This window comes from Streptomyces sp. NPDC032721, assembly GCF_055579625.1.
The window spans coordinates 1-46,818 of sequence record NZ_JBVIMX010000006.1 but is presented as its reverse complement, the minus strand read 5'-3'; the positions used below and the strand labels follow the sequence as shown (position 1 = coordinate 46,818).

Annotated in this window: 47 protein-coding genes; 24 read left to right on the top strand and 23 right to left on the bottom strand. The window is 72.2% G+C overall.

Translation table 11 applies throughout. The features are described from left to right. Positions 1 to 230: 230 nt before the first annotated feature. The 3 genes from ACZ5PB_RS14385 to ACZ5PB_RS14375 all read right to left on the bottom strand — a co-directional run bounded on the left by ACZ5PB_RS14385 (position 231) and on the right by ACZ5PB_RS14375 (position 3,237). Positions 231 to 1,175: a 3-oxoacyl-ACP reductase gene (locus tag ACZ5PB_RS14385; protein WP_468690988.1), complete on the bottom strand. Its 945-nt coding sequence runs from the start codon at positions 1,173 to 1,175 to the stop codon at positions 231 to 233. A gap of 56 nt (positions 1,176 to 1,231) precedes the next feature. Continuing rightward, positions 1,232 to 2,308, bottom strand: coding sequence for a Zn-dependent alcohol dehydrogenase (locus ACZ5PB_RS14380; protein WP_468690987.1), 1,077 nt, complete (start codon positions 2,306 to 2,308; stop codon positions 1,232 to 1,234). Positions 2,309 to 2,382: 74 nt separating this feature from the next. Continuing rightward, positions 2,383 to 3,237: a MaoC/PaaZ C-terminal domain-containing protein gene (locus ACZ5PB_RS14375; protein WP_468690985.1), complete on the bottom strand. Its 855-nt coding sequence runs from the start codon at positions 3,235 to 3,237 to the stop codon at positions 2,383 to 2,385. Between the two features lie 297 nt (positions 3,238 to 3,534). Between ACZ5PB_RS14375 and ACZ5PB_RS14370 the strand changes: the two genes are divergently transcribed. Genes ACZ5PB_RS14370 through ACZ5PB_RS14355 form a run of 4 tightly spaced genes read left to right on the top strand, consistent with a single transcriptional unit; the run spans position 3,535 to position 7,133 of the window. After that, on the top strand, positions 3,535 to 4,500 hold the full coding sequence (locus tag ACZ5PB_RS14370; protein WP_468690983.1) for an ABC transporter ATP-binding protein: 966 nt from the start codon (positions 3,535 to 3,537) through the stop codon (positions 4,498 to 4,500). Then, a complete protein-coding gene (locus tag ACZ5PB_RS14365; protein ID WP_468690981.1) occupies positions 4,500 to 5,228 on the top strand; it encodes an ABC transporter permease in 729 nt (242 codons plus the stop codon). Before ACZ5PB_RS14370 ends, ACZ5PB_RS14365 begins: the two co-directional genes overlap by 1 nt. Before the next feature lie 22 nt (positions 5,229 to 5,250). Further along, a complete protein-coding gene (locus ACZ5PB_RS14360; RefSeq protein ID WP_468690979.1) occupies positions 5,251 to 6,531 on the top strand; it encodes a sensor histidine kinase in 1,281 nt (426 codons plus the stop codon). Continuing rightward, positions 6,528 to 7,133 carry a response regulator gene (locus tag ACZ5PB_RS14355; RefSeq protein WP_468690978.1) on the top strand — a complete coding sequence of 202 codons (606 nt, stop codon included), beginning with the start codon at positions 6,528 to 6,530 and terminating at the stop codon, positions 7,131 to 7,133. The genes ACZ5PB_RS14360 and ACZ5PB_RS14355 overlap by 4 nt, the downstream gene beginning before the upstream one ends. Before the next feature lie 93 nt (positions 7,134 to 7,226). On the opposite strand, the gene ACZ5PB_RS14350 is transcribed toward ACZ5PB_RS14355, so the two are convergent. The 5 genes from ACZ5PB_RS14350 to ACZ5PB_RS14330 all read right to left on the bottom strand — a co-directional run bounded on the left by ACZ5PB_RS14350 (position 7,227) and on the right by ACZ5PB_RS14330 (position 13,851). Continuing rightward, entirely contained in the window at positions 7,227 to 7,850 is a 624-nt protein-coding gene (locus ACZ5PB_RS14350; protein WP_468690976.1) for a maltokinase N-terminal cap-like domain-containing protein, read from the bottom strand. An 85-nt stretch (positions 7,851 to 7,935) separates the two neighbouring features. Continuing rightward, positions 7,936 to 8,841: a carbohydrate kinase family protein gene (locus tag ACZ5PB_RS14345; protein WP_468690975.1), complete on the bottom strand. Its 906-nt coding sequence runs from the start codon at positions 8,839 to 8,841 to the stop codon at positions 7,936 to 7,938. A 71-nt stretch (positions 8,842 to 8,912) separates the two neighbouring features. After that, positions 8,913 to 10,394: an MFS transporter gene (locus tag ACZ5PB_RS14340; protein WP_468690973.1), complete on the bottom strand. Its 1,482-nt coding sequence runs from the start codon at positions 10,392 to 10,394 to the stop codon at positions 8,913 to 8,915. A 70-nt stretch (positions 10,395 to 10,464) separates the two neighbouring features. After that, entirely contained in the window at positions 10,465 to 11,655 is a 1,191-nt protein-coding gene (locus ACZ5PB_RS14335) for a lipid-transfer protein (RefSeq protein ID WP_468690972.1), read from the bottom strand. A gap of 42 nt (positions 11,656 to 11,697) precedes the next feature. Further along, positions 11,698 to 13,851 (bottom strand): acyl-CoA dehydrogenase, encoded by a 2,154-nt coding sequence (locus ACZ5PB_RS14330; protein WP_468690971.1) that lies wholly within the window; start codon positions 13,849 to 13,851, stop codon positions 11,698 to 11,700. A gap of 175 nt (positions 13,852 to 14,026) precedes the next feature. Here ACZ5PB_RS14330 and ACZ5PB_RS14325 point away from each other — a divergent pair, with 175 nt between their 5' ends. The 4 genes from ACZ5PB_RS14325 to ACZ5PB_RS14310 all read left to right on the top strand — a co-directional run bounded on the left by ACZ5PB_RS14325 (position 14,027) and on the right by ACZ5PB_RS14310 (position 18,000). Then, a complete protein-coding gene (locus tag ACZ5PB_RS14325; RefSeq protein ID WP_468690969.1) occupies positions 14,027 to 14,671 on the top strand; it encodes a class I SAM-dependent methyltransferase in 645 nt (214 codons plus the stop codon). Positions 14,672 to 14,693: 22 nt separating this feature from the next. After that, positions 14,694 to 15,683, top strand: coding sequence for an N-acetylmuramoyl-L-alanine amidase (locus tag ACZ5PB_RS14320; RefSeq protein ID WP_468690968.1), 990 nt, complete (start codon positions 14,694 to 14,696; stop codon positions 15,681 to 15,683). Positions 15,684 to 15,974: 291 nt separating this feature from the next. Further along, positions 15,975 to 16,844 carry a DUF5336 domain-containing protein gene (locus ACZ5PB_RS14315; protein ID WP_468690967.1) on the top strand — a complete coding sequence of 290 codons (870 nt, stop codon included), beginning with the start codon at positions 15,975 to 15,977 and terminating at the stop codon, positions 16,842 to 16,844. A gap of 151 nt (positions 16,845 to 16,995) precedes the next feature. Continuing rightward, positions 16,996 to 18,000, top strand: a complete 1,005-nt coding sequence (locus tag ACZ5PB_RS14310; RefSeq protein ID WP_468690964.1) for an LLM class F420-dependent oxidoreductase — start codon at positions 16,996 to 16,998, stop codon at positions 17,998 to 18,000. A gap of 25 nt (positions 18,001 to 18,025) precedes the next feature. On the opposite strand, the gene ACZ5PB_RS14305 is transcribed toward ACZ5PB_RS14310, so the two are convergent. Continuing rightward, on the bottom strand, positions 18,026 to 18,820 hold the full coding sequence (locus ACZ5PB_RS14305; RefSeq protein ID WP_468690963.1) for a maleylpyruvate isomerase family mycothiol-dependent enzyme: 795 nt from the start codon (positions 18,818 to 18,820) through the stop codon (positions 18,026 to 18,028). A 39-nt stretch (positions 18,821 to 18,859) separates the two neighbouring features. Further along, a complete protein-coding gene (locus ACZ5PB_RS14300) occupies positions 18,860 to 19,504 on the bottom strand; it encodes a hypothetical protein (RefSeq protein ID WP_468690961.1) in 645 nt (214 codons plus the stop codon). 135 nt (positions 19,505 to 19,639) lie between these two features. Here ACZ5PB_RS14300 and ACZ5PB_RS14295 point away from each other — a divergent pair, with 135 nt between their 5' ends. After that, a complete protein-coding gene (locus ACZ5PB_RS14295) occupies positions 19,640 to 19,930 on the top strand; it encodes a hypothetical protein (RefSeq protein WP_468690958.1) in 291 nt (96 codons plus the stop codon). Positions 19,931 to 19,953: 23 nt separating this feature from the next. Here ACZ5PB_RS14295 and ACZ5PB_RS14290 read toward each other — a convergent pair whose 3' ends face one another. From ACZ5PB_RS14290 to ACZ5PB_RS14280, 3 genes are all read right to left on the bottom strand, one after another. Continuing rightward, positions 19,954 to 21,027 carry a prenyltransferase/squalene oxidase repeat-containing protein gene (locus ACZ5PB_RS14290; protein ID WP_468690957.1) on the bottom strand — a complete coding sequence of 358 codons (1,074 nt, stop codon included), beginning with the start codon at positions 21,025 to 21,027 and terminating at the stop codon, positions 19,954 to 19,956. Then, complete coding sequence (locus ACZ5PB_RS14285) at positions 21,024 to 21,812, bottom strand: class I SAM-dependent methyltransferase (RefSeq protein WP_468690955.1); 789 nt, start codon at positions 21,810 to 21,812, stop codon at positions 21,024 to 21,026. Before ACZ5PB_RS14285 ends, ACZ5PB_RS14290 begins: the two co-directional genes overlap by 4 nt. Before the next feature lie 89 nt (positions 21,813 to 21,901). Further along, positions 21,902 to 23,245 carry a glycosyltransferase family 4 protein gene (locus tag ACZ5PB_RS14280; RefSeq protein ID WP_468690954.1) on the bottom strand — a complete coding sequence of 448 codons (1,344 nt, stop codon included), beginning with the start codon at positions 23,243 to 23,245 and terminating at the stop codon, positions 21,902 to 21,904. A gap of 213 nt (positions 23,246 to 23,458) precedes the next feature. Here ACZ5PB_RS14280 and ACZ5PB_RS14275 point away from each other — a divergent pair, with 213 nt between their 5' ends. Then, positions 23,459 to 24,220 carry a TetR family transcriptional regulator gene (locus tag ACZ5PB_RS14275; protein WP_468690953.1) on the top strand — a complete coding sequence of 254 codons (762 nt, stop codon included), beginning with the start codon at positions 23,459 to 23,461 and terminating at the stop codon, positions 24,218 to 24,220. 119 nt (positions 24,221 to 24,339) lie between these two features. On the opposite strand, the gene ACZ5PB_RS14270 is transcribed toward ACZ5PB_RS14275, so the two are convergent. From ACZ5PB_RS14270 to ACZ5PB_RS14260, 3 genes are all read right to left on the bottom strand, one after another. Continuing rightward, a complete protein-coding gene (locus ACZ5PB_RS14270) occupies positions 24,340 to 24,573 on the bottom strand; it encodes a ferredoxin (RefSeq protein ID WP_468690951.1) in 234 nt (77 codons plus the stop codon). Next, the gene (locus ACZ5PB_RS14265; protein ID WP_468690948.1) at positions 24,573 to 26,081 is read right to left on the bottom strand and encodes an aldehyde dehydrogenase; all 1,509 of its coding nucleotides are present in this window, start codon (positions 26,079 to 26,081) and stop codon (positions 24,573 to 24,575) included. Before ACZ5PB_RS14265 ends, ACZ5PB_RS14270 begins: the two co-directional genes overlap by 1 nt. A gap of 83 nt (positions 26,082 to 26,164) precedes the next feature. After that, positions 26,165 to 26,848, bottom strand: a complete 684-nt coding sequence (locus ACZ5PB_RS14260; RefSeq protein ID WP_468690946.1) for a hypothetical protein — start codon at positions 26,846 to 26,848, stop codon at positions 26,165 to 26,167. A 183-nt stretch (positions 26,849 to 27,031) separates the two neighbouring features. Here ACZ5PB_RS14260 and ACZ5PB_RS14255 point away from each other — a divergent pair, with 183 nt between their 5' ends. From ACZ5PB_RS14255 to ACZ5PB_RS14215, 9 genes are all read left to right on the top strand, one after another. Further along, entirely contained in the window at positions 27,032 to 28,081 is a 1,050-nt protein-coding gene (locus ACZ5PB_RS14255; RefSeq protein WP_468690945.1) for an MBL fold metallo-hydrolase, read from the top strand. A gap of 97 nt (positions 28,082 to 28,178) precedes the next feature. After that, positions 28,179 to 28,505: a TM2 domain-containing protein gene (locus ACZ5PB_RS14250; RefSeq protein WP_468690944.1), complete on the top strand. Its 327-nt coding sequence runs from the start codon at positions 28,179 to 28,181 to the stop codon at positions 28,503 to 28,505. Positions 28,506 to 28,511: 6 nt separating this feature from the next. After that, the gene (locus ACZ5PB_RS14245) at positions 28,512 to 28,931 is read left to right on the top strand and encodes a DUF2752 domain-containing protein (protein WP_468690942.1); all 420 of its coding nucleotides are present in this window, start codon (positions 28,512 to 28,514) and stop codon (positions 28,929 to 28,931) included. 285 nt (positions 28,932 to 29,216) lie between these two features. Beyond that, a complete protein-coding gene (locus tag ACZ5PB_RS14240) occupies positions 29,217 to 30,467 on the top strand; it encodes a prenyltransferase/squalene oxidase repeat-containing protein (RefSeq protein ID WP_468690941.1) in 1,251 nt (416 codons plus the stop codon). Continuing rightward, positions 30,464 to 31,186 (top strand): SCO2322 family protein, encoded by a 723-nt coding sequence (locus ACZ5PB_RS14235; RefSeq protein WP_468690939.1) that lies wholly within the window; start codon positions 30,464 to 30,466, stop codon positions 31,184 to 31,186. Before ACZ5PB_RS14240 ends, ACZ5PB_RS14235 begins: the two co-directional genes overlap by 4 nt. Further along, positions 31,183 to 32,346 (top strand): energy-coupling factor transporter transmembrane component T, encoded by a 1,164-nt coding sequence (locus ACZ5PB_RS14230; protein ID WP_468690938.1) that lies wholly within the window; start codon positions 31,183 to 31,185, stop codon positions 32,344 to 32,346. The genes ACZ5PB_RS14235 and ACZ5PB_RS14230 overlap by 4 nt, the downstream gene beginning before the upstream one ends. Beyond that, positions 32,343 to 34,016: an ABC transporter ATP-binding protein gene (locus ACZ5PB_RS14225; protein ID WP_468690936.1), complete on the top strand. Its 1,674-nt coding sequence runs from the start codon at positions 32,343 to 32,345 to the stop codon at positions 34,014 to 34,016. The genes ACZ5PB_RS14230 and ACZ5PB_RS14225 overlap by 4 nt, the downstream gene beginning before the upstream one ends. A gap of 8 nt (positions 34,017 to 34,024) precedes the next feature. Continuing rightward, a complete protein-coding gene (locus ACZ5PB_RS14220; RefSeq protein ID WP_468690935.1) occupies positions 34,025 to 34,918 on the top strand; it encodes an ECF transporter S component in 894 nt (297 codons plus the stop codon). Positions 34,919 to 35,252: 334 nt separating this feature from the next. Further along, positions 35,253 to 35,663 carry an aggregation-promoting factor C-terminal-like domain-containing protein gene (locus ACZ5PB_RS14215; RefSeq protein ID WP_468690934.1) on the top strand — a complete coding sequence of 137 codons (411 nt, stop codon included), beginning with the start codon at positions 35,253 to 35,255 and terminating at the stop codon, positions 35,661 to 35,663. 42 nt (positions 35,664 to 35,705) lie between these two features. Here ACZ5PB_RS14215 and ACZ5PB_RS14210 read toward each other — a convergent pair whose 3' ends face one another. Continuing rightward, positions 35,706 to 37,025 (bottom strand): alpha/beta hydrolase, encoded by a 1,320-nt coding sequence (locus ACZ5PB_RS14210; protein ID WP_468690933.1) that lies wholly within the window; start codon positions 37,023 to 37,025, stop codon positions 35,706 to 35,708. A gap of 135 nt (positions 37,026 to 37,160) precedes the next feature. Continuing rightward, the gene (locus ACZ5PB_RS14205; protein WP_468690932.1) at positions 37,161 to 38,330 is read right to left on the bottom strand and encodes a steroid 3-ketoacyl-CoA thiolase; all 1,170 of its coding nucleotides are present in this window, start codon (positions 38,328 to 38,330) and stop codon (positions 37,161 to 37,163) included. A gap of 224 nt (positions 38,331 to 38,554) precedes the next feature. Here ACZ5PB_RS14205 and ACZ5PB_RS14200 point away from each other — a divergent pair, with 224 nt between their 5' ends. Beyond that, positions 38,555 to 39,802 (top strand): cytochrome P450, encoded by a 1,248-nt coding sequence (locus ACZ5PB_RS14200; RefSeq protein ID WP_468690930.1) that lies wholly within the window; start codon positions 38,555 to 38,557, stop codon positions 39,800 to 39,802. Positions 39,803 to 39,884: 82 nt separating this feature from the next. Here ACZ5PB_RS14200 and ACZ5PB_RS14195 read toward each other — a convergent pair whose 3' ends face one another. The 3 genes from ACZ5PB_RS14195 to ACZ5PB_RS14185 are packed head-to-tail and all read right to left on the bottom strand — an operon-like array spanning position 39,885 to position 42,107. After that, positions 39,885 to 40,142: a DUF2087 domain-containing protein gene (locus tag ACZ5PB_RS14195; protein ID WP_468690928.1), complete on the bottom strand. Its 258-nt coding sequence runs from the start codon at positions 40,140 to 40,142 to the stop codon at positions 39,885 to 39,887. Between the two features lie 40 nt (positions 40,143 to 40,182). Continuing rightward, complete coding sequence (locus ACZ5PB_RS14190; RefSeq protein ID WP_468690927.1) at positions 40,183 to 41,316, bottom strand: serpin family protein; 1,134 nt, start codon at positions 41,314 to 41,316, stop codon at positions 40,183 to 40,185. 23 nt (positions 41,317 to 41,339) lie between these two features. After that, positions 41,340 to 42,107 carry an alpha/beta fold hydrolase gene (locus tag ACZ5PB_RS14185; protein ID WP_468690926.1) on the bottom strand — a complete coding sequence of 256 codons (768 nt, stop codon included), beginning with the start codon at positions 42,105 to 42,107 and terminating at the stop codon, positions 41,340 to 41,342. 144 nt (positions 42,108 to 42,251) lie between these two features. On the opposite strand from ACZ5PB_RS14185, the gene ACZ5PB_RS14180 reads away from it, so the two are divergent. Next, entirely contained in the window at positions 42,252 to 42,635 is a 384-nt protein-coding gene (locus tag ACZ5PB_RS14180) for an antibiotic biosynthesis monooxygenase family protein (RefSeq protein ID WP_468690924.1), read from the top strand. Positions 42,636 to 42,659: 24 nt separating this feature from the next. Here the strand turns inward: ACZ5PB_RS14180 and ACZ5PB_RS14175 are convergent, their stop codons facing one another. Further along, entirely contained in the window at positions 42,660 to 43,445 is a 786-nt protein-coding gene (locus ACZ5PB_RS14175) for a hypothetical protein (protein ID WP_468690923.1), read from the bottom strand. Between the two features lies 1 nt (position 43,446). Beyond that, on the bottom strand, positions 43,447 to 44,094 hold the full coding sequence (locus ACZ5PB_RS14170; protein WP_468690922.1) for a hypothetical protein: 648 nt from the start codon (positions 44,092 to 44,094) through the stop codon (positions 43,447 to 43,449). Positions 44,095 to 44,192: 98 nt separating this feature from the next. Between ACZ5PB_RS14170 and ACZ5PB_RS14165 the strand changes: the two genes are divergently transcribed. The 3 genes from ACZ5PB_RS14165 to ACZ5PB_RS14155 all read left to right on the top strand — a co-directional run bounded on the left by ACZ5PB_RS14165 (position 44,193) and on the right by ACZ5PB_RS14155 (position 46,677). Next, positions 44,193 to 44,675, top strand: a complete 483-nt coding sequence (locus ACZ5PB_RS14165) for a GNAT family N-acetyltransferase (protein WP_468690921.1) — start codon at positions 44,193 to 44,195, stop codon at positions 44,673 to 44,675. Positions 44,676 to 44,946: 271 nt separating this feature from the next. After that, entirely contained in the window at positions 44,947 to 45,831 is an 885-nt protein-coding gene (locus ACZ5PB_RS14160; protein WP_468690919.1) for a peptidoglycan-binding domain-containing protein, read from the top strand. Positions 45,832 to 46,002: 171 nt separating this feature from the next. Continuing rightward, positions 46,003 to 46,677 carry an HAD-IA family hydrolase gene (locus ACZ5PB_RS14155; RefSeq protein WP_468690917.1) on the top strand — a complete coding sequence of 225 codons (675 nt, stop codon included), beginning with the start codon at positions 46,003 to 46,005 and terminating at the stop codon, positions 46,675 to 46,677. Positions 46,678 to 46,818 lie beyond the last annotated feature (141 nt).

The window sequence follows — 46,818 nt, the reverse complement described above, 5'->3', positions numbered from 1 at the left end:
CGCGCAGCACACACACCGGGCCCGGGGGGGGAAAAGAAGGTGGGGGGAGGGGGGACCCCCCCCCCCCCCCCCCCAACCCCCCCCCCCCCCCCCCCCTCTCCCCCCTCCCCCCCCCCCCCTCCCCCCCCCCCCCCCCCCCCCCCCCCGCCGTCGTACGTGCGGTGCGCGGCACAGGCGGTACGGCTGGCGCGGACCGCGCGGACCGCGCAGGCGGCACCGGCCGACGGGGGTCAGCCCTTCTTGAGGCCCAGTACCTCTCCCGCGCCGAAGGTCTCGCCCTCGGGGCGGCCCGCGAAGAAGCCGCTCAGTGCCTCGTCCAGCTCCTCGTAGCTGAAGACGTCCTTCGCCGTGTCGAACTTGGCGGCGACCTTCGGCCGTTCCATGACGGCGACCATGCCGCCGTGCACCACGAGGAGCTGCCCGTTCGCGCGGGCGGACGCCGGGGAGGCGAGGTAGCCGACCAGCGGAGCGACGTGTTCCGGGGAGAGCGGGTCGAGCTGGCCGGGGGCCGACGGCTCCTGGTAGCCCGCGAAGACGTCCTCGGTCATCCGGGTGCGGGCGCGCGGGCAGATCGCGTTCGCGGTGACGCCGTACTTGGCGAGGGCGAGCGCGGTGGAGGTGGTCAGGCCGACGATGCCGCCCTTGGCCGCCGCGTAGTTGGGCTGACCGGCCGAGCCCGCCAGGTACGCCTCGGAGGAGGTGTTGATGACACGGCCGTAGACCGGGCCGCCCGCCGCCTTGGAGCGTTCGCGCCAGTGGACGGAGGCGAAGTGGGTGGTGTTGAAGTGGCCCTTGAGGTGGACGTGGATGACCGAGTCCCACTCCTCCTCGCTCATCGAGAAGACCATCCGGTCGCGCAGGATCCCGGCGTTGTTGACCAGGATGTCCAGCTTGCCGAACTCCGCGACGGCCAGCTCGACCAGCTCGCGGGCCTGCCCGAAGTCGGCGACGTCGCCCCGGTGGGCGACGGCGGTGCCGCCCGCCGCACGGATCTCGGCGGCCACCTCCTCGGCGGGGGTGGCGGACGCGGCACCGGAGCCGTCGCGCCCCGGCTGCCCGAAGTCGTTGACGACCACGGACGCGCCGAGCCGGGCGAGTTCGAGCGCCTCGGCGCGCCCGAGGCCGCGCCCGGCCCCGGTGACGATCGCGGACAGTCCTTCAAGCGGCAGGGGCATGGACGGCTCCTTCGGTACGGAGGGGCGGAGGAACAGAGGGGCGGAAGAGGGGAGGGTCAGAGGGAGATGGACGTGCGCAGGGCCACACCCGTCCGCATCTGCTCCAACGCGTCGTTGATCTCGGCCAGTTGGACCCGGTGCGTGATCATCGATTCGAGGTCGATCCGGCCCGCCCGCCAGAGCGCGACGGCCCGCTCGTACGAACGGAGCACGTCTCCGCCGCCGTACATCGAGGGCAGGATCCGCTTCTCGTCGAAGAACAGCTCGAACATGTTGAGCTGGAAGTGGTCGTCCATCGCGCCCGCGCCGACCACGCAGAGGGTGCCACCGCGCCGCGTCGTGTCGTACGCGACCCTGGCGGTGGCGGACTTGCCGACGACCTCGAAGACGTAGTCGAAGCCCTCGCCCGAGGTGATCCGCTGTTTGGCGTCGGGGAGTTCGTCCGGCGAGACGGCCTCGGTGGCGCCGAAGCGCAGTGCGGCCTCCCTGCGGGACGCGACCGGGTCGACGGCGATGATCTGGGCGGCGCCCTGCACCCGGGCGCCCTGGATCGCGGAGATCCCGACGCCGCCGCAGCCGATCACGGCGACCGACGAACCGGCTTCCACCTGGGCGGTGTTGATGGCCGCACCGAGCCCGGTGGTGACCCCGCAGCCGATCAGCGCGGCGATCTCGAACGGCACGTCGTCGGGGATCGGCACCGCGCACCCTGCGGCGACCACGACCTCCTCGGTGAAGGTCCCGGTCCCGGCGAAGCCGAAGACGTCGCCGTCGCCCCGCTTGAAGTTGGGGGTGCCGGCGTTCATGAACCCGGCGAGGCACAGCTGCGTCTGGCCGCGCTTGCAGGCCGGACAGGTGCCGCAGGCGGGCAGCCAGCAGACCAGCACCCGGTCGCCCGCCGAGAGACCGGTGACGCCGTCACCCACGTCCATGATCTCGCCCGCGCCCTCGTGGCCCGGGATGAACGGGGCGGGCTGCGGGAGCACGCCGCTCATCGCGGAGACGTCGGAGTGGCACAGGCCGGTGGCCCGTACCCGGATCCTCACCTTGCCGGGGCCGAAGCCCACCGCCTCGATGTCGTCGTGGACCTCCAGCTTGTCCTGGCCTATCTCGTGCAGTACGGCTGCGCGCATGGCATGACTCCCCTCACGAGGTGCGGATTCTTCGTTGCGCGTGGTGATGCGTGGTGGCGTACGGCTACGCGTGGTTACGCGTGCTCGACCACGGTGTCGGCGAGTACGGGCGCGTCGTCCCGCTCGGCCGCCGTCACCGTCAGCTGGGTCCGCCCCTCCCCCGTCCACATGCGGATACGGAGCGTCTCGCCGGGGAAGACGATCCCGGCGAAGCGGGTGCTGTACGAGGTCACCTTGGCCACGTCCCCGCCGAGCACCGTGTCGACGACGGCCTTGAGCGCCATCCCGTACGAGCACAGCCCGTGCAGGATCGGCCGCTCGAAGCCCGCCAGCTTCGCGAACTCGGGGTCGGCGTGCAGCGGGTTCCAGTCGCCGGACAGCCGGTAGAGCAGCGCCTGCTCCTCACGGATGGGCCGCTCCACCGTGAACTCGGGCTCCCGGGAAGGGACTTCGAGGCGTACGGAGGGCCCGCGGTCGCCGCCGAAGCCGCCCTCGCCCCGTACGAAGATGGAGGAGTCGCTCGTCCAGAGCGGACCTTCCGCGTCCGAGGCCTCGGAGCGCAGCACGATCACGGCTGCCTTGCCCTTGTCGTACACGGCGCTGACGCGCGAGGTCTGGGTCGCCTCGCCGCTGACCGGGATCGGCCGGTGCAGGGTCACGGTCTGCCCGCCGTGCAGCACGGCGGCGAGGTCGATCTCGATGCCGGGCGCCGCCAGCCCGCTCATCCCGGTCATGCCCGCGCCCGCGACGGTGGCGAAGCTGGGCAGGACGTGCAGCCGGCTTTCGAGGGTGTAGCGCAGCTCGGCGGGGTCGGTGGGCGGGACACCCGCGCCGAGTCCCAGGTGGTAGAGCTGGACGTCCTTGTGGCCCCAGGAGAGGGGGGACGTCCGGGGGTCGGCGGCGAGTGCCTTCGCGACATCAATGGGCATGGGCGCAAAGCTCCTTGAACGTCCGGAAAACTCCGGAAAACTCCGGAGGAGAAGACCCCGGCGCGGCCGTCCGCACCGTCGGCCGCACCGGGGTCGTACGGGAGGGCCCGTCACGCACCCACTTCTAGAACGCGTTCTAGGCCGATGGCCCCATGTATAACGCACCCCGCGCGGGTTGGGAAGAAGATGCGTGACGATCCGTCAGATCACCGGTGCCGGTGGCCGTGACATTTGTACTGCCCGACCGAGTACATGCCTTACTACTGCGCGACTCCCCTGCTCCGTAGCGTCTTCGGCATGAGTCACACAGCCAAGGAAGCCGCACCCCCGGCGGTCCGCTTCACCGCCGTCACCAAGGTCTACGGCCCGGTGCGCGCGGTGGACGGCGTCGATCTCGCCATCGCCCCCGGCGAGACCACCGCCCTGCTCGGCCGCAACGGCGCGGGCAAGTCCACCACCATCAACCTCCTGCTCGGCCTGGACGACCCCACCTCGGGCGACGTCCGCCTCTTCGGCGGCACCCCGGCCGACGCGGTGCGGGCGGGCCGGGTCGGCGCGATGCTCCAGGACGGCCGGCCGATCCCCCGGGTCACCGTCCGCGAGATGGTCACCTTCGTCTCGAAGACGTACCCCTCCCCCCTGCCGGTCGACGAGGCCCTGGACCTGGCGGGGATACGGGAGTTCGGCTCCCGCCGCGCGGACCGGCTGTCCGGCGGGCAGATCCAGCGGGTGCGCTTCGCCGTCGCCCTGGTCGGCAACCCGGAGCTGATCGTGCTCGACGAGCCGACCGCCGCGCTGGACGTGGAGGCGCGCCGCGCCCTGTGGGACTCGATGCGGCGGTTCGCGGCCCGGGGGAACACCGTCCTGTTCTCCACCCACTACCTCACCGAGGCCGACGAGAACGCGGACCGGATCGTGGTCGTCGACCGGGGCCGGATCGTCGCCGACGGCAGCAGCGAGACGCTCAAGCGGACGGCCGGCGGCAACCTGGTCTCCCTCGACCTGGCGGGCCGTCCCACCGAGGGCCTGGCCCTGCTGCCCGGCGTGCGCGAGGTCGAGGTACGGGGCGACCGCGCCAGGCTCCGTACCGACGACTCGGACGCCACCGTCGTCGCCCTGGCCGAGCAGGGTGCGATACGCGGCCTGGAGGTCGCCCGGGCCACCCTGGAGGACGCGTTCCTCCAGCTCACCGACCCGGACCGGGCGTGTGCCGACGCCGAGTCCGGCCCCGATTCCTCCGCTCTCACCAAGGAGACCGTGTGATGGCCCTCGTAGTCGACTACGTCGCCCTGGAGACCCGGCGCACCCTGCGCGACACCGGGTTCGTCGTCTTCGGCATCGGGATGCCGGTGCTGATGTATCTGCTGTTCACCAACATCGGCGGCGAAGCGGCCGCCGAGTGGAAGACCGCGTCGATGATCGGCATGGCCGCCTACGGCGCGCTCGGCGCGGCGATGTCCGCGGGCACCGGGGTCGCCGAGGACAAGGCGCTCGGCTGGCTGCGCCAGCTGCGGATCACCCCGATGACCCCGGCGCAGGTGGTGCTGGGCCGGGCGCTGACCGCCTCGGTGGTCGTGCTGCCCGCGATCCTGGCGGTGCTGGCGGTGGGCGGGCTGATCAACGGGGTGAGCCTGGCCGTCTGGCAGTGGGCGCTGCTCGTGGTCCTGCTGTGGCTGGGTTCGCTGCCCTTCACCCTGCTGGGCATCGGCAACGGCTACCGGCTCTCCGCACAGAGCACCGGCGTGGTGAACGTGGGCTGCAACCTGGGCCTGTCGATCCTGGGCGGCCTGTGGTTCCCGACCCAGTTCTTCCCCGGCTGGCTCCAGGGCATCTCCACGTACACCCCGACGAAGGCGATCTCCGGGATCGGCGTGTCCATCGGTGCGGGCGAGGCCCCCGGGCTCCTGGCCCTCGTGGTGCTCACCGTATGGCTGCTGGTCTTCGGCTCGTACGCTTCCCTCTCGTACCGCAAGGCCGCGCGGACGGCGTGACCACGCACAAAAGGCCTGACCAGTGGACACGGACCTCGGAGGTGGCACGGTGAAGGACAACCGGCTCGCGCGGGCCTGGCGCCGGAGGCCACGGCCCGGCGCCGCCGAGGACGCGCACTACTCCGAGCGGATGGGCCCGCCCAACGGTTTCGCCCTGCTGCCCTGGCTGCTGATGGGCATGGGCGCCTTCTCGCACCTCTTCCAGGGCAAGACCGACAACCCGTGGATCGGCGGCGGCTTCCTCCTCGCCTTCAACTCCCTCTACATCTATGTGGTGTTCAGGGCCTTCGACAAGAAGTCGCGGGAGGCGCGCAGCACCAGGCTGGCCCTCGTCGGCCTCGGCCTGATGACCGGCTTCGTGTCCGGCTGGTACGGCGGCCCCTGGCTGCTCTTCTGGCCGCTGCTCGGCCTGGCCACCGGTGCGGTGCTGCGCGGCCCGAAGGTCGGGCGGGCGATGCTCCTGCTGGCCGTGCTGGCGGGCGCGGTCGCCGGGGTGCGGGACGGCTGGGGCGCGATCAACGTCGCGTACGGGACGCTGCTGTCCGGCCTGGTCACCTCGGCCATCCTGAGCCTCGCCGAGACGGTCAAGGAGCTCCGCGAGACCCGTCAGGAACTGGCCCGCACCGCGGTCGAGAAGGAACGCCTCCGCTTCTCCCGCGACCTGCACGATCTGCTCGGCCACACCCTCTCGGTCATCGTCGTGAAGTCGGAGGCCGCCCGCCGGCTGGCCCCGCGCGACCTCCGGGCGGCGCTCGCCCAGGTCGACGACATCGAGTCGGTCGGCCGCCAGGCCCTCACCGAGATCCGCGAGGCGGTCACCGGCTACCGCGAGGGCAGCCTCAACACCGAGCTCGACGGCGCCCGTTCGGCCCTGTCGGCGGCCGGCATCGAACCGGTCGTACGCCAGTCGGGCCCGCCCCTGGAGCCGCAGCCGGAATCGCTCCTGGGCTGGGTGGTCAGGGAGGCCGTCACCAATGTCGTACGGCACGGCGAGGGCGCGAGCCGCTGCACGATCACGGTGTCGGGCAACGCGGAACGGGTCCTGCTGGAGATCGAGGACGACGGCCGCACCGTACGATCCGACCAGGACGGATCCAGGAACGGCCGCACCACCGGCTCCGGCTCCGGTCCGGGCCCCGGCCCGGCCGGTGTCCGCGCCGGTACGGGCCTCAAGGGCCTCACCGAACGCCTCGCGGCGGCCGGTGGCTCGCTCACCGCGGGGCCGGGTGCCCGGGGCGGTTTCCTGGTGAGGGCCGAACTGCCGGTCGACACCTCGATTCCCCCACTGGAGCTGACCCGATGATCCGAGTTCTCCTCGCCGAGGACCAAGGCATGATGCGCGGCGCCCTCGCCCTCCTGCTCGGCCTGGAGGAGGACATGGAGGTCGTCGCCCAGGTGGCCGCCGGTGACGAGATCGTCGACGCGGCCCTGCTCGCCCGCCCCGACGTGGCCCTCCTGGACATCGAGCTTCCGGGCATGACGGGACTGGACGCCGCCGCCCTGCTGCGCACCGAGGCCCCCGACTGCAAGGTCATGATCCTCACGACCTTCGGCCGCCCCGGCTATCTGCGCCGGGCGATGGACGCGGGCGCGGTCGGCTTCCTGGTCAAGGACGGCCCGGTGGAGGAACTCGCCGCCTCGATCCGCCGCGTCCTCACCGGCGAGACGGTCATCGACCCGGCCCTGGCGGTCGCCGCCCTGAGCTCGGGCCCGAGCCCCCTGACGGCCCGCGAGTGCGACGTGCTGAACGCGGCGGTGGACGGTGCGACGGTCGCCGACATCGCCGCCAGACTCCACCTGTCGGAGTCCACGGTCCGCAACTACCTGTCCTCCGCCATCGGCAAGACGGGCACCCGCAACCGTATGGAAGCGGTCCGCTCGGCACGTCAGCAGGGCTGGCTGTGAGGACGCGCCCGCCCCGCCGGCCGTGAGGGCGCGCCGGTCGACCGGCGTGCGGGCGCGCCACTCGACCGGCCGTTGCGGGCGCGCCCGCCGCCGTCAGGCGTGCAGGGTGGCCAGGGCGGTGTCCGTCCGGCTGCCGTCGGGCAGCGAGAGCGGGCCGACGAGGTGGCCGAGGGCGTCCTCGGGAAGGGCGGCGGGCTGGGTGCGCGGCAGCCGCAGCACCGCGCCGCCCGCCAGCCGCACCTCGGTGGCGTCCGCCGAGTGGGAGGTGGTGAACTCCCCTGCCTCCAGCGGGACTTCACCCTCGTACGTCCGGGTGAATCCCTCCGCGAGGGTGTCGCTGACGCTCTGCGCCTGGATCTTCGCCCGGCCCTCGATCGCGGCGAGCAGCTGCGCGACGGCGACCGGGTCGTGGGTCGCGTCGTACACCCAGCGCTTGCCCAGTTCCCCGTGCTCCAGGGTGCCGACGAGGGCGTCGTCCGGGGCACCGGGCAGGGGTGCGCCCCGGTAGGTGACGGGCACCAGGTAGACGGTGGACCCCTCGGCGATCAGGTGGAACTCGATGCCGACCTCGCCCGCCGGGTCGTCCAGCCGGAAGCCGGGCGTCGGGGTCAGCTCCGGTGTACTGGAGGTGCCCCGGTACCAGGGCCGGGTGGGCAGCCACGCCGCGAGCAGCTCCGGCTTGGACGGCTTGAGGGTGGTGTCGTAGATGAACGCCATGCCGGGTGTGCTCCTCCGTTGCGCAGGGGTGGTGCGGATCCCCACCACTGTGCCACCAGTGATCACCCGGCTCACAGCGCCCCGCTCACAACTCCCTTGCGTACGGCGGCTCCGCGCCCGCCCGCGAGCAGGTGACGGCCGCCGCCCGGGCCGCGAAGCCGAGGATCTCCTGCCACTCCGCACCGCTCACCCCGGACAGGGCTCCCGGCGCCAGCAGCTCCCGCTCGGCGAGCGCGTGCAGCAGGGCGGCGTTCACCGTGTCGCCCGCGCCGATCGTGTCGACGACGTCGGCCTTCCCGCCGGGCACCGACCACTCCCCTCCCCCGCGCACGAAGACCGTCAGCCCGTCCCCGCCCCGGGTGAGGACCACCGCCGCGGGACCCGCCGCCAGCCATCCGGGTACGTCGGCACCCAGCCACTCGGCGTCCTCCTCGCTCAGCTTGAGCAGCGAGAGCGACGGCAGCCAGGAGCGGAAGCGGGCGCGGTAGGCGGCCGGGTCGTCGATCAGCCCGGCGCGGATGTTCGGGTCCAGGGCGACGAACACGCCCCGCGCCGCCTCCCTCCGCAGCAGTTCCTCGTACGCACTCGCCCCCGGCTCCAGCACGAGCGAACACGTCCCGACCGACAACGCCCGTACGCCGTCCGGCAGTCGGGGCGGGAGGGCGAAGAGGCGGTCGGCGCTCCCGTTCACGTAGAAGGTGTACGAGGCGGAGCCCGCCGCGTCGAGGGCGGCCAGCGCGAGGGTGCTGGGCTCGGACCCGCGCTGCACCAGATCGGTCCCCACGCCCTCCTCGCCGAGGCGCGCCACCAGCGACGTACCGAAGGCATCCGTGGAGACGCGCGAGCAGAAGGAGACCCGCGCACCGAGTCTGCCCAGCGCCACGGCCGTGTTGTACGGACCGCCGCCGCGCGCGGGCAGCAGCGGCGCCAGTGCGTCGCCGCCGCGCTGCGGAACCAGGTCGATCAGGGCCTCACCGGCGACGACGATCACGGGGCGGTTCCTCACGTTGGCGGGGGCTGGGGACACGGGTTGCGCGGGGTACGGAGGAGGTCCCTCCGTACCTACTCCACCGTCACTACCCTCTTCTCCCCCTTCGGCAGCCACACCATCGCCAGTACGACGCCCGCCAGGATGACGCCCGCGCCGATCCGGAAGGCCAGGGCATAGCCCGCCGTCAGGGACTCGGGGTCGGTGCCGCCGTTGGTGCGGGCGGCGGCGAAGGTGGAGAGGACGGCGAGGCCCAGTGCGCCGCCCATGGTGCGGGAGGTGTTGATGAGGCCGGAGACCAGGCCCGCGTCGCCGGGGGCGGCGCCCGAGGTGGCGAGGGCGGCCAGCGGGGTGGAGGAGAGGCCGGCGCCGAACATCATCAGGATGCCGGGGAAGAGGATCGCGGTGGCGTACGTGCCGTCGGCGGACATGGTGGACTGCCAGCCGAAGCCGGTGGCGGCGATCAGGCTGCCGAGCACGACCAGGGGGCGGGGGCCGACGGCCGCCATCAGGCGGGGCGCCAGCTTGGAGCCGGTGACGATGGCGAGGGAGCTGGGGACCAGGGCCAGGCCCGCGCCGAGCGGGGTGTAGCCGAGGACGTTCTGCGCGTACAGGGTCATGAAGAACCACATGCAGAACATCGCCGAGCCGTTGATGAACATCGCCGCGTTCGCCGCCGACACCGAGCGGACGCGGAAGAGCTTCAGCGGCATCAGCGGGGCGCGGGTGCGGGATTCGACGAAGAGGAAGAGGAGCAGGAGCAGGATGCCGCCGCACAGCGGGACCAGGGTGGCCGCCGCCGTCCAGCCCGCGTCCTCGGTCTGGACGATGCCGTACGCGAGGGTGGCGAGCCCGGCCGTGGCCAGGACCGCGCCCGGCAGGTCCAGGCGGCGGCCCTCGCGGGCGTGGCTCTCGGAGAGGTAGAAGAAGGCGCCGACGAGTACCAGCGCGCCCACCGGCACGTTGATCAGCAGGGTCCAGCGCCAGGAGAGGGTGTCGGTGAGCACACCGCCGACGAAGCCGCCCGCCGCGCCGCCGCCCGCGCCCACCGCCGACCAGGTGCCGATCGCACGGGCGCGGGCCGCGCCCTCGGGGACGGCCGAGGTGAGGAGGGTGAGGGTGGCCGGGGCGAGGATCGCGGCGCCCAGGCCCTGGACGGCGCGGGCCGCGACGATCTGCCACCCCTCCTGGGCGAGGCCGCCCGCCAGCGAGGCGGCCGTGAAGACGGCGAGGCCGACGAGGAAGGCGCGCTTGCGGCCGTAGATGTCGGCGGCCCGGCCGCCGAGCAGCATGAATCCGGCGAAGGCGATCGAGTACGCGTTGAGCACCCACTGCAGGCCGGTGGAGCTCAGTCCCAGTTCGGCGCGCATGGAGGGCAGGGCCACATTGACCACTGACACGTCGAGGACGACCAGGAACTGTCCGGCGCAGGCGAGGAAGACCACCGCCCAGGTGGGGACGGGGCGGCGGCTGCGGGCCGGGGATATGTGACCGTCTGCGTCGCTACGGGGGTCGCTGTCGGTATCGGTGGGGGCTTGGTGGACCATGCCTGTCATGGTCGCAGGTACCGGGTGCCCCGTACATCCGCGTTTCGGCGCATGGGTCCCCGGCCCCTGGACCTAGGACCTATCCCTTGCGCAGGACGGTAATGACCGCCGCCCCGCCGAGGCCGATGTTGTGGGCGAGCCCCACCCGTGCGCCCGGTACCTGGCGGCCGTCCGCCTCGCCGCGGAGTTGCCAGGTCAGCTCGGCGGCCTGGGCGATTCCGGTGGCGCCCAGCGGGTGGCCCTTGGAGATCAGGCCGCCGGACGGGTTGACGACCCAGCGCCCCCCGTACGTCGTCGCGCCGGACTCGACCAGCTTGCCGGAGCCGCCCTCGGGGCACATGCCCAGGGCTTCGTAGGTCAGCAGCTCGTTGATGGAGAAGCAGTCGTGGAGCTCGATCACGTCGATGTCCTCGATGCCGAGGCCGGCGGCCGCGTACACCTGGCGGGCCGCCTCCCGCGACATGGGCTGTCCGACGACGTCGATGCAGGATCCCGAGGCGAAGGACTCCTCGGTGTCGGTGGTCATGGCCTGGGCGGCGATCTCGACGGCCGCCTCGTGCAGGCCGTGCTCGACGACGAAGCGCTCGGACACGACGACGGCCGCGGCGGCGCCGTCGGAGGTCGGGGAGCACTGGAGCTTGGTGAGGGGCCGGTGGATGGTCTTCGCCGCGAGGATCTCGTCGACCGTGTACGGGTCCTGGAACTGGGCGTACGGGTTGGCCTGCGAGTGCTTGTGGTTCTTCGCCGCGACCGCAGCGAGCTGTGCCTCGGTGGTGCCGTACCGCTCCATGTGCTCGCGGGCGGCGTCGCCGAAGATCTGGGCGGTGGGCGGGGTCATCTCGAAACCGTGCCGCGCGGCCATGATGCCGTAGTGGCGGGCGACGGGTGAGGTGGCGAAGTCCCCGCCGTCGCTGCCGCCGCCGAGCGCCCCGCGCTTCATCTTCTCGAAGCCGAGCGCCAGCACGCAGTCGGCGATGCCGCCCTCGACGAACTGGCGCGCCATCATCAGCGCGGTCGAGCCCGTCGCGCAGTTGTTGTTGACGTTGTAGACGGGGATGCCGGTCAGGCCGAGTTCGTACGTGGCGCGCTGGCCTGCGGTGGAGGCCTGGAAGCAGTAGCCGACGGGGACCTGCTGGACCTGGCCGTACTCGACCCCCGCGTCGGCGAGCGCGGCGGAGCCCGCCTCCTTGGCCATGTCCCAGTACTGCCAGTCGCGCGATTCGGGCTTCTCGAACTTGGTCATGCCGACACCGACGATGTACGCCTTCATGTCCGTCCTCTTCCTTGATCCTTGATCCTTGGCCGTGGATCCTCAGTCGCGCGGGAGGCCGAGGATGCGCTCGGCGACGACGTTGAGCTGGACCTGGGTGGTGCCGCCCGCGATGGTCAGACAGCGGGACATCAGGAACCCGTGCACGGCCCGCTCCCCCGCCCCCTCCCTCAAAGCCCCTTCGGGGCCGAGGAGTTCGAGGGCGAGTTCGGCGATCCGCTGCTGGTGCGGGGTCTGGACCAGCTTGCGGATGCTCGCCCCGGCGCCCGCCTCCAGGCCGTCCACGCGCTGGAGGGTGGTGCGCAGCGAGATGCAGGCGAGGGCGTGCGCCTCGGCGGCGAGGGCGCCGAGGCGGGCGCGGGTGGCGCCGTCGAGGTCGGCGCACCGGGTGATCAGCGCCTCCAGGCCGGTGTCGAAGGCGACCTGGTCGGCCATGTGGACGCGCTCGTTGCCGAGGGTGTTGCGGGCGACCTTCCAGCCCCCGGTCTCCTCCCCCACCAGGGCGTCCGCGGGCAGCAGGACGTCGTCGAAGTACACCTCGTTGAAGAGGGAGTCGCCGGTGATCTCCTTGAGGGGGCGGATGTCGATGCCGGGGGTGTTCTTCATGTCGACGACGAAGAAGCCGAGCCCTTGATGGCGGGTGGGGGCGGCGGGGTCGGTACGGGCGAGCAGGATGCCGAAGTCGGCCCACTGGGCGGCCGAGGTCCACACCTTCTGCCCGTTGATCCGCCACTGCCCGTCGTCGGTCTTCTCGGCGCGGGTGCGCAAGGAGGCGAGATCGGACCCGGCGTCCGGCTCCGAAAACAGCTGACACCACATCACATCACCACGCAGGGTGGCCGGTACGAACCTCTCCTGCTGCTCCTTCGACCCGTGCGCGAGGAGCGAGGGAACGACCCAGGTGGCAATGCCGAGGCCGCTGAGAGAAACCCCGGCAGCACTCAACGCCCTCTGCACCGCGAGCTGTTGTACGGGCCCGGCGCCGAGTCCGTACGGTTCGGGCAGGTGCGGTGCCGCGTAGCCGGTGGGGGCGAGTACGCGGCGGGCGGCGGCGGGGTCGAGCCCCCGGGCAGCTTCGACGGCCTCGCGGGCCCGGGCGCGGTAGGCGTCCGCCTCGGCGGGAAGTTCGGTACGCAGCTCACGCCGGGCCCCGGCGGCGGCGAGCCGCACGGCCCGCAGGCGGTGGCCGTCCCCGTTGCCGAGCAACTGCCGTGCGACGAGGGCGCGCCGGAGGTGGAGGTGGGCGTCGTGCTCCCAGGTGAAGCCGATGCCGCCGAGGATCTGGATGCAGTCCTTGGCGCAGGACCAGGCGGCGTCGAGGGCGGAGCCTGCGGCGAGGGCGGCGGTGAGCCCGCGCACGTCGGGCGCCTCGTCGACGGCGTTGGCCGCGTCCCAGACCAGGGCGCGGGCCTGTTCCACCCGTACGAGCATGTCGGCGCAGAGGTGCTTCACGGCCTGGAACTGCCCGATGGGCCGGCCGAACTGTTCGCGGGTCCTGGCGTAGGAGGTCGCGGTGTCGAGCGCCCAGGCGGCGGTGCCGCAGGCTTCGGCGGCGTACAGGACGGCGGCGACGTCGGTCACCAGGGCGGTGGTGAGGGCGAGTTCGCGCCCGCCGGGCACCTGGACGCCGTCGGCGGTGACCTCGCCGGTGGGTCGGGTCGGATCGGCCGAGGTCTGCACGCGTATCGCCAGGCCGGAGGCGTCGACCGCGAGCCAGACGGTGCCGTGGGCGGCTTCGGCGGCGAGGAGGACGAGGTCGGCGTCGGGGGTGGCGGCGAGGACGGGGGGCGCGGTGCCGTCGAGGACGTAGCCGCCGCCCTCGACGGCCACGGCGGTGAGGGTGCCGGGGCCGGTGGCGACGGCGGCGACGGGGTGCCCGGCGGCGAGCTCGGGGCGGCCGCCGCGGTGGAGGAGGCCGGCGGCGAGGACGCTGGGGAGGAAGGGGCCGGGGAGGGCCCCTCGCCCGGTCTCCTCCAGGACGACGGCGAGGTCGAGGAGGGTGCCGTCGCCGGCGCCGGGGAGGTGGACGTCGAGGAGGCCCATGGAGGCGGCGCCGTCCCAGTACCCGGGACGACCGCTCTCCGGCGCCTCCCCGTCGAGGAGCTTGCGTACGTCCTGCGGCGACGCCACCCGCCCGACCCAGCCGCGTACCGCTTCGGCCAGCTCGCGGTGTTCGCGTGTGATTCCGATGCCCATGGTCGGGCAGAGTAGAACACGTTCCATTCTGACGGAAGGTCAGATGCCGGATTGACGGGCGGGGGTCCGCTGCGGGCGCGACCCGCTCGACGCGCCCGTACGGCCATGCGGCAGCATGACCCCAGCTCAGCCAGCACCCCGCCCCGGCCCACCCCGCCCCCCGAGGAGTCGACACATGTCCGCCCCCACGCCCCACACCCTCACCGCCTTCGAGGCCGCCAAGGGCTTCATGCCCCTCGGCGAAGGGCTCGCGCTCCACGCCGCCGCCGTCGAGGTGGCCGGGCGGCTCGGGCTGCCGTTGCTTGAGGTGGGGACGTACTGCGGGCGGTCCACGCTCCTGCTCGCCGACGCCGCCCGCGAGGCCGGGGTGACGGTCGTGACCGTCGACCACCACCGGGGCAGCGAGGAGCAGCAGCCGGGGTGGGAGTACCACGACCCGACGACGGTCGACCCCGAGCTGGGGGTCATGGACACGCTGCCGACCTTCCGCCGCACCCTGCACAGGGCCGGACTGGAGGACCGGGTTCTCGCGCTCGTCGGACGTTCGCCGCAGGCCGCCCGGATCTGGGGCAGCCCCCTCGGCCTCGTCTTCATCGACGGCGGACACACCGACGAGCACGCCACCAACGACTACGAGGGCTGGGCCCCGCACCTCGCCCCCGAGGGCCTCCTCGTCATCCACGACGTGTTCCCGGACCCGGCCGACGGCGGCCAGGCCCCGTACCGCGTGTACCTTCGCGCCCTCGCGTCCGGCGCGTTCACCGAGGTCTCGGTGACCGACTCGCTGCGCGTACTGCGGCGTACGGGCTCGGGGATCTGAGCGGCCCGCATAGCATCGCCCTGTGTCGTACGACGGTCAGTACCCCCACGTGTCCCCGCCCGAGCCGACCCCGCGCCGAGGTCGCGGCAACACCCTGATCGTGGTCGCCGCGCTGGTGCCCACCGCCCTGGCGGGCTGGCTCATCTGGCAGGCGATGAGCGGCCCGGGCGGGGAGCAGGCCCCGCAGGTGCTGCCCCTGCCCGGCCAGTCGGCCACCCACGCGACGACCCCGGCCCCCCGGAGCCCGAGGGCCACGGCCCCCACCCCGGCCCCCAAGCCCACCAAGAGCGCCGAGAACACCGGGGGCACCACCGCCCCGCCCCGCCCCAGCACCCCCGGCCCCCTCTCCGGACGCACCGTCGTCGTCGACCCCGGACACAACCTCGGCAATTTCCGGCACACCCGCGAAATCAATCGCCAAGTGAATATCGGAACCAACCGCAAGGAATGCGACACCACCGGTACGGCGAGCAATGCGGGTTACACCGAGGCGGAATTCACACTCGACGTTTCGCGCCGCCTGAAAGCAATTCTCGAAAAGCAGGGCGCAACCGTCCAATTCACCCAGAACGGCGACCGTCCGTTCGGCCCGTGCATCGACGAGCGCGCCCGTATCGGAAACGAGGCGAAGGCGGACGCGGTGGTCTCCGTCCATGCGGACGGTTCGTCCGCCGGTCACCGCGGGTTCCATGTGATCCTGCCCGCACGGGTGAACTCCGGGGACGCGGACACCTCTTCGATCGTCGGCCCCTCACGCGATCTCGGCGAGCGCATCGTGGGAAATTTCGTACGGGTCACCGGTGACGCCCCCGCCAACTACCTCGGCGGCAGGACCGGTTTGGTGGTCCGCGACGACCTCGGCGGGCTCAATCTCTCGACCGTTCCCAAGGTGTTCATCGAGTGCGGCAACATGCGCGATCCGCAGGACATCGCACTGCTGTCGAGTGCCTCCTGGCGGCAGAAGGCCGCCCAGGGCATGGCCGACGGCATCAGCAGCTTCCTGAAGGGGTAGGACTCTCCCCCGTCCGACCCGTCGGGCACGTCCGGCAGTTCGACGGTTCGACGGTTGGGCACAGTCGCGGGGTCGGCCAACATCACGTTCGGGAAGTACGCCTGGTTACCGTCCGGCAACCATGGGGACGCCCCCGGGGATCGGACGATACATTCATCCGTACGATGGGGAGCCACCCCCGAGCTTCGCACCAGTCTTAGCGAGCACTGTTCGCAAGGACCGTTTCGCGAGTACCGCGCAAATCGGCGCAGCGACAGCCGCCCCGAAGAGACGACTGATAAAGGACTTTACGTGAACATCCGCTCACTCACACGTGGTGATGGCGTGGTGATCGGAGCAGCGGTGGTGCTGTTCATCGCCTCGTTCCTCAGCCTGGTCTCCGCTCCCGCGTGCACCGGCCAGTTCTGCCCCAGGGACACCTCGACCTTCAACGCCTGGGATTCCCTCGGGCTTCTGATGAGCATGTTTCTCGCCGGGGTGATTGCCGCGGCGCTGATCGTCGTGGCGCGCGGGCTGCCGGCTCCGCGCAAGGTGGCGGGCATCGAGCTCGGGCAGTTCGGCGTGGCCCTGGCGGTCTTCGCGGCCTGGACCGCGTTCTGGACGATCATCGACGCGGGCAGCGCGGGCGCGGGCATGATCCTCGGCCTGATCGCCGCCCTGGTGCTCGCCGGCGGTGCGGTCGCCTCCCCGCTGGTGCCGGCCCTCAAGGCCCCGCTGATGGGTGCCCCGAAGCCGCCCAACCCGTACGGCGCCCAGCCGGGCCAGCCCGGTGCCGGTTACGGCTACCCGGCCGGTCAGCAGCAGCCGTCGTACGGCGGCCAGCCCGCCCCCGGCGGCTACGGCTACCCGGGCGGCGCCACCCAGGACCCGCAGGCCACCGGCCAGGCCCCGGCCACCGGCCAGGCCCCGGCCGCCGGTCAGCCCGACCAGGGCGCCCAGCCGGCCCCGGCCGCCGACGCCTCCGGGTTCGCCCCGTTCTGGTTCGCGGTCCCGGTCGCCCGTCCGCTGTACCCGGAGGACGGTGCGCCCACGCCGATCGCCGAACTGGCGCCCGGCACCTGGTACCTGGCGGTGGACCAGCGCGGTCCCGGCCTGGTCGCCCAGACCCAGGACGGCCGTCGCGGCCTGCTCCAGGACACCACGGGGATCCAGCGCGGCTGACCGCTCCCCCGCTCGGCGCGGCGGCGGCCCTCGCCTCCCCCACCGGGGAAGCGGGGGCCGCCGCCGTTTGCCCATGGCCTCCGCGGGTCGGACCCCGTACAGTCCCTGACGCCCCATCAGATACGTCGGTACGTCAACAGGAGGCCCAGGCATGCGACTTGGACTCGCTCTCGGCTACTGGGGCCGCGGCCCGGACCCCGGCACGCTGGAACTCGTACAGGAGGCGGAGCGGCTCGGCTACGACTCGGTGTGGACGTCCGAGGCCTGGGGCTCCGATGCCTTCACGCCGCTGACCTGGTACGCGGCTCACACCAGCCGGATCAGGCTCGGTACCGCGATCGTGCAGATGGCGGCCCGTACGCCGACCGCGACGGCGATGCACGCACTGACCCTGGACCACATGTCGGGCGGGCGGATGATGCTCGGACTCGGCCTTTCCGGGCCGCAGGTGGTGGAGGGGTGGTACGGCCGGCCGTTCCCGCGCAGTCCGCTGACCGCGACCAGGGAGTACGTCGAGGTGGTGCGCCAAGTGCTGCGCCGCGAGGGCCCGGTGGAGCTGGACGGGCGCTTCCACCAACACCCGTACCGGGGCACCGACGGCACCGGGATCGGCAAGCCGCTGAAGCCGATCACCCACCCGCTGCGGGCCGACCTGCCGATCCTGCTCGGCGCCGAGGGCCCCAAGAACATCGCCCAGACCACCCGCATCGCGGACGGCTGGCTGCCGCTGTACTGGTCGCCGACCCGCCCGGACGTCTACCGGCTCACCGACGTACCCAAGGACTTCATGGTGGCGCCGATGGCGCGTGCGCACGTCTGCGACGACGTGGCGGAAGGGCTGCTGCCGGTGAAGGCGATGCTCGGCTTCTACATCGGCGGGATGGGGCACGCGGCGAAGAACTTCCACGCCGACCTGATGGCGCGGATGGGGTACGAGGCCGAGGCCCGCCGCATCCAGGAGCTGTTCCTCGCCGGACGCAAACAGGAGGCGGTACTGGCCGTACCGGACGCCTTCGCCGACGAGATCTCGCTGGTCGGGCCGCGCGAGCGGATCGCGGAGCGGCTGGAGCTGTGGCGCGCGGGCCCGGTGACCGACCTGCTGGTCACCGCACCGGACCCGCACACCCTGCGCACGCTCGCCGAGCTCAACTCCTAGACATGGCAAGTCAGATGAGGGTGCGTCAGTCGAAGGCGATCTGACCGAGCCACTGGTCGAGCAGCGCGCGGTCGCCCAGCACCTCCACGTTCCCGGCGTCCGGCGACTGCCGCCGGTAGAACACCTGGAGGATGTCGGTGAGCGGTCCGCGCAGGGCGACGGCGGCCTTCTCGTGACCACGCCGCCACTCGATCGCCTCACCGGTGAAGTCGATGGTCCACTCGGCGTTCAGGGCGGGCTCGGTGTCGGTGGCGTGGAAGTGGACGGTGCGGCCATCGCCGAAGAGTTCGCGCAGCTCGGGGCGCTGCTGAAGGGTCTGCGGCAGCGCGCCGATCCACATCCACTCGTCGATGGCGTCGGCCGCGACCTCCGGGTCCACCTCGTAGGAAGCCTTGACCGCCAGCGCGGCGTCCGCGCGGTGCACGACCGTCTCGTGGGTCATCCGGCGGGCCCAGAACAGGGTCGGGCGGTCGGTGGGCGCCCAGGTCCACACCTGTACGTCGGGTCCCGCCTCGCGCAGTACGGAGGCGCACATCTCGGCACCCTCGGCCAGCCAGGCGTCGAGGGCGGCGGGGTCGTCGGTGCCGGGGCCGTCGGCGTTCTGCACGGACTCGGGAGGTATCACCTCGGCGGACCGCTTCGACACGGTCTCGTACACCCAGCGGTGCGCCCAGCCGGTGTGTTGGAGCAGGTCGCGCAAGGTCCACTCGGGACAGGACGGCACCTTCGCCCCGAGGTCCGCACCGAGGACCGCCGCGCGCATGCGGGCGGTCTCCTCGATGATCTGGTCGCAGTAACGGTCATGGTCAAGAAGCGTCATGGCCGCACTCTAGGCGGGCGGCCACCCGCCGCCAACGGCTTATCCGTCGCTCGCCGCACGGCCGTTGGCGGGCAACTCCCGCTGCGCGGGCTGCCCTGCCGGGGAGCCGCCCTTGGCCAGTTCGCCCGCGGACGGCACCTTGTCCACCACCTGGGCACCGGCATCCTTGCCCGCGTCCTTGACGCCCCCGATGACCTTCTCGAAGAGCCCGACCTCACCGGCGCCCACGGTGCCCGCCGCCAGCTTCGTACCCAGCCCCTTGAGGGACTCGATGCCCTGGGAGAGCGGGGCGACCGCCTTGGAGAGGAGCTCGTCGCCCTTGGCGTTGTTCACCGCGGCCTTCAGCCTGTTGTACGTGAAGGCGCCCGCGAGCCCGGCCTTGACCATGGCGAACTTCCGCCCGTCGGCGCCGCTCTGGAACTTGCCCGCCTTGAAGGGCTTCACGATCCACTGGTACGCGGCCCCGGCGGCCAGCGACGCGTTGGCGACGAACCGGGTCTTGGCCAGTTTCTGCTTCTCGGCCTGGGTGCTGGGCGAGGCGGTGCCCGTCGCGTTGGCCGCCGTGCTGGTCGCCGCGTTCTTGTCCTTGTCGTTGCACGCCGCGAGCGGCACCAGCAGTGCGCAGGTCAGCGGCACCGCGACGAGTGCGCGACGGGCGGGGGTGGCGGTGAGGGTACGGGGCACAGCGGGCCTCCCGGGGCCTGGGCGACGACAGTGACGTGAGCGCACTTCCCCGCAGCGTCGCCCGCGCCCCGCCCGCCCACCACCAGGACAGGGCCATCCGGGTTTGACGCACGTCAAATCGGCAACATGTTCGGCATGTCCACACGAACCCGCACCGGAAATCCCGCGGCCACCCTGATCGCCGTCGTCGCGGACATCGCCGCTCTCATCCTCGGCCTGTGGATCCTCTTCTACCTGCTGGACGCCAACCAGGGGAACGCCCTGGTCGGGTTCATCAAGGACGCCGCGCACTTCCTGGCCGGCTGGTCCTACGACCTGTTCACCTTCGACGAGGAGTGGGCGCGCGTGGTGGCGGGCTACGGGCTGCCCGCCGTGGTCTACCTGTTCGTGGGGCACGCCCTCGCGGGCGCCGTGCGCCGGCGCTGACGTACCCCTCTCAGGGCCGGGCCTCAGCAGCAGTCCGGGTCAAGGCCCAGCGGCAGCCGCTCACCGCTGAAGACCGCGCAGGTGGCCTCCTCGCCGCCGAGCGCGGCCACCGCGAGGAGCAGAGAGCCGGCCGTCCAGGTGGTGAGTTCCCTCGGCCAGATCGCCTCGTCCTCGAAGACGTAGCCCGTCCAGTACATGCCGCTGCCGTCGTCCGCGCGCAGGTGCTGGATGGACTGGAGGATCTCCAGGGCGCGGTCGGACTCCCCCATCACCCAGAGGGCCAGGGCGAGTTCGCAGCTCTCGCCGCCGGTCACCCAGGGGTTGGGCAGTACGCAGCGCACGCCCAGGTCCGGTACGACGAAGGCGTCCCAGTCGTTCTCGACGCGCTCCTTGGCGGCCGGTCCGGTGATCGCTCCGGCGAGGATCGGGTAGTACCAGTCCATCGAGTAGCGGGACTTGTCGAGGAACCGCTCGGGGTGCTTCTGGATCGCGTGCCGCAGCGCGCCGACCGCCAACTCCCAGTCGGGCTGCGGTTCTTCACGCTGTTCGGCGATGGCGAGCGCGCAGCGCAGCGCCTGGTGGACGGACGAACTCCCGGTCAGCAGCGCGTCGTTGACGGGGGTTCCGTCGTCCTCGCGCTTCCAGCCGATCTGCCCGCCCGGCTGCTGGAGGGCGAGCACGAACTCGACGGCCGCGTACACGGCGGGCCACATCCGGTCGATGAACGCGTCGTCGCCGGTGGCCAGGTAGTGGTGCCAGACGCCGACGGCTATGTACGCGCAGAAGTTGGTCTCGCGGGAGCGGTCGGTGGGGCGGGTGTGGTCGCCGTCGTCGTACGCCGCGTACCAGGAGCCGTCCGGGTTCTGGTGCTCGGCCAGCCAGTCGTACGCCCGGGCCGCCGCCTCGTGCTCGCCCGCCGCGTCCAGCGCCATCGCGGCCTCGGTGTGGTCCCACGGGTCGAGGTGGTGGCCGCGGAACCACGGGATGGCGCCGTCCTCGCGCTGTCCGGCGAGGATGCCCGCGACGGTCTCGGCGGCCTGATCGGCCGTCAGGACGCCGGGCAGGACGAGGTGTTCGGTGTAGCCGGGGCTCGTCACTTGGTGTCCGTACCGGACTTGGTGTCCGCAGCGGACCGGGCTTCCGTACCGGCGGTCGCGGCGTCGGCCGGCAGGTGCGGCTTGGTGGCGTACGCGACGAAGCTCTTGCCGATGACCGGGTTGAGGGCCTGCTCGGCGACCTTGGTGAGCAGCGGCTTCTTCATGATGTCCCAGACCAGGAGCTTGTGGTACGCCTTGACCGGCAGCGCCTTGTCGTTGTCGACGCCGAAGGCGCACTTGAGCCACCAGTACGGCGAGTGCAGGGCGTGCGCGTGGTGCTGGCCGTACGGCTTGAGGCCCGCCTCGCGCATCTTGCCGAGCAGTTCGTCGGCCTTGTAGATGCGGATGTGGCCGCCCTCGACCTCGTGGTACGCGTCCGAGAGCGCCCAGCAGACCTTCTCGGGTCCGTAGCGCGGCACGGTCACGGCGATCCGGCCGCCGGGCCGCAGGACCCGGACCATCTCGGCGAGCACGCCCTTGTCGTCCGGTATGTGCTCCATGACCTCGGAGATGATCACGACGTCGAAGGAGGCGTCCGGGAAGGGGAGGTTGAGCGCGTCGCCCTCCATGGCGGTGGCGGTGGCGCCCTCGGGGGCCTCGCCCGCCTCCTTCATGGCGGCGAACCACTTGGCGACCTCGCGGATCTCGTCGCCGTTCTGGTCCAGGGCCACCACCTGGGCACCGCGCCGGTAGCACTCGAAGGCGTGCCGTCCGGCGCCGCAGCCCAGGTCGAGGACGCGGTCGCCCGGGGCGAGCGGGAAGCGGGAAAAGTCCACGGTCAGCACGGGGGCTCAGCTTTCATCCGGCGGTGGGGGTGGTTCGGTCACGTCTGCGTCGGTACTTCGTGGGCGTTACGTCAAGTGGCGTGCGGCGCCTATGGCTTGAGGGAGCCCTGCCGTACGGCCGCCCGGGCCGCGATGGCCTCGCGGTAGCGCTCGGCGGTGCCGATGGCGGCCTGCTTCCAGGTGAACCTGGCGAGCACCCGGGCGCGTCCGGCCGCACCGAGGCGGCTGCGCAGGTCCGCGTCGCCGAGCAGCCGCGCGAGCTGTCCGGCGAGCGCGTCGGCGTCGCCCGGCGGCACGGCGAGGCAGGTCTCGCCGTCGGGGCCCGCGACCTCGGGGATGGCGCCGCCGGTGGTGGCGACGAGCGGGGTGCCGGTGGCCATGGCCTCGGCGGCGGGCAGCGAGAACCCCTCGTACAGCGACGGTACGCAGGCGATCTGCGCGCCGCGCACGAGGTCGACCAGTTCCTGGTCGGTGATGCCCTTGACGAACTCGATGGCGTCCTGGAGCCCGTACCGCTCGATCGCCCGGGCGACGGGGCCGTCCTCGGCGCGCTTGCCTACGACGACCAGGTGCGCCTCGGGCCGCTCGGCGCGGAGCTTGGCGAGCGCCTCGACGAGGTGGACCAGGCCCTTGAGGGGGACGTCGGCGCTGGAGGTGGTGACGATCCGGCCGGGGACCTCGGCGACGGAGGGGTCGGGCGACCACAGCTCCGTGTCGGCGCCGATGTGCACGACGTGGACCCGGTCGCGGCGTACGCCCAGGTGCTCGACGATCTCGGCCTGCGAGGAGCCGGAGACGGTGAGCACGGACGGCAGCCGGCGCGCGACCCGCTTCTGCATGCGGGTGAACCCGTACCAGCGGCGGACCGAGAGCTGCTTGAGCCGGGTCGCGGCGGCGTCGAGGTCGAGCTGCCGGTCGACGGTGATGGGGTGGTGAATGGTCGTCACGAGCGGGGCGCCGAGGTCGCCCAACAGCCCGTAGCCGAGCGTCTGGTTGTCGTGCACGACGTCGAACTCGCCGCGCCTGGCGGCCAGATGGCGCTTCGCCCGCAGCGAGAAGGTCAGCGGCTCGGGGAACCCGCCGGTGCGCATCGTCGCGAACTCGACCGCGTCGACCCAGTCCCGGAACTCGCCCCGCCGGGGGGTGCGGAACGGGTCGGGGCTGCGGTAGAGGTCCAGGCTGGGCAGCTCGGTGAGCGGTACGCCCTCGTCGAGCACGGGGTACGGCTGGGCGCCGAGCACCTCGACGCTGTGCCCGAGCCGGGCGAGCTCACGGGAGAGATGGCGGACGTAGACGCCCTGGCCGCCGCAGAACGGGTTCCCCTTGTACGAGAGGAGCGCGATGCGCAGCGGGCGCTCCCCGGCTCCGGTGGCGGCTTCCACGCTCTTGGCGTCCCCTGCACGGGGGTCCGCTTGTATGGCCTCAGCGGTCACTCTCGGCCCCCTTCTTGACGCACTTCCGCCGGAGCGTAGCCGCTGGCGCTAATCTAGAACAAGTTCCAGAGTTGATCGAACACGGAGCTTTGAATCTACCGGCACCAAGCGGCGGCGTAAGGTCCGGATCAGGTGATTCGCGCCACGGCTCTCGGGCGGGAGCGCGTGGAGCGCACGGGGCACCCAGGGAACACACGGAACACGGGGACAGGCATGAAAGCGGAAGCCAGAACGGCGGGCGCCGGAAGCACGGGGCGGAGCGCGGGGGCGGGGGCCGGGCGGAGCGCGGGTGCCGGGTCTGGGCGGAGCACCGGTGGTCTCGGCAACGCTGCCGGGCGGCTCGGCGGCGGCAGCGGCCCCGGCGCTGCCGCTCCTCCCCTGACCGAACGCCAGGAGGCCCGCCGCCGCCGGATCCTGCACGCCAGCGCGCAGCTGGCCAGCCGGGGCGGGTTCGACGCGGTCCAGATGCGCGAGGTCGCGGAGGAGGCGGGCGTCGCACTGGGCACGCTCTACCGCTACTTCCCCTCCAAGGTGCACCTGCTGGTCGCCACCATGCAGGACCAGCTCCAGCACATGCACACCACTCTGCGCAAACACCCCCCGGCGGCCGCCTCGTCCTCGGAGCGCGTCGCGGAGACCCTGATGCGCGCCTTCCGCGCCCTGCAGCGCGAACCCAACCTGGCCGACGCGATGGTCCGCGCGCTGACCTTCGCCGACCGTTCGGTCAGCCCGGAGGTGGACACGGTCTCCCGCCAGACCACCGCGATCATCCTTGACGCGATGGGCCTCTCGGACCCCCAGGACCGCCCCACCCCGGAGCAGCTCTCGGCGGTCCGCGTCATCGAGCACACCTGGCACTCGGCCCTGATCACCTGGCTCTCGGGGCGGGCCTCGATCGCCCAGGTCAAGATCGACATCGAGACGGTGTGCCGGCTGATCGACGTGACGTCGGCGGAGCGGCCGGCGGAGCAGTAACGGGGCCGGGCGGGCCGGGCCGATTCCCGGGCCCGCCCCTGCCCGCGCTGCCACTCCCCGCGCCGCCCCTGCCCGCGCCGCCCCTCCCGGCCCCGCCACTCCCCGTACTCGTACCGCCGTTACTCCTCCGGCGGGAACACCGGCTCCCCGGTCTCCCGCAGCGCGATCACGATCGCCTCCACCGGGCAGCTCTCCGCCGCCGCCAGTACGTCCTCGTCGGCGTCGACGTCCGGGGTGACCGGGTGCGACTGGCGGGCGGAGTCCAGGCGGAAGGCGGTGGGGGCCGTACCGGCGCACATGCCCGAGCCGATGCAGACGGAGCGGTCGACCTCGACGTGCCAGCGGTCACCCATCAGGCGTCCTGACCCGCGCCCTGGGCCTCGCCCTGCTCCTCGCCCTGGGCCTTGGTCTCGTGACCGGCGGGCAGGTGGATCATCTTGTGCTCCAGGTACTCGCCGTAACCCTCGGGGCCGAACTCGCGGCCCAGGCCGGAGTCCTTGTAGCCGCCGAAGGGGCCCATCATGTCCATGCTGAAGGTGTTGACCGAGTAGGTGCCGGTGCGGACGCGGCGGGCGAGGTCGATGCCGTGCTCGACGTCCGCCGTCCAGACGCTGCCGCTCAGGCCGTAGTCGGAGTCGTTGGCGATGCGGACCGCTTCCGCCTCGTCCTCGTACGGCAGCAGGCAGATCACCGGGCCGAAGATCTCCTCGCGGGCCACGCGCATGGAGTTGTCGACGCCGCCGAAGAGGGTGGGCTCGACGTACCAGCCCTTCTGGTACGAGGCCGGACGCCCGCCGCCCGCCAGGATCTTGGCCCCCTCCTCCTGGCCGATGCGGATGTAGTCGAGGGAGCGCTGCTGCTGGCGCTGGGCGACCAGGGGGCCGACCTCGGTGGCCGGGTCCATCGGGTCGCCGACCTTGAGCGCGCTCGCGGCGGCGGCGAAGGCCTCGGCGTACTCGTCGTAGCGGGAGCGCGGGGCCAGGATGCGCGACTGGGCCACGCACGCCTGACCGTTGAGCATCCAGGCGAAGGGGACGATGCCCGCGACCGTGGACTCCAGGTCGGCGTCGGGGAGGATCACGGCGGCCGACTTGCCGCCGAGTTCGAGGGTGACGCGGGTGAGGTTGCGGGAGGCGACCTCCATCACGCGCTTGCCCGCCGCGACCGAGCCGGTGAAGGACACCTTGTCGACGCCGGGGTGCGAGACCAGGTACTCGCTGACCTCGCGCTGGGCGGGGAGGATGGACAGGACGCCCTCCGGAAGGCCCGCCTCCGTGCAGATCTCGGCGAGGAGGTAGCCGTCGAGCGGGGTCTCGGGGGAGGTCTTCAGTACGGCGGTACAGCCGCTGAGCAGGGCCGGGGCCAGCTTGGCCGCCGCCGTGAACTGCGGGACGTTCCACGGGACGATCGCCGCGACGACGCCGACCGGCTCGCGCCGTACGAGCAGATTGCCCAGGACGCCGGTGCGGCGCGTCTCCACCGGGAAGTCCTGCGCGACCTTGATCGTCGAGTCCCACACCATCATCGCGGCGAGCGCCTGCATCATGATGCTCGCGGTGTACGGGGTGCCGTTCTGCGAGGTGATGACGCGGGCGATCTCCTCGTGGCGCACCGCGATGGCGTCCTTGATGCGGGTGACGACGGCGATCCGCTCGTCCAGCGGCATCCGGGGCCAGGGGCTCTCGTCGAAGGCGCGCCGGGCCGCCGCGACCGCCCGGTCCACGTCCGCCTCACTGGCGTGCGGGACCCGGCCGATGACCTGCTCGGTGTGCGGGGAGACCACCTCGATGACGTCCGAACCGAGCGGCTCGACCAACTTCCCCGCGATGAAGAGCTGTTGGTGTTCGACGAGTTCGGTCATGACTGTCGCCTCCCGCAAGTCCGGCCCGGTGCACCATTGCTGACGCTCTATCAGCTACTGCTGTCCCCGAACTGATACCAGTTCTAGTTCGTACGGGGAAGGGGCCCGACGCGGCCGGCCAGGAGGAGCGGGGTGAACGCGGCCAGGAAGCAGAGGCCGCCCAGGGAGAGGAGGTCGAGGTTCACGGCCATGCAGACGGTGCCGAGGACCAGGGCGGACACCATGACGATCCGGGTGCGGGCGGGGGCCGCGATCAGGGCCGCGAGGACGATCAGACCGAGGAAGAAGAACTGCGGGACGATCCCGTAGACGACCGGCTCGACCCCGGGGACGGCCTTGACCTGGCGGAAGATCTCGCGCATCGCGGGACGGTCCTCGGCCATCAGCCCCGCGGTCAGGTCGATCGCCGCCTGTGCGACGGTCGCGACGAGCCCCGCGCCCGTCACCACCAGGGCGGCCGAGGCCACCGGGCGCCTCGACGCGGGGGCCGAGCGGTGCAGGTGGCGCAGGACCGGCACGAAGAGCAGCACTCCGGCCAGCATGGCGAGGTGGCCCAGCGTCCAGCCGATGCCCGGGGTGCCGCGCTCGCTGAGCAGGCGGATGGCGCCGTACGCGACGAGGGCCGCGGGGGCGGCGACGAGGGCGAACCGGGTGGGACGGGAGAGGGGTGCGAGGGGGGCGGCGGTGTGCGAGGCCGGCTCGGCGTGCTTGGTACGTGTGGTGTGCGTGGTGTGTGTGGTGTGTGTGGTGTGCGCCGTGTTCGTCATGCCCCGATCTTGTCCGCGTACAGCCATCCGGCCCATCCGGGACAACCAGGGGCCGACCCCTACAACAACCCCTAGAGACCTGGGGGTTGGCAGGCGCCTCGTCCCCGACCTCGCACTGGAACCCGTTCTAGTTATAGTGACGGCACGGCAAGTCCCGCACCACTCGCGACAGTTGGGGGAACCATGACGACTCCGGCGCCACGGACGACCGAGCACGGCGGCGGCGTCTGGAGCATCAAGGTCCCGATCCCGGACAACCCCCTCGGCCACACCCTCGTACACCTCGTGGACACCGGCCTCGGCCCCGTCCTGATCGACACCGGCTGGGACGACCCCACCTCCTGGGACACCCTCACGGCGGGGCTGGCCGCCCTCGACGTGCGGGTCGAGGACATCCACGGCGTGGTCATCACCCACCACCACCCCGACCACCACGGCCTCTCCGGGCAGGTGCGGGACGCCTCCGGGGCGTGGATCGCGATGCACGCCGCCGACACCGAGGTGGTCCGCCGCACCCGCGACGCCGAACCGGACGTCTGGCTCGACTACCTGACCGCCAAACTGGCCTCCGCCGGAGCCCCCGAGGACCACCTCGGCCCGCTCAGGGCGGCCCGCGAGTCGGGGCGGATGCGCACACTGCCGGGGCTGCGGGCGGCGCTGCCCGACCGCGAGATCGTGCCCGGGGAGCTGCTGCCGCTGGCGGGCCGTGCGCTGCGCGCCGTATGGACCCCCGGCCACACGCCCGGGCATGTGTGCCTGCACCTGGAGGAGGAGCACCCGGCCGGCCTCCCCGGGAACGGCCGCCTCTTCTCCGGCGACCACCTCCTCCCCGGCATCACCCCGCACATCGGCCTCTACGAGGACCCCGACGACGCCACCGTCACCGATCCCCTCGGCGACTACCTCGCCTCCCTGGAGCGCATCGCCCGGCTGGGCGCCGCCGAGGTGCTCCCCGCCCACCAGCACCCCTTCACCAAGCCGGGCGAACGCGTCGAGGAGCTCCTCGCCCACCACGAGGAACGCCTCGCCCAGCTGCGCACCCTGCTCGCCACTCCCCTGACCCCGTGGGAACTCGCGGTGCGCATGGAGTGGAACAGGCCCTGGGACCAGATCCCCTACGGCTCGCGCAACATCGCGGTCTCGGAGGCCGAGGCACATCTGCGCCGCCTGGTGAAACTGGGGCACGCGGAGGCGGTCCCGGGCAGCGACCCGGTGACGTACACGGCGGCCTGACGACGCACCGGCCCCGGCCCGATCGCCGGAACTCGGGACTTCCGGCGCCCTGAACAGGGCCTTTGTCCCCCCGGGCTCGCACCTGCGGATCACGAGCATGAGAGGGTTGCCCCCGTTTCGTCCCACAGAGAGCGACAGCACCTCCATGTCCTACGCCGCACCGCCCCCGCCTTCTCCCGACGCCCCGTACGGCTACGACCGGTTCGGGCGCCCGTACTCCGAGAAGTCGAAGATCGCGGCCGGTCTGCTCCAGCTCTTCCTCGGCTGCTTCGGCGTCGGGCGCTTCTACACCGGGCACATCGGCATGGGCGTCGCCCAGCTGCTGACCTGCGGTGGCCTCGGCGTCTGGGCGCTGATCGACGCCATCCTGCTGCTGGTCACCGACAACAAGACCGATGCCCAGGGCCGGGTCCTGCGCACCTGACCTGCCGTGACGACCGCTCCCTCCCGCCGCCCCGTGCGCCCGCTGGCCGTGCGCCCGCTGCCCGTGCGTCTGCTGCCCGTGCTCGTCACGGCGGCCGGGCTCGCGGGGCTCTGGTACGTGTATCTGCACAGCCCGTACGACCCCGGCCAGGTGTTCCTGCGCTGCCCGTGGAAGGCGGTGACCGGGCTGGACTGCCCGGGCTGCGGCGGCACCCGTATGACGTACAGCCTGCTGCACGGCGATCCGTCCGGCGCGTTCCGCGCCAACCCGGTGCTGCTGCTCGCCGCCCCGTGGGCGCTGTGGCTGTACGGGCGGTGGGGTGCGGCCACGCTGCGCGGGGAGCGCTACCGGCCGGCGCTCGGCGGGCGCGGAGCGGTCGCGCTCGTGACGGTGGCCGCGCTCTGGACCCTCGTACGGAATCTGTAGGAGGGCGCCGCCCGCCCGGCCCCAGCGGCGGGCCCGCTCCCCCACGGGTCGGTAGAGTGTGCGAGTCGTCATCATGCCCGTACGGGAGAAGCCGGTGCGAATCCGGCACTGACCCGCAACCGTGATTCCCCTCGCGCGAGAACCCTCGCCGGGGTGCGAAGAGTCGGAACACCCGGCCCGCATGACTGGCTCGGCACCGTCGAGGTAGAGGTATACGGGGCCGGTGCCGCGGTGCCTTTCGCAGGGGTCCGTGCCCGGCCGCCCTTCAGGAGAGGCACCACCGACATGACCCTTCGCCGCAGCGCCGCAGCGCTCGCCGCCGCCGCCGTCCTCGGTGCGGTGGCCGCTCCGGCCGCCTTCGCCGCGCCGGCCCCGACGCCGGTGGCGATCCCCTCCGGGCTGTACGGCAAGGGCGACCCGACGTACGACGGTGTCTTCCGGCAGTCCCTGGCCCTGCTCGCGCAGAACAGCGTCGGGGTGAAACCCGCCGCGAAGGCCGTGGACTGGCTGGTGGGGCAGCAGTGCGACAACGGCGGCTTCGCCGCCTTCCGCGCGGACGCGGGCAAGGCCTGTGACGCCAAGACGATGCTGGACACCAACGCGACGGCCGCCGCCGTGCAGACGCTGACCGCGCTCGGCGGGCAGGACGCCGCCGTGCAGAAGGCCGTGACCTGGCTGAAGTCCGTCCAGAACAAGGACGGCGGCTGGCCCTACGTACCGGGAACGCCGAGCGACGCCAACTCCACCTCGCTCGTGACCGGCGCGCTGCTGTCCGCCGGTGAGAAGCCCAAGGACGTCAAGGGCAAGGACTGGAAGTCGCCGCTCGACGCCCTGCTGACGTTCCAGGTGCCGTGCGACGGCGACCTCAAGAACCAGGGCTCCTTCGCCTTCCAGGCGGACAAGTCCGGAAAGCTCTTCCCGAACGCCGACGCGACCGCCGCCGTGGTCACCGCGTTCTCCGAGAAGGTGCCGGTCATCACGCCGGCGAAGAACAACGAGGCGCTCAAGCCCGCCTCCGCCTGCGGGGAGGGCATGACCACCCCGGAGGCGGCCGTGGACGGCGGCTCCGACTACCTCGCCAGGACGCTGGAGAAGAACGGCTCGCACCTGATGTCGGCGATGCCCGGCGCCGAGGCCAAGCCCGACTTCGGCAACACCGCCGATGCCGTGGTGGCGCTGGCCGCCGCCGGTCACAAGGACGCGGCCGCCAAGCCCGCCGAGTGGCTGTCCAAGAACTCCGCCGCCTGGGCGAAGACCAGCGGCCCCGCCGCGTACGCCCAGCTGATCCTCGCCGCGAAGGCCACCGGCATGGACCCGCGCGCCTTCGGCGGCGCCGACCTCGTCGAGCAGCTGAACGCGACCGGGCCCGCGCCGCAGGTGAAGAAGGACGCCGACGACACGAAGAAGGACGAGGCCAAGAAGGACGACGGCGGCGGTTCGTCCGCCACCTGGTGGATCGTCGGCGTCGCGTTCGTGGCGAGCATGGGCGCGGGCTTCCTGATCAGCGGCCGCAACAAGAAGAACCAGCAGCTGTGACGCGGCCCGCGAAACGGCCCGTGCAGCGGCCCGCGAGGTGCTCCGCACTGCTGCTCGTACTGACAGTGGCGCTTGGCATCCTGCTGCCCACGGGCTCCGCTGCCGCGGCGGACTCGGCCTCCGGCTACCGGTACTGGTCGTTCTGGGAGCGCGACGGCTCGAAGTGGACGTACGCGACCCAGGGCGCCGCCACCACCCGTCCGGCCGACGGCTCCGTCCAGGGATTCCGGTTCTCGGTGAGCAAGGACTCGCAGGACGCCGCCAAGCCGCGCGGGGAGGCCGCTTTCGCCGCGGTCTGTGCGAAGACCCCGGCCCAGGAGGGCACCAAGCGGGTCGCTCTCGTCCTGGACTTCGGCACCCCCCAGGACGCTCCGGACGGTGAGGTTCCGCCCGCGCCGCGCAGCGTGTGCGCACAGGTGGACAAGGACGCGACGTCCGCCGAGGCACTGGCCGAGGTGGCCAAGCCGCTGCGCTACAACCACACGGCCCTGCTGTGCGCCATCGCCGGCTACCCGAAGTCCGGGTGCGCGGAGCAGGTCGCGGGGAACTCCTCCCAGGCATCGGACCCGGCCACCCCCAGCCCTGCCACCTCCCGTTCCGTTTCGGCCTCGGACGACGGTGAGGGCTCGGGCCCGTCGGCCGGGGTGATCGTCGGTCTCGCCGCGGTTCTGGCGCTGGGCGCCGCTGCCGTGTGGCAGGCACGCCGCCGCCGGGGATGAGCCGCGACGCACTGCGGGCCCCCGCCGCCAGCCGCAGCAACGCACTGCACGCCGGGGCCTGGTGGCTGTGGGCGCTGGGGCTGGCCACCGCCGCCTCCCGCACCACCAACCCGCTGCTGCTCGGGCTGATCGTCGCGGTGGCCGGGTACGTGGTCGCGGCGCGGCGTACGGACGCGCCGTGGGCGCGCTCGTACGGGGCGTTCGTCAAGCTGGGCCTGATGGTGCTGGTGATCCGGCTGGTGTTCTCGGTGTTCCTCGGCTCGCCGATCCCGGGCCAGCACGTGCTCTTCACCCTGCCCGAAGTACCGCTCCCTGACTGGGCGCAAGGGGTACGGATCGGCGGGAAGGTCACCGCGGAACAGCTCGTCTTCGCCCTGTACGACGGCCTCAAGCTGGCCACCCTGCTCATCTGCGTGGGCGCGGCGAACGCGCTGGCCAACCCGGCCCGGCTGCTCAAGTCGCTGCCGGGCGCGCTGTACGAGGCGGGGGTGGCGGTCGTCGTCGCGATGACGTTCGCCCCGAACATGGTCTCCGACGTCGTACGGCTGCGGACCGCCCGGCGGCTGCGCGGCCGTCCCACCGGCGGGGTGAAGGCGCTGCTCCAGATCGGCCTGCCGGTACTGGAGGGCGCGCTGGAACGGTCCGTGGCCCTCGCCGCCTCGATGGACGCCCGGGGATACGGCCGCACCGCCCAGGTGCCGCCCCGGGTACGGCACCTGACGACGGCGCTCACCCTCGGCGGGCTGCTCGGCGTCTGCGCCGGTGCGTACGGACTGCTCGCCGCGCAGGGTGCCGGGTACGGGCTTCCCGTGCTGCTGATCGGGCTGGCGGCCGCGATGGCGGGGCTGCGGCTGGGCGGGCGGCGCAGTGTGCGCACCCGGTACCGGCCGGACCGCTGGGGAGTACGGGCCTGGCTGGTCGCGGGGTCGGGGATGGTGGTGGCCGCGTCGATGATCTGGGCCGGTTCGTACGCTCCACAGGCCCTGCATCCGGGGGTGCTGCCGCTGGTGGCACCGCAGTTCCCGCTGTGGCCCGCGCTGTCGGTGCTGGTGGGGCTGCTGCCCGCCTTCGTGGCCCCGGTGCCGCCGATCGCCACCCCGGCGTCCACCGCCTCCGCGCCTCCCGCTGTCACTGTCCCTGTCAGAGGAAAGCAAAAGTGATCCGGTTCGAGAACGTCTCCGTGCGGTACGAGGGTGCTGCCGCGCCCGCCCTCCAGGGCGTCGATCTGACGGTCCCCGAGGGCGAGTTGGTGCTGCTCGTGGGCCCGTCCGGGGTCGGCAAGTCGACGTTGCTCGGGGCGGTCTCCGGGCTGGTGCCGCACTTCACCGGGGGCGTGCTGAGCGGGCGGGTCACCGTCGACGGCCGGGACACCCGCACCCACAAGCCGCGCGAACTGGCGGACCTGGTCGGCACCGTGGGCCAGGACCCGCTGTCGCACTTCGTCACCGACACCGTCGAGGACGAGCTCGCGTACGGCATGGAGTCGCTCGGCATCGCCCCGGACGTGATGCGCCGCCGGGTCGAGGAGACCCTCGACCTGCTGGGCCTCGCCGATCTGCGCGACCGTCCGATCGCCACCCTGTCCGGCGGGCAGCAGCAGCGCGTGGCCATCGGCTCGGTGCTGACCAGTCACCCCAAGGTCCTCGTCCTGGACGAGCCGACGTCCGCCCTGGACCCGGCCGCCGCCGAGGAGGTCCTGGCGGTGCTGCAACGTCTGGTGCACGATCTCGGCACCACCGTCCTGATGGCCGAGCACCGCTTGGAGCGGGTGGTGCAGTACGCCGATCAAGTCGTCCTCCTTCCTGGTCCGGGACTCGCCCCCGTGATGGGCGAGCCCGCCGAAGTGATGGCCGTGTCCCCCGTCCACCCTCCGGTGGTGGGGCTCGGCCAGCTGGCCGGCTGGTCCCCGCTGCCGCTGTCGGTACGGGACGCCCGGCGCCGGGCCGCCCCGCTGCGTTCCGAGCTCGCGGACCTCGCCCCGGCCCCGGTCCCGGAGCCGCCCGCCGCTCCCCCGGTCGCCGAGGCCGGGGGCCTGGTGCTGCGCAGGGGCCGCATCGAAGCCCTGCGGCACGTCTCCCTGTCCGTACGCCCCGGCGAGACCCTCGCCCTCATGGGCCGCAACGGGGCAGGCAAATCAACCCTGTTGAACGCCCTGGTCGGCATGCACCGCCCGACCTCCGGCCGCATCCTGGTCGGCGGGAAGACCCCCGCGACGACGGCGCCGCGCGAGATGGTCCGCCTGGTGGGCCTCGTCCCGCAGGAGCCGCGCGATCTGCTGTACGCGGACACCGTCGCCGCCGAGTGCGCGGCGGCCGACCACGACGCGGGCGCGGACCCGGGCACCTGCCGTGCGCTGGTGACCGCGCTGCTGCCGGACGTCCCCGACTCCACCCACCCCCGCGACCTGTCGGAGGGGCAGCGCCTCGCGCTCGCCCTGGCGCTGGTGCTGACCGGGAAGCCGCCGCTGCTCCTGCTCGACGAACCGACGCGCGGTCTGGACTACGCGGCCAAGGCCCGGCTGATCGGCATCCTGCGCGGTCTGGCGGCGGACGGGCACGCGATCGTACTGGCCACCCACGATGTGGAGCTGGCCGCCGAACTGGCGCACCGGGTGGTGATCCTCGCCGACGGTGAGGTCGTCGCGGACGGCCCGACGCCCGAGGTGGTGGTCTCCTCTCCTTCCTTCGCCCCGCAGGTGGCGAAGATCCTGGCCCCGCAGCAGTGGCTGACCGTGCCCCAGGTCCGCGAAGCACTCGCCACCACCCGCCCCGACGGCACGACGTCCGACAGCACGACATCCGACAGCACGACATCCGGCGGCACGGAGTGAAGGACTCGGTGAAGGGCTCGGTGAAGGACTCCCCCGGCTCCGCCCGTCCCGGCACGGCCCGCCCCGTCCGGCTCGGGCCCAAGTCGGTGGCCGCGCTCGCGCTGATCAGCGGCGTCGGAGTGATCGCCTTCGGGTGGCCGCTGCTCGCGGACTCCGCCGCCGGTCTCGCCCACTCCAAGGACGCGCCCTGGCTGTTCGCCGCACTGCTGCCGCTGCTGGTCGCGGTGGTGGTGGCGACGATCTCCGACTCGGGTCTGGACGCCAAGGCCGTCGCGATGCTGGGCGTGCTGGCCGCGGTGGGCGCGGCACTGCGACCGCTCGGGGCGGGAACGGCCGGCCTGGAGCCGATGTTCTTCCTCATGGTGCTGAGCGGGCGGGTACTGGGGCCCGGCTTCGGTTTCGTCCTCGGGTCGGTCACGATCTTCGCCTCCGCTCTGCTCACGGGTGGGGTGGGGCCCTGGATGCCGTTCCAGATGCTGGCCATGGGCTGGTTCACGATGGGTGCCGGGCTGCTGCCCGGCTGGCAGCGGCTGCGCGGCCGGGCCGAGCTGGTGATGCTCGCGCTGTACGGTGCGGCTGCCGCCTTCTTCTACGGCACGGTCATGAACCTCCAGGGCTGGACCTACATCGGCGGGCTCTCCACCGGTGTCTCCTTCGTGCCGGGCGATCCGGTGCACGAGAACCTCGTCCGTTTCCTCGCCTACTGCCTGGCCACCTCGGTCGGCTGGGACCTCGGCAGGGCCGTCCTCACGGTCGTCCTGACGCTGACGGTCGGCCCCGCCCTCCTGAAGGCGCTGCGCCGGGCCACCCGGCGGGCCGCCTTCGAGGCCCCGGTCTCCTTCGAGAGCGCCACCCCGGCTCCGGCACCTCCCCCGGCTCCGGCAGCACCTCCGCAGCCGTAGCGCTCCCCTCGCTCTCCGTACGGAACGGGGTCCCGGCGGTGTGAACCGGCGCATAGGACCTTGGTCCTCCACTACCGCGGGTCGTAGCTCCTCCGGCCTGCGGGACGACCCTGCAGCACCGCCCCTGACCTGCTCCTTCACCCCTCTCCCCGGACCGGGCCGTTCTGCCCGCCGTACCGCCTCCACTAGTAAGCGGGGTGTTTGCGGGGCCGGTGTGCGGCTGCTCTATTGGTGGAGCCGCAGGGCGCCGGACAGCTTCCGCTTCCGCCGTGGTGCCCCTCCCCCTGGTTCTCGGACCTGTGCGGCCTCCCCCGTCCCCGGCGTTAGGTTCCCCGTGTCGTCGTCCGCCCTCATCAGCCGCTTCACCGCCCGCCGCAATGCCGCTGTCGTCGGCGCCACCGCCCTGCTGGGTGCCGCGGGTGCCGTGCTGGGAATGTCCTCCCCGGCGGCCGCGGCGCCGGCGTCCGCCAAGGACACCGCCCGGCAGATGATGTCCTCCGCGCAGTTCCAGTGCTTCAGCAACATCGTTTCCCACGAGTCCGGCTGGAACCACCACGCCACCAACGCCTCCTCCGGCGCCTACGGCCTGGTCCAGGCGCTGCCCGCGTCGAAGATGTCCTCGGCGGGATCCGACTGGCGGGAGAACCCCGCCACCCAGATCGAGTGGGGCCTGGACTACATGAACTCCCGCTACGGCAGCCCCTGCGGCGCCTGGAAGTTCTGGCAGAACAACCACTGGTACTGAGCCCCCCCGCCCGTGAGCCGAGCCGCCACCGGCCCCGAGCCCTCAGTCCAGCGCGACGAACCACCGGGCTATCTCCGGTGCGGACTTCTTGAAGGCCCCGAAGTGGTCGACCTGTCCCTGGTCGACCGTCGGGGCCTTCACCCCGTTGTCGGCCAGGTCGGCGGCGCAGGCGCGCGTGTTGCCGATGGGTACGTCGGTGTCGCCGGAGGCGGTGTAGAGCCGGACGGGCACCCTCGGCTTCCAGTCGCACGTCCCGTCGTTGGCCTCGATCACCGCGCGGAGCGTGCCCGTGGGGTGCCGCATCTGCTCGTAGAAGCCGGGGGTGAGGAGTTCCTCGACCGAGCCGGGGAGGTTCCTGACGACGTCCTCCTCGGTGTGACGGGTGTCGAAGAGCTGATCGACGACCTTGGCGTACGGCTGCCGGAACACCTCGGCCGGGTCCTTGTAGAGCGGGTGGAGCTTGTTCTGCGCGGTCAGGAAGTACGCGGTGTAGAAGAGGCCGCTGACGGGGTTGACCCGGCCGTCGTACAGCGCCGGTATCTCCGTGCCGCTCAGGTCGTACGGTCCGCTGACCGGAGCCACGGCCCTGAGCCGGAAGTGCGTGCCGCTCCGGCCGCCGCTCAGTTCACGGCCGACGGCCATCGCGACCTGACCGCCCTGCGAGAAGCCGGTGGCGTAGACGTCGCCGGTCAGCTTCCGGCCGAGCCGCTGCACCGCCCGGTCGGAGGCACGCAGCATGTCGACGGTGGCGGTGACGGCGGACCTGGTGTCCATGTACGGGTGCGGTCCCGGCCCCTTGCCGAGGCCGAGGTAGTCGGGGGCCGCGACGGCCCGCCCCGTACTCGCGTACAGGAACGGCGAGAGCCGGCCGAAGTCCTCGCCGACGGAGGGTGCGTAGTCGCGGTGGACCATCGTGCCGTGGGTGTCGGAGACGAGGGAGAGCCGCCGGTCACCGCCCTGGGGCAGCACGAGCAGTCCGCTGGCCGTGGTCGGCGCGCCCTGTGGAGTCACGGTGCGGTAGACCAACCGGTACGCCTTGATGCCGTGCCGCACCAGGTCACGGCCGGCCTCGACCCCGCCCTTGGCCACGAACGCGGCCACCTCGCCCCTGCCGAGGTCGGCGACGGGGGTGACGGAGAGCAGCGTTCCCCGCCCGGTGTGCGCGGTCGTGGAAGCAGTGGGCGCAGTCGTGGGCGCGGTGGGTGAGGCGGCCGGGGCGGCCACGGGGGTCGTGGCCGCTATCGCCGGTGCGGCGGCGAGCCCGGTGAGCGCGGCGGCGGCGGCCACCGCGGTGACCCGAAGGCTGGTGCTCCTGGCGGTAGTTGGCCGCCGCGACGTGATAGCCGTGCGCGTCTGTGTCATATCTCGACAGTAGGCAGATCACCACCCGCCCACCATGCGGCTGACCGCACTCCTGGGGTGCGCTCAGCACCACCCCTCACCCTGCGGTGTACCGCACCCCTGAGGTGGTGCTGGACGGTGCCGGCCTCCGCCCTCTCACAGCCGCTGAATGATCGTTCCCGTCGCCAGCGCCCCACCCGCGCACATGGTGATCAGCGCGAACTCCTTGTCCCTGCGCTCCAGTTCGTGCAGCGCGGTGGTGATCAGCCGCGCCCCCGTGGCACCCACCGGGTGTCCGAGCGCGATGGCTCCGCCGTTCACATTGACCTTCTCCAGGTCCTGCTCGAAGACCTGGCCCCAGCTCAGCACCACCGACGCGAACGCCTCGTTGATCTCGACCAGGTCAATGTCCTTCAGCGACATCCCGGCCTTGCCGAGCACGGCGCGCGTCGCGTCGATCGGGCCGTCCAGGTGGAAGTGCGGGTCGGAGCCGACCAGCGCCTGTGCGACGATCCGGGCCCGCGCCTTCAGCTTCAGGGCCCGCGCCATCCGCTTCGACGCCCACATCAGGGCGGACGCGCCGTCGGATATCTGCGAGGAGTTCCCGGCCGTGTGGACGGCGGTCGGCATCACCGGTTTCAGCCCTCCCAGGGCCTCCATCGACGTGTCGCGCAGCCCTTCGTCACGGTCGACGAGCCGCCACATGCCCTGCCCCGCCGCCTGTTCGTCCTCGGTCGTCGGCACCTGCACGGCGAAGGTCTCCCGCTTGAAGCGCTCCTCCGCCCACGCGGTGGCCGCCCGCTCCTGCGACAACAGGCCCAGCGAGTCGACCCGTTCACGTGTCAGCCCCCGGTTCCTGGCGATCCGCTCGGCCGCCTCGAACTGGTTGGGCAGGTCCACGTTCCACTCGTCCGGGAAGGGCTTGCCCGGTCCGTGCCGCGAGCCGCTGCCGAGCGGCACCCGGCTCATCGCCTCGACGCCGCAGCCGATGCCGATGTCGATGACCCCGGCCGCGATCATGTTCGCGACCATGTGGTTCGCCTGCTGCGAGGAACCGCACTGGCAGTCGACGGTGGTCGCCGCGGTCTCGTACGGCAGGCCCATGGCCAGCCACGCGTTGCGCACCGGGTTCATCGACTGCTCGCCCGCGTGGGTGACCGTACCGCCGACGACCTGCTCGACGCAGTCGGCGGGGATCCCGGTGCGGCCGAGGAGTTCGCGGTACGTCTCCCCCAGCAGATACGCGGGATGGAGATTGGCGAGCGCCCCGCCCCGCTTGCCGATGGGCGTTCGTACGGCTTCGACGATGACGGGTTCCGCGGCCATGAGCTCGTCCTCTTCTCACCAGATACCGACTGCCGGCTGTTCCGGATACCGAGTTCTCTGCAGAATTAGTACGCGTTCTAGTTCTTCGGTCAGTCTCGTGAAGAACGGCCCGTCAGCGCAAGGGTCTTGCCACTTGTAGAACTCGTTACTACCTTGCGGGACAACTTCTGATGGACCGTCAGAGAGTGTGCGAGCCAGACGATCGAGACGATCTGGAGTTGCCGATGTCCTGTCCCGTACTACCCGAGGGTTTCGACTTCACCGATCCCGACGTCCTCCAAACCGGTGTCCCGCTGCCCGAGTTCGCGGCACTTCGGCAGACCGCCCCGGTGTGGTGGTGCGCCCAGCGGCGCGGAATCTCGGGCTTCGACGACGAGGGCTACTGGGTGGTGACGCGGCACGAGGACGTCAAGTACGTCTCCACGCACCCCGAGCTGTTCTCCGCGAACACCAACACCGCCGTGATCCGTTTCAACGAGTCGATCAGCCGCGACCAGATCGACGTCCAGAAGCTGATCATGCTCAACATGGACCCGCCGGAGCACACCCGGGTCCGCCAGATCGTGCAGCGCGGCTTCACCCCGCGCGCCATCCGCTCACTGGAGAACGCCCTGCGCGACCGGGCGCACCGGATCGTCGAGGCGGCGACGGCCGAGGCCGAGAAGGGCGACGGCAGCTTCGACTTCGTCACCAACATCGCCGTGGAACTTCCCCTCCAGGCGATAGCCGAGCTGATCGGCGTGCCTCAGGAGGACCGGTCGAAGATCTTCGACTGGTCCAACAAGATGGCGGCGTACGACGATCCGGAGTACGCGATCACCGAAGAGGTCGGCTCCGAGGCGGCCATGGAGATCGTCTCGTACGCGATGAACCTGGCGGCGGCCCGCAAGGAGTGCCCGGCCAAGGACATCGTGTCCCAGCTGGTGGCGGCGGAGGACGACGGGAACCTGGGCTCGGACGAGTTCGGCTTCTTCGTGATCATCCTGGCGGTGGCAGGCAACGAGACCACCCGCAATGCCATCAGTCACGGCATGCACGCCTTCCTCACCCACCCCGAGCAGTGGGAGCTGTACAAGAGGGAGCGCCCGGAGACGACCGCCGAGGAGATCGTGCGCTGGGCGACGCCCGTGGTGTCCTTCCAGCGGACCGCGACCCAGGACCTGGAGCTGGGCGGGCAACGAATCAAGAAGGGCGACCGGGTGGGGATGTTCTACTCGTCCGCCAACCACGACCCGGAGGTCTTCACGGATCCCGGGAAGTTCGACATCACCCGCGACCCCAACCCGCATCTGGGCTTCGGCGGCGGCGGTCCGCACTTCTGCCTGGGCAAGTCCCTCGCGGTCCTGGAGATCAACCTGATCTTCAACGCGATCGCGGACGCACTGCCCGACCTGCGGCTGACCGGCGATCCGCGACGGCTGCGCTCGGCCTGGCTGAACGGGATCAAGGAACTGCGGGTGAGCCGGGGCTGACCCGGGCCGATCGCACGAGCACGAGGTGGCAGCGCGGGTGAGGCGGTCGGCCCGCCCGCGCCTTCACTCATGCACAGTGCGTTCAGTGGGTACGGCGGTAGCTGCTGCCGTCCTTGGTACGGGCCAGGAATCCGCCTTCGACGAGGTAGCGGCGCAGCGCCGAGCAGTCCTCGTGGACGGTCCGGATCGCGTCGTTGACCTCGCGCTCGGTGTACTCGCGGCCGTCCTCGAAGAGCGTACGGGTCAGATGGCCGAGCAACTCCGCCCGGCGGGCCGGCTTGCGCGGTACGGAAGTGAGCCGCCCGTCCGAGAAGAACGCCTCTACGCCTTGACCCGCCACCGGGAACTCCCACTCTCCACACCGAACACGAGCCTCCGTTCTACCCGCCCGGCGCTCCTTCCTGCCACGCAATAAACAACGGCACCTCGCCGGTCGCGTCGAGTACGACGACCCCGAAGGGCCGGTCGAAGCGGATCGTCTCCCTGCGCTTCGGTGGCGGCGGTGCTCCGCCGGGCGCCATCATCACCGCGCTCACGGCAGCGGCCTCCACCCCTTCCTCCGCCACCTTGAGCACCGCTTCCTGTACCACCCGCGAGACGGCGAGCGGCTCCGGCGACATCCCGGAGAAGTCCGCCAGGTCGGTGGTGGCCAAGTGGATTCCCCAGCCGGGCAGTTCGTCGGTCACTTCGACGGTGGTACGCAGGGACAGGCGCGGCAACGCGATCTCCACGAGGTCCGTGTCGAGCCGGGTCCGCCCGCCGGGCCCCGCCCACCCGGCGGGCAGTACGTCCGCAGGGCCCGCGCCTTCGGTCCCGAGCAGGAACCGCACCCGGGCAGGCCCGCCTCCCCCGCCCGCCGGGGCGACCGGCCCGACCGGCGCGACCTGCTCCGCCCGGCAGCGCAGCTCCACCACTCTTGTCGCCCCGACCGCCCAGGCGTCCGCGAGCGGAACCCTCTTGTGCATGGTCGGCACCCGGTGGAGCGCCCCGGCTCCATCGATGAAGTCCCGGTCGACGGTCCGGCGCGGCAGGAACGGGGATTCCCAATGGGCCTTCAGCGCCAGGGCGTTGACCACCGCGAGGATGATGTCGTCGGCGATCCGCACCGGCAGCCGCTCGATCAGGCCGTCGGTGGCGTCCCGCACCCAGGCGTCGATCGCCTCCGGGTCGAGGTGCCCCACGGCCACTCCCGGCAGCGCCTCCTGGAACTCCCGGTACACCGGCACCTTGCTCCACACGCAGGTGGCCACGCCGAGCGCGTCGGTCTCCGCCAACGCCCGGCTCGCCGCGCCCACCGCCTTGGCCGCGTCGTCCCCTGCGAACCCGAGCAACTCCCGTATCTCCTCGGCGGTCCCGCCCTTGGCCCCGGCGGCAACCACTCCCAGCGCCAGCCACAGCCCGGCGGGCGACCGGACGAAGTCCCTTCCCGGGCACCCGCCCTGAGCACCCCCGCCGGCACCCCCGTGCGCCGTCCAGCGCGCGGCGAACCGCCGGATCTCCGCAGCCCCCTCCATGGTTCTCCCCCCTCTTGTTCTCTCTACCTCTCCAGCGCGGCGGCGGTCGCCTTCGCGAAGCCGTCCACGTTGTCCAGCATGATGTTGTGCCCGCAGTCGGGGACGGCCACCACACTGACCCCGGCCGCCGTCAGTTCGTCGCCGCCCCGGAAGTCCGGATCGCCCTCCGGCAGCAGGTACGTTCGCGGAATCTTCAAGTCGAGCAGGAGCTCGCGCATCACGGGCACGCTCCCCCGGGTCAGCCCGACCGCGCTGCGGTACAGCGCCTGGGGTCCGCCCGTCTTCATGGTCGACCACCAGGTTTCCCCGACCGTCGCGCGCAGCGAGTCCCAGCCGGTGGCCAGGAACTCGGCCTCGCTGCCGTACCCGGCGATGCCGCCGCTGCCCGGCGCACCCCTGGCAGGGGTGATCGGATCGAGGTTGGCGTCCACCAGCACCAGCCGGGAGACCAGTTCCGGATACCGGTCGGCGAGCACCAGCGCCACCGAGCCGCCCATGCTGTGCGCGATCACCTCGGCACCGGCGACCTCCGCTGCCGTCAACAGCGCGGCCAGGGCGTCGGCGTGGGATTCGAGGCCGTAGTCGAAGTCGAGCGGACGGTCGCTGGTGCCGAACCCCAGCAGGTCCACCAGCAGTGTCCGCCGCCCGGCCAGCAGCGGATGGACGGCCGCCTCCACGAACAGCCCGGAGGCCCCGCCGAGCCCGTGCACATACACCCGGCACGGCTCCTCGCCCGGCAGCTCGACCCATCGCATCCGGTCCCCGCCGGATGTCACGACCGCCTCGTGCATGACCTGTCCCCCGTCCCAAGATCCCTGGACCCACGACAGTAACGGCCACCACTGACAACGCCCCTGGGACCCGGTGCCCCCGCCTCTTCCCGCCCCGCCGCCCACGCCGTCCGTTTGTCGGTCCCGTACGGCAGGATGGAACGCATGAGCATCGTGAAGATCAACGCACTGACCGTGCCCGCCGAGCAGCGGGAGGTCCTGGAGAAGCGGTTCGCGTCGCGGGCCGGGACCGTGGAGAACTCCGACGGGTTCGAGTGGTTCGAGCTGCTGCGGCCGGTCGAGGGCACCGACAAGTACCTCGTGTACACGCGCTGGCGCGACGAGGACGCGTTCAAGGCGTGGATGGAGGGCCCGATGAAGGCCGCCCACCAGCAGGGGCCCGGTGCGGGCGGCCCGGGTGCGGGCGGTCAGGTCGGCGGCCCGGGTGCGGGCAGCGCGGAAGGCGGCGAGCGTCCCAGGCCCGCCGCCTCCGACTCCACGGTGTGGTCCTTCGAGGTGGTCCAGCAGGCGGCCCCGAAGGCCGGCTAGCGACTGGTCCCCGAAGTACGGGTGTCACATCCGGAGCAGCAGCTCCGCCAGCTCGCGGTACCTGCGCAGGGCGACCCGCAGTTCCTCCGTCTCCGTCCCCCGGCCCTGGTCCTCCCAGGAGCTGCGGAGCGAACGGCGTTGCCCGGCAAGGGCCTCCGCGATCTGCCGGGTGGCCTCCTCCAGTACGCGGTCGGCCTCCTCGACCGCGCGGCGCGGCTCGTCGACGAACTGGTTGACGGCCTGCTGGAGCCGCAGCCCCAGCTTGTCCCGCTCACCGTGCGGCAGGAGTTGCGCGGAGGCTGCGCCAGGTGCGGTCGCTGCGCCGGCTGCGGTCGCTGCGCCGGGCGCGGTGGCCGGGGCGCCGCCCTGGTGGCCCGTCGCTGTGGTGTGCGTGGCCGCCGCCGGGTCGGCCGCGCGCTCGGCGGCGCCGCCGTACCGCACGTCCGTGCCGCGCTGCGCCCCGGAGGCCGGACCCGGCCCCTGTCCGGCCTGTCCTATGCCCCGTTCCTCCTCGGAGAGCTCCGCATCGGTCCCTGTGCCCGGTGCGCCGGCAGTCCTCGGGTCGGCCCCACGAGGGGCTGACCTGCCCCGTTCCTGTGCCCCCGGGGGTTGCCGCAGCGGGCCGACCTCGTCCGATCCACCCGCCCCCGTCACCCCGAAGTCCCTTGCCGTACGGCTGCGTTCGGCCCGCACCGGGTCGTGCAGCGCGTCCGGTTCGGCATCCACGCCGCGTTCCGAGGGGGTCGCTACGCGGGGCACCGCTCCCTCGCCGCCGCGCCCCTGCCTGTCGTTTCCGGCCTGATCGCTCATGTCAGACTCCAGTCCCCTTGGCGTGCCGCCCCAGCGTGCGCGGCCGCTGCGAACCGTGCTTGTCGCCCGGTAGGTCCCCGTGCTGCCCGCCCTCGTGGGCGTGTGTGCCGTCACCCCTGCCGCGCTCGCCGACCACGGCCTCGAACAGCGCCCTGGCCTCGACGATCGCCTCCCGCATCTGCTCCGTACCGCCCTCGCCGCGCGCCGCGCGCCGGACCCTGCGGAAGCCGTCGACGTGCGTGGCATGGTGCACGGACAGGGCGTCCAGCTGCTCGCCCTCGCTCTCCGGGTAGCCACGGTCCACGGCGACCCTGGCCAGCAGCCGGTCGGCCTCCGCGACCGCCTTCTGCGGGGAGTCGACGAACTGCTCCTGTACGCCCGCCCACTGGGCGACGTAACTCTCGTGGCGCTCCGGCGACAGTGCGCGCGGTTGCAGGGCGCCGTGCCGCTTCACCCGCTCCGCCAACTCGTGCTCGGCTGCCTTGGTGTCGCCGTCGTGCCGCGCGACCACCCGTTCGTACTCGGGGCCGAACCGGCGCTTCAGGTTCCCTCCGCCCATCCGGCCCCGGCCGGAGCCGAGGAAGACGACGGCCGCCGCGATGGCGACCACGACCACCACGATCAACACGATGATCAGGACTGTGGACATGCTCTGCCTTTCCGGTGCTGGGGAAACCTGGCCTCTCGCCCACCGGGTAGCCCGTAATCCGTTGGCCAAACGGCCGCCGCGTCCGGTACAGAGACCGCATGACCTGGATCATCAGCGCCGAGAGGCCCGACACCCCGGACGCGACGACCCTGCGCCGCGACTACTACGACGAGGTCGCGAGCCGCTACTGGGGCCGCCCCGCCACCGAGCGGGAAATCGACGAGGGCCTGACCGACGACGGCACGAACCTGCTGGTCCCGCCGACGGGCGCGTTCGTCGTCGGCCGCTACGAGGGCAAGCCGTCCGCCTGTGCCGGGCTGGTCGTCGTGGGTCCCGAACTCGCCGAGCTGACAAGGGTGTTCGTACGCCCCGAGGTGCGCGGCACGGGCGGCGGCGGGCTGCTGCTGAAGTCGGTGGAGGATACGGCGCGCGCGTACGGCATCCGGCGTATCCGGCTCGACACCCGCAACGACCTGGTGGAGGCGCGCGGCCTGTACGCCAAGCACGGGTACCGCGAGGTCCCGGCTCACAACTCGGGACCGTACGCCGAGCACTGGTTCGCGAAGGACCTCACCTCGTAGGGGCGTGACCCCAGAAGTACGACCCCTCCCTTCGCCCGCTCTGTGCGGGTATGCGCCCGCCCGGAATGCCCTGCCCATTGGGACCTCGGGCACGGGTCTGCATAATCGCTGGCAGTTCAAGGGAGGGGACCCCATGGAAAACGGACACCTATGTCCTGAATGCGGTACAGAACGGGCAGCACCGGACGGAAACAGACCCGGCCCCGGCGCACCTGCCTGTGACTGCGCCCGCCGTGCGGCGGAAGCGCACCACGCGGACCGTACGGCGGAGATGGCGAACGCGGAGGACTTCAACCCCCTGCGCATCCGCCCGTACGTCAACCTGGCCCGGCCGGACGACGAGGGATCCCCCTCGGCCCCGCCGGAGTTCGAGGAACAGGGCGCCGGGAGCGATCAGCCCCCGCACGACAGCACACCCGGACCCGCGCAGACCATGTCCCTGCACCCGGTCCCCGCAGGAACCGCAGGGCCCACAGGACCCGCCGCGTACGGCTCCTACGGCGGTACGGGCGACGCCCCCTCCGGCGACCCGTACGCCGCACACCCCAACGCACACACCGACACACCCGCGCCGCGCCGCACCCGCACCGTCCTCCTCGCCGCCGCTGCCGCCGTGGTCGTGGTGGCCGGCGCAGCCTTCGCCACCGGCACCTTCGACAGCGCACCGGACGCCCCCCTCGCACTTCCCGCGACCAGCTCGACCGCCCCCGCCCTGGTCACCGAGTCGGCCGCCGCGAGCACTCCCTCCCCCACGAAGGCCTCGCCCTCGGCCACGGCGACGCGCACCACCCGGCCGACCCCGGTCCGCACCACCCGCTCGGCATCCCCGAGCCGGACGCCCGTCTCCAGCCCCTCGAAGCGCCCGACGCCGACCGCCACCACACCGGCGGTCCGTCCGACGACCCCGAAGCCCCCGGAGAACACCGTGCCGCCCGGCACACTCGCGGAGGGCTCCAGCGGCCCCGAGGTGAGGGAGCTCCAGGACCGGCTGTCCCAGGAGTGGATGTACAACGGGCCGATCAACGGCCGGTACACCTCCCGCGTGACCGATGCGGTCGCCCTGTTCCAGTCGTACATGAGCATCGAGGAGGACCCGGAGGGCGTGTACGGGCCGGCGACCCGCGCCGCTCTGGAAGCCAGGACGAGGGAGCCGTAGGCACACGTCCGGGACCTGCGGAGGGGGTGGGGTGGCGCGAACCCCCTCATGTTTTGTATCGTGAAAGAACAAAGTGGTTCCGTCCGCATACCCTGGCCGGTGGACGGAACCGCTTGTTTCTTTTACGCGCCCTCGATTTTCCGCGCCCTCTATCAGCGCCCAGGAGTCCGCATGCCGGCCGCCACCCCCACCACCACCGTCCTGCCCTTCAAGGCTCTGCTGCTCGACATGGACGGCACCCTCGTCAACTCCGACGCGGTGGTCGAGCGCTGCTGGCGGGAGTGGGCGATCGAGCACGGCCTGGACCCGGCCGAGGCGCTCAAGGTGGTGCACGGCCGCCAGGGCTACGCCACCATGGCCGTCCTCCTGCCGGACCGCCCGAAGGAGCAGAACCACGCCGACAACCGTGTGATGCTCGCCAAGGAGACCGCCGACACCGACGGCGTCGTCCCGGTCCCCGGCGCACCCGAGTTCATGGCAGCGCTCGCGAACCTGCCGCACGCCCTGGTCACCTCGGCCGACGAGAAGCTGGCGCAGGCCCGGATGACGGCCGCCGCGCTGCCCATGCCGCAGCGCCGGGTGACCGCCGAACTGGTCTCCGCGAGCAAGCCGGACCCGGAGGGCTTCCTCAAGGGCGCGGCAGAGCTGGGCTTCGACGCGGCGGACTGCATCGTCTTCGAGGACTCGGGTGCGGGCATCGCGGCGGGCAAGGCGGCCGGGATGCGGGTCCTCGGCATCGGCCCGCGCGCCGGCGAGCACGAGCCCACGGCACTGGTCCGCGATCTGACGCAGGTCCGCGTCGTGACCGCCGACGACGGCTCGACGGCACTGCACATCACGGCCTGACCGTACGTTTATTCGCGCACTACGTGAGAGGGGCGGGGGGGAAACACCCCCCCCACCCCCCCCCCCCCCCCCCCCCCCCCCCCCCCCCCCCCCCCCCCCCCCCCCCCCCCCCCCCCCCCCCCCCCCCCCCCCCCCCCCCCC

Bases quoted from the DNA above. Each gene is read 5' to 3' on its own strand.
- ACZ5PB_RS14385 (WP_468690988.1), bottom strand. From the start codon at position 1,175: ATGCCCCTGCCGCTTGAAGGACTGTCCGCGATCGTCACCGGGGCCGGG.
- ACZ5PB_RS14380 (WP_468690987.1), bottom strand. From the start codon at position 2,308: ATGCGCGCAGCCGTACTGCACGAGATAGGCCAGGACAAGCTGGAGGTC.
- ACZ5PB_RS14375 (WP_468690985.1), bottom strand. From the start codon at position 3,237: ATGCCCATTGATGTCGCGAAGGCACTCGCCGCCGACCCCCGGACGTCC.
- ACZ5PB_RS14370 (WP_468690983.1), top strand. From the start codon at position 3,535: ATGAGTCACACAGCCAAGGAAGCCGCACCCCCGGCGGTCCGCTTCACC.
- ACZ5PB_RS14365 (WP_468690981.1), top strand. From the start codon at position 4,500: ATGGCCCTCGTAGTCGACTACGTCGCCCTGGAGACCCGGCGCACCCTG.
- ACZ5PB_RS14355 (WP_468690978.1), top strand. From the start codon at position 6,528: ATGATCCGAGTTCTCCTCGCCGAGGACCAAGGCATGATGCGCGGCGCC.
- ACZ5PB_RS14350 (WP_468690976.1), bottom strand. From the start codon at position 7,850: ATGGCGTTCATCTACGACACCACCCTCAAGCCGTCCAAGCCGGAGCTG.
- ACZ5PB_RS14340 (WP_468690973.1), bottom strand. From the start codon at position 10,394: ATGACAGGCATGGTCCACCAAGCCCCCACCGATACCGACAGCGACCCC.
- ACZ5PB_RS14335 (WP_468690972.1), bottom strand. From the start codon at position 11,655: ATGAAGGCGTACATCGTCGGTGTCGGCATGACCAAGTTCGAGAAGCCC.
- ACZ5PB_RS14330 (WP_468690971.1), bottom strand. From the start codon at position 13,851: ATGGGCATCGGAATCACACGCGAACACCGCGAGCTGGCCGAAGCGGTA.
- ACZ5PB_RS14325 (WP_468690969.1), top strand. From the start codon at position 14,027: ATGTCCGCCCCCACGCCCCACACCCTCACCGCCTTCGAGGCCGCCAAG.
- ACZ5PB_RS14310 (WP_468690964.1), top strand. From the start codon at position 16,996: ATGCGACTTGGACTCGCTCTCGGCTACTGGGGCCGCGGCCCGGACCCC.
- ACZ5PB_RS14305 (WP_468690963.1), bottom strand. From the start codon at position 18,820: ATGACGCTTCTTGACCATGACCGTTACTGCGACCAGATCATCGAGGAG.
- ACZ5PB_RS14295 (WP_468690958.1), top strand. From the start codon at position 19,640: ATGTCCACACGAACCCGCACCGGAAATCCCGCGGCCACCCTGATCGCC.
- ACZ5PB_RS14275 (WP_468690953.1), top strand. From the start codon at position 23,459: ATGAAAGCGGAAGCCAGAACGGCGGGCGCCGGAAGCACGGGGCGGAGC.
- ACZ5PB_RS14270 (WP_468690951.1), bottom strand. From the start codon at position 24,573: ATGGGTGACCGCTGGCACGTCGAGGTCGACCGCTCCGTCTGCATCGGC.
- ACZ5PB_RS14265 (WP_468690948.1), bottom strand. From the start codon at position 26,081: ATGACCGAACTCGTCGAACACCAACAGCTCTTCATCGCGGGGAAGTTG.
- ACZ5PB_RS14260 (WP_468690946.1), bottom strand. From the start codon at position 26,848: ATGACGAACACGGCGCACACCACACACACCACACACACCACGCACACC.
- ACZ5PB_RS14255 (WP_468690945.1), top strand. From the start codon at position 27,032: ATGACGACTCCGGCGCCACGGACGACCGAGCACGGCGGCGGCGTCTGG.
- ACZ5PB_RS14250 (WP_468690944.1), top strand. From the start codon at position 28,179: ATGAGAGGGTTGCCCCCGTTTCGTCCCACAGAGAGCGACAGCACCTCC.
- ACZ5PB_RS14240 (WP_468690941.1), top strand. From the start codon at position 29,217: ATGACCCTTCGCCGCAGCGCCGCAGCGCTCGCCGCCGCCGCCGTCCTC.
- ACZ5PB_RS14230 (WP_468690938.1), top strand. From the start codon at position 31,183: ATGAGCCGCGACGCACTGCGGGCCCCCGCCGCCAGCCGCAGCAACGCA.
- ACZ5PB_RS14210 (WP_468690933.1), bottom strand. From the start codon at position 37,025: ATGACACAGACGCGCACGGCTATCACGTCGCGGCGGCCAACTACCGCC.
- ACZ5PB_RS14205 (WP_468690932.1), bottom strand. From the start codon at position 38,330: ATGGCCGCGGAACCCGTCATCGTCGAAGCCGTACGAACGCCCATCGGC.
- ACZ5PB_RS14200 (WP_468690930.1), top strand. From the start codon at position 38,555: ATGTCCTGTCCCGTACTACCCGAGGGTTTCGACTTCACCGATCCCGAC.
- ACZ5PB_RS14190 (WP_468690927.1), bottom strand. From the start codon at position 41,316: ATGGAGGGGGCTGCGGAGATCCGGCGGTTCGCCGCGCGCTGGACGGCG.
- ACZ5PB_RS14185 (WP_468690926.1), bottom strand. From the start codon at position 42,107: ATGCACGAGGCGGTCGTGACATCCGGCGGGGACCGGATGCGATGGGTC.
- ACZ5PB_RS14180 (WP_468690924.1), top strand. From the start codon at position 42,252: ATGAGCATCGTGAAGATCAACGCACTGACCGTGCCCGCCGAGCAGCGG.
- ACZ5PB_RS14175 (WP_468690923.1), bottom strand. From the start codon at position 43,445: ATGAGCGATCAGGCCGGAAACGACAGGCAGGGGCGCGGCGGCGAGGGA.
- ACZ5PB_RS14170 (WP_468690922.1), bottom strand. From the start codon at position 44,094: ATGTCCACAGTCCTGATCATCGTGTTGATCGTGGTGGTCGTGGTCGCC.
- ACZ5PB_RS14165 (WP_468690921.1), top strand. From the start codon at position 44,193: ATGACCTGGATCATCAGCGCCGAGAGGCCCGACACCCCGGACGCGACG.
- ACZ5PB_RS14160 (WP_468690919.1), top strand. From the start codon at position 44,947: ATGGCGAACGCGGAGGACTTCAACCCCCTGCGCATCCGCCCGTACGTC.
- ACZ5PB_RS14155 (WP_468690917.1), top strand. From the start codon at position 46,003: ATGCCGGCCGCCACCCCCACCACCACCGTCCTGCCCTTCAAGGCTCTG.